Here is a 57,671-nt window from a genome sequence, read left to right as displayed (position 1 = left end):
TCTGCGGCGGGCTGGCGCATGCTGAGTTTGTTGCAGCTTTATCGTCAGCAGGGTTTTCGCATTATCTTTGCAAGTGCGGCGGAAAAATCACCTCACCGCTTCGATTTATCCAACTGGGGTATCGAAGAAGCGAGCGTGGCGCTCAATTGTCAGAGTTTTGCCAGCCAACTGCGGCAATGGCAACCGGCGGTGGTGTTATTTGACCGCTTTATGCTGGAAGAACAATTTGGCTGGTGGGTCGACGAAGTTTGCCCGCAGGCGCTGAAATTGCTCGACAGTGAAGACCTGCATTGCCTGCGTTTAGCCCGACAGCAGGCGTTTAGTGCCAATCGGGCTGTGACGACAGCAGACTTGCGTTCGGAACTGGCGATGCGCGAAGTGGCGGCAATCTTACGTTGCGACCTGACGTTGACCATCTCGACGGCGGAACATCGGTTATTAACCGGTTTTTACCAGGTACCGGTCTCGCAGCTGTTGTATTGCCCGTTTTTACTGGACGACGCAACGGTAGATAGGTCGGTGAGTTTTGAAGCGCGCCGGCATATCAGTTTCATTGGCAACTTCCGGCATGAACCGAACTGGCAGGCCGTATTGCGGCTGAAGCAGCTTTGGCCGGCGCTGCGCGCCCGCTTGCCTGGCGTTGAATTGCATATCTACGGCGCCTATCCGCCGCCCAAAGCCACTCAATTGCATGCGCCCAAACAAGGTTTTTTCATCAAAGGCTGGGCTGATCATGCTGCACAGGCGTTTCGTGATTATCGCCTTTGTCTGGCTCCGCTGAGTTTTGGTGCGGGCCTCAAAGGCAAAATCATTGATGCGATGCGTTATGGAACGCCGGTGGTGACAACGGAAATTGGTGCAGAAGGCATTAGTCAGTTGCCTGACTTCAGTGATTTTCCGGGCGCTGTGGCGAACGAGGATGGCGCGCTGCTAAATGCAACCGTCGCCTTGTATCAGCAGCAATCGCTGTGGCAACAAGCACAGGACAAAGCTCCGTCTTGTCTGGCGCAGTTTTCTGCCGGGCTTCTGCAGCCGCAACTCTGGCAACGCATCGAAGTGGTGCAGCAGCAATTGAGCACCCATCGGGCTGAGGCTTTTGTCGGCAGCATGTTAAAGTATCATCATCATCGCAGTACCAAATTTATGGCGCAGTGGATCGAAGCGAAAAATAAACTGATCACACAAGAGCCGCAGGAGTGTTCTGATGCAAAATAATTCGTTAAGCCGTGACCAGTTGGTCCAGATGCTGAACCAAAAACTAGAGATCTCGCGTGTGCGCGACTATTGCCCGAATGGGCTGCAGGTAGAAGGCCGCAGCGAAATCCGTAAAGTGCTGACCGGGGTGACGGCGTCCCAGGCGCTGCTGGACCGCGCGGTTGCTGAACAGGTCGACGCAGTGCTGGTGCATCATGGCTATTTCTGGAAAGGCGAAAGCAGTGAAATCACCGGGATGAAAAAACGCCGGCTGCAGACCTTGTTACAGCATGATATCAACCTGTTGGCCTACCATTTGCCGCTGGACATTCATCCTGAGCTCGGCAATAACGCCAGACTTGGCGCCTTGCTGGGGTTGACTGAGATCAGCGCTCTGGCCAGCGTGGAACCGGTGGGCGTGGTCAGGCAAGCCAGTCTGGCTGAACCGCAAGCCTTAACTGAGATAGTGGCGCTGCTACAGCAGCAGCTTGGCCGGCAGGTGTTTGTCCATGACGGCGGTATCGGCGCCGTTACACAAATCGCCTGGTGCACCGGTGGTGGGCAGGGGTATATCGATCAGGCGGCAGCTGCCGGCGCACAACTGTTTATCAGCGGCGAAGTGTCCGAGCAAACCATTCATAGCGCCAACGAGCAGGGCATTCATTTTATCGCCGCCGGTCATCACGCCACCGAACGTTATGGCATCCAGGCGCTCGGTGAATGGCTGGCAGCAGAGACCGGTATCGAAGTGATATTCAGCGATATCTATAATCCGGCTTAATTGGCGGGCTGGCGGTTAAGCTGGTGCAGACGAATGTGCTGTTCCAGCAAGCCGGCGTACTCATAAAACGCGTAGCCAAAAGTCTCCATCGCATTGACGGTTGGCAACCAGGCTTGCCAGCGCAACGAGTCTTCAGGATTACGGCGCAGGTGGTAATCGGCGGGTGCTGCAATTGGGTGTCGCTGTGCACTGGCAAACCAGCGCATCGCGCGGGGCATGTGCATCGCAGAAGTCACTAATGCCATTGGCTCAGTCGCAGGGATTGTCTTGATTAATAATGCGATCTCGCCTTCAGTATCGGTCGCATCAGGATGCAGGCGGATCTGCTGTTCAGGCACACCCAGAGCGACTAAAAACCGCCGGGCCACTTCAGTATGTGCTTCGCTCCGATCTTTGATCGAACCACTCAGATGCACCAGTGCCTGCGGCTGCTGGCGCCAAATCAGTGCGGCTTCGAGTAATCGGGCGCTACTGCAGGGGTCGGCCTGACTGCTGATCGGTAAAAATGTGGCATTGGCATGGCTGCAGCCTAGCACCGCAACATGCTTAACCTGTTGCTTTGCAAAGGCCGGATAGGCCAGTTCCAGCGGAGCGGCTAGCCAGTCGGCAGTCGGTTTGCTGGTCAGCAGCAGACCGCAAGCAAGTTGCAGGAACAGCAGTTTTTTCAGATGATGACTGTGTCGCCAGGCGGCCCACATACACAGCATCAGTAACAACAGCAGCTGCACTACCGGCGTCAGCAACAATTTAATCAACAGATCCATGAGTTTATGACCAGAAAAACTACAGTAAAAACTAAGTCGGACCGCAATTTTGACAGCATTGCCGGCAAATTCCAGCAGAATATCTATAACACGACGAAAGGCCGCTTGCGCCAACTGGTGTTGCAGCGTGATTTGCTGGAACTGCCCGTGTTAAATCAGGCGACAACCCGGGTGTTGGATGTGGGCGGTGGGCAAGGGCAGCTGGCGTTGTGGCTGGCAGCCCAGGGCCATCAGGTGACGTTGACCGATTTATCCGCTGAAATGCTGGCACTGGCGCAGCAGGCCGCAACGGCACAGCAACTCAGTTTGCAGATCCGCCACTTGTCCCTGCAACAACTGACTGAGCAGGCATTTACTGCGCCGGTGGTGCTCTGCCATGCCGTGCTGGAGTGGCTAGCAGATCCGCAACAGGCGATCGATCAGTTATGGCAGCTGGTAGAACCTGGCGGCGTGTTGAGCCTGATGTTCTATAACATTGATGCCAAACGTTTTTCCAACATTGTGTATGGTAACTTTAACTATGTGTTACGCGATTTGGCGTACAAGAAAAAAGTCAGTCTGAGTCCACAAAATCCGTTAGATCCGCGCGCGGTCAGTCAATGGTGTCAGGATGCAGGTTTTGTTCAGCTCAGTAAAACCGGTGTGCGCTGTTTCCATGATTATCTGCGTGATCGGTCCGAGCAGGAAAGTGAGTTCGATAAGTTACTGGAAGTGGAACTACGTTACAACCGCACCGAGCCTTATGCGTCGTTGGGGCGTTATCAGCACCTGTTATTGCACAAGCCGGCGTAACATCGGCAGCGGCTGTAGCACCAGCCGCTGCAGGCCGGATAACCAGCGCTAGTCGAATTCCATTTTATATAACACATCAACCGAGGTCGCGAGGCCTTGTACCGCCTCGACATACACCTGCTGCATCAGCCGGTAGCGCAGCGTAAACTCGCCAAACTGACTGAAGATCCCGACGCCATATTTGACCTGCAGCCTTGGGGATAAATAACCACTGACAGTTACTTTGGATTTGTCACCGCTGCCGGCTGTATCAAGACTCAAATCGGAGATGCCAAAGGCTTCGCCAATGGCGCCAACCAGTTGCCCCGAATTTGCGATGCCGATGCCAATCAAGCCGGTGGTGACGGCGCCATCGCCGGCACTGCTGCCGATATCCCGACCCAGCAGCAGATAAGCCAGTGCGTTGGCCTGTGGTTTAGAGGGTTCACTGAACACTTCAACCAAAGGGTTGTCGGCTAAGCCATTGACGCGCAGGCCGGCAATCACATTATCTTCAGTTTTTTCCGGATTGCGGATCGCCTCAATGGCCAGCAAAGGTTGGCTGGCCGGGCCATTAAAGGTCAGCCGGCCTTTGCGTAATTTTAAGTCCTGACCATAGGCGCGGAAACTACCGTCCTTAAGCTGAACCTGGCCGTGCAGCGTCGGTACCATGCCTTGCTGGCGGACGCGCAAATCACCTTGCAAACGGGTTTTCAGACCAAAAGCTGCCAGACGGACCTGCTCGCCAATTTTCAGGCGGATATCGGAGCTTAGTGTCCAGTTTGATTTTTCGCCGGCGCGTTGCTGTGCCGAGATCACAATTTCATCCGCACTGACTTTGGTGGCATTCTCCGGCAGGCTGTTAAAGCGGATATTGCCGGCCGGAATATCAATATTGCCGCTGACCTGGCCTGAATGAGGGCTGGCGGTCAGCCTCAGTTGCGGGCTGACGGTCAGCTCCGCATCGGTCAACTGCAACTGCAGTTTATCGCCTTTGACGTCGATCTGACTGAACCAGGCGTCCGGCGTCAGCCAATTTGCATCGCCAGTGACACTGAGTCGGCCTTCCGGTGTTTGCCAGTCACTGTTCAGACTGGCCGCAAAACCGCGGAAACTGGCCAGCAGATTAGCTTTGGTCAGTTCCAGTGGGGCTTGTTGCCCGGTCAGTTGCAGCGCATCAATAGCCAGACTGCCATAAATCGCCGGATTGCCCAGTGCACCTTCGGCCCGCAGGTTTGCGCTGAGCAGACCATCAAATTTGCTGTATTCGTTAAACACCGGCTGTAGGAATGTCAGCGACAATGGCGCCAGCTGTAAATTGGCTTTGACCGTTGGTGCTGCGCTGTTTAACGCTTTGATGTCAACATTCGCGGCAATGGCGCTGTCTTTAGATAAAGTCGCCTGCAAATTGCTGGTTAACTGAAAGTCTTTCAGGCCACCACTTAATCTCAGATCATGCCAGGGCAGATCCAAAGGCGTGGTGAGCTGGTGTCGAAGCAAGCCTGTCGTACTTTGCAGCTGCCAGCTAAGCTCAGACAAACGACCTTTAAGCCAATTCACTGCCAGTTGACCACTGACGCTGCCTTCGAGGCTGAGATTCGGCGGTAATATCGGATCGAGGCTGTTCAGCGGTAGTTGCTGCAGTTGCAGCGCGAGTTCGCCTTGTTTAGTGCTGATTAGCTTGGTTTTACTCAGGCACATCGATGCGTCGGCTTGCAGCCAGCAGGCGGTTCCCAGTTCTGCCTGTTGCCTGGCCAAATCCAGCCGGACTGGCCATGGATTTTGTAACTGCCAATCGCCCATGTCTGATTGCAGTCGAAACTCCTGCACATTGGCACGCCATTGTTGATCTTTGATGCCGGCTTGCATCGCCAACACCGCTTTGAGCTGATGACTGTCAAAAGTCAGATGGGTCTGATGTTGTTGTTGTGTCCCTTCGGATTGCCAGTCCAGCTGTTGTAACTGCCAACCAGGCGCCTGACCGTTTTTTGCGTTCAGACTGATTTGACTGCTTTTTTCACCCATAGCCGGTAACGTGGCACTGGCCGTCAATTCCGCCAGGGAATAATCATCCAGATAACTGAGTTGCCGGGCGCGCAGGTTCAGGTGCAGATCCGGTTTTTTCAGATCACCGCGTAGCTGAAAGTTCGCGTCAATTTCGCCTTCGGCCAGTGCGAGCGAATGTGCCAGATCGGCAATGTGCAAAGTCGCATCCAACGTCAGTTGTTCAGCGAGCGCACCATTGAGCTGTAGCAGATTCGGTCCGTGCTGTAGTTTCAGCCCCGGCGTTTCCAGTTGCAGCAGGCCGCTGCGAGGTTGTTGTAGGGTCAATTTACCGTCGAGCAGCAGCGGTTGCCCGCGCAGCTCGCCATTGAGCTGCAGCGTATTGGCATGCAGCTGCCACTGGCGGGCAGCATTGGCAGCAAAGTTGGCGGCCAGTTCGACCTGACCACTTATTTCGCCAGGGTAATCTGCCCAATACAGGCCGGGCTGAATACCGTTGAGTTGTAACGCAGCTGTCAGATCCAGCGTGTTTAACTTAAGGATACCACTGAGATCCGCTTGGCCATTCAGTGTGCGCAATTGCAGCGCGCTGAGTTCCACCACGCCTTGGTGCTGCCTGGCGCTCAGCGTCCATTCGGCCTGGGGCAGGGCCGGGGACTCAGTGGCGACACTCAATGTCAGCTGTTGTTGGTGCAGATCACCGCTGAACTGGATACCAAGCTGACGTAACGTCAAATCTGCTGGTAGCGGCGCCGGTTTTGTCGCTATTGCTGTGGCAGATTGAAGATCCGCTGGCGCGGTCACAGGCATTTGGACTTTCGCTGGCCATGGCCAATGTAAAGCGTCGCCATGCAAAGTCCCCTGAAAAGCCAATGCCGGGCTTAACAGATCGGTTTTCAGTTCCAGTTCCAGCGGCCATGGGCTTGTGCTGTTCAGTTGCAGTTGCCACGTGGCCAGGGCACCACGGCCGTCTATGTTGACTTTGACTGGTGCTGACAGCTGCGCATGGCTGGTTTCTAGTTGCAGTTGTAGCGCCAGTTGCTGCGCCAGTCTATCGAGCAACAAATCACCGCTGGCTTGCAGAACAGGCTGTTGCAGGCGCAGCTGCGTGTTCTGTAATTGCCATTGATTTGCACTGAGCAGCACATCGGTTTGCAATGACTGCAGTTGCAGCAAAGGGTGTTGGTCTTGCTGCAGGGTAAAATCGGTCACATGTAGGTCTGGCAGCGCCAGTTCCAGCGGTAATTGCAGTTGCAACAAGGTCGGCATGGGGTTGGTGGCAGCGCTGTTACTCTGGTCTTTCTGTAGACTCAGCCTGCTGTTTGCCAGCGTCAGGCTCTGCAGCGTCAGCCGATCCGCTGTCAGATCCACTGAGGTTTGTAAATGACCAAGCCGAATATGCTGTGCCGGCAATTGCAGTGTGCTGTCGCTGAGCTCTAACCGGCCAATGCTGACATTCAAAGGCAGTTGCAGGCTGTTCGCAGCCGGCTCGGTTGGGCTAGTCGTCCCTGTTGACTCAGACCGCGTCTGATTGACCTGAAGTTGTGTGACCTGCACCAGCGGCAAACACAGCTTACGCTGCCACAGGCAGTTCAAATCGATTTTCAGCGTCAGTTCGGCCACCGCAACCTGCAGATCCGGCTGCTGATACTGCAGTTGTCTGATCCGCACGCCCTGCCACAAGTCACCGCTCACCTGCTGTATCTGCAGTGCGGGTAGCAGTTGGGGCTGTAGCAGCCACAGCAACTGCAGACCAGGGCTGCTGCCGAACAATGCCAGCACCGACGACAATAATAACAACGCGGATAAAACACTTAGTCGCAGCCAGAGCCATACTGACTTGTTGCCACGAACCGGTGCTGCGGTCGGCTGAGTGGACTCAGATGCCTGTGGCGTTGGCTGACTCATAATTCCGGCCCCAGGGTGAAATGAATACGGAATCGGCCATTGGGTTCATGGTCCATGCCGTAGGCAAGGTCCAGACGGATCGGCCCGACCGGGGACGCCCAGCGCGCCCCAATGCCGACACTCTGTTTCCAGTCGGGCTGGTCGTTCCAGGCACTGCCGTAATCGGTAAACAGCGCCAGCCACCAATCGCCTTTAACCCGGTGCTGATACTCGAGGTTAACCGTCGCCAGCCGAATGCCTCCGATCAGTTCCTGCTCAGCATTGACCGGCGCTATCGTCTGATAGCCATAGCCGCGTAAGCTACTGTCACCGCCGGCAAAAAAGCGTAATGATGGCGGAATATTGGCAATTTGTTCCTGTAGTATCGCGCCCGCGTCCATCCTGACCAGCCAACGTTGGTCTTCGCTGAACGACCCAATCCAACCGGCCCGACCGTAGAGCCGGATAAAGTCGGTATCGGAACCCCAGCTGGTATTGGCGGCTTCGACCGACAGCAAATAATTGTCCGCATCCAGTGGCATGCTGCCGCCGGTGTCCCGGTTCCGACTAAAAGCAAAGCCTGGCAGCACCAGGTTGGATGTGTCGCGTTGTGCGCCCTGCACATAATCTTCGTAGAGCCAGCGCAGTGACAGCGTCCGTTGCCATTGATTACTCAGCAGCCAGTGGCGTTCACCCTTGAGGTTATAACTTGTGCTGTCGGTATCGAGTAAGTCTTTGTTTTTATAGCCGAAAGACAACTGATAATAGTCATTGGCGACATCGCGTAGCGGGAATTTATAACTCGTTTCCAGATTTTGTTCACGCTGTGACAGTTCTAAGTCTGCATTGAGGCTGTGACCTCGGTCATTTACCCAGGGTTTGAACCAGCTGGCTTTGAGTCGCGCGCCAACGTCAGTGGCATACCCAAGACCGGTTTCTACACTGTTTCTCACGGCGGGTTGAAGCTCAATGGTTAACGGCAATGCGCCGTCTTTACGGTTATCGGGGTCAGCGATGAGATCCACACTGCCAAACCACAGCGTATTGGCCAGATTTTGACTGAGTTTAGCCAGCCGTTCGGCCGAATAAAAATCACCGCTTTTAAATGGTAATAGCGTTTGTAACCGGGCGTCGCGGATCTGGCCGCCGACGAATGTGATGTCGCCAAAGCGGTAGCGCGGGCCACTTTGAAAATGCAGATGCATTTTGCCGCGCCGGTCGCCGGGTGTGACCTCCAGTTCAGCGCGACTGAACTCGGCGTCAAAATAACCTTTGCGATGCGACAGACTGAGCAAGGCTTTTTTGTAATCTTCGTAGATGTCATGGTGCATCCGCTCGCCTTTGCGCGGAGCTTTGGCTTTTTGCAGCGCCAGAAACTCCGCATCGCGCACGGCTTCGCCATTGAGTTGTATATCTGCAACATCGATAAACACATATTTACCGGCAGTAATTTTGGCCAGTAACACATAGTCTTTACCGTCGGATTTATCTTCAAATTCAATCAATACCTGATAGTAGCCGAGGCCACGCAGCGCTTGTTTGATTTCACGTGCCACGCGGTTTTTAAACCGGGCTGATTTATTGATTTGGGCGGGACTAAATGCCGACAAATACAGCTCAATATTCTGCCGGCGTTCGAGGGTCACGCCTGTGAATTCAATGCGATTGGCAGCCTGGGCCTTCACGCTGAAAAAAAGCGTTGGGAGACACAGACATAGTAGTAATAAATTCAAAGGCTTGAGATAAGGCAGAATACGAACTCCCTGTCGTCAGCGACCGGCTCAGTGTAGCGGGTTACGCATTATTTGCCTATTGGGCTGCGGCCTGGGGCCGGAAGTTCCGGCCCCAGTCTACAATCAGGCATCAACTGGCTGATTTTCGTCCAAGACGTCGACTGCCGCAATGACTGTATCCTGACTTGGCAGCTGTTCACAGATGATCCAGTCTTTTTCGTCGACCCAGTTTTGTGCGCCATTTTTTACGGTACGGATGGGCACAATATAGCGACAGCTGGTCTGTGGTTTGACCGAGGCAAAAATCGGCACAAAACCAAAATTCAGCGCCGTTTCAATCAGCGCCTGCTGGTTGTGTGGATCGATGTCGGCGGCTTCGTCGATGTAGATCGGAATACGGTATTTTCCGCGTTCGCGCTCAGCCAGCAACTGGCGGATAAACAGCATGCCACACAATAACTTAATCGTGATGCGGGTGCCGTTGGAACCTGCCGAATCTATTTTGTCGAAGAACTCCACATCGCCGGCGCGGTTAACCACTTTAAAACGGATATCAAATAAATCCGATAGGGTCAGACCGCCTTTTTCGCTGGCGGCCTGGATCAGATAATCTTTCGCTGAATTGATATCACGCTCAGCACTGGTGACGCCCGGCGCCAATAAATCCAGCGTGTCGCCTTGTTGATAGGCATCCGAAGTCGCCAAAATGGTATCGATATGGCCGACTAAGACTTTGCGGTCAACGATCTCGATTTTAAAATCCTGCAGATTCGAGATCTGATGGCGCCAGATGCCGCGGTTAAAGCTGTTCAGCTCGCGGTGCAGTCGTTCTAGATCTGAGCGTAACCCTTTGAGCGTACTGGCCACTTCGGTCAGGGCGACACGGGCGCGCCGTTCAATCGCTTCACGTTCTTTATCGAGGTGATGAAAAGCACTGATCAGTTTCTGATATTTGCTTTCTTCGTCGGTTTCCGCTTCAAACTTGCTGATGCCGGCATTAAAAATAAACAAATAGGTATTTTTAATGTTGATTTCCAGCAGCTTCAGCTCCTGACAGTGTTTGTTGTAGCTGCGCAGCTCATCGGACAGATTGTCGTATTCCAGATTGATCTCAATCGGATAGGGCGTTACCCGGCCGGAATAGAAATCGAGCTGGAAGTCGATGCGATCTTTTTTCTCGTGTTCGATACGCTCCAGTTGACGTTTCAGCTGATCTTGTTTGTTGGTGATGAGATTGCGCCGGTCCGACAGGCTGCTGGCTTTTTGCTGCACTTGCGCCAGTTGTTCGTGCACAATTTCTTCTTCCTGCGTCAGCTGTTCGGATAACAGTTGCTGCTCGTCGAGCAGCTGCGCCATTTCGCTGTAGCGGGCAAAACGTTTCAGGTCTTCTTCTGCTTGCAGCATATCCTGATACAAACGTTCTTTTTCGCGGCTTTTGCCGGTAAAATCCTGGGCGACTTCTGCTTGTTGCTCTAAGGTGGCGAGCGTCAGCTGCAGCGCTTCAATCTGCTCTTTGAGTTGAATTTTACCTTCGCTACCGGCCATATCCGGCGCTGCTAAATGGCTTAAATCGATGCTGATGCCGGCCAAATGCAGTTTGCCGCCTTTGAAGGCGTCGGCAATAAGGCCTAACTGCTCGGCAAACGCATCGTCGTCGCTAATCACCACATCGCCGCCGCTGGCCGTTGATAACGACAGCACATCCGGATTCAGTAACTTGGTCAGCTGCTGTACTTCACCGAGTGACAAATCTTCGCGCAGCCGGGAATACAGGTTGTATTCGAGGTTTTTCAGCTGCAGTTTCAGACTTTTCAGTTGTTTCTGCGTCTGCTGTTGCTGGTGCGCCAGCGTCGCCGGATTTAAGTTAGCAGCGCCTTGCAGGCTGTGGCTCAGGCTCTCGTATTGGGCGCGGATATTGGCCAGATTCGACTGCAGCGTCGGCAAGTTGGTCAGGCCAAAACGCTGTGCCAACGCATCATGTTCGTCAAACCAGGTTTTCAGGCCAAGTTGCTTGCTGGATAACTCTTTGATTTGGCCAACATAAAGTCGCTGCTTGTCTTCCAGCTGATGTTTTTCCTGACTGAGCGCTTCGAGTTGCGAACCGAGTTCCTGCTGTTGCTCGTCTAGGTAACTCTGAAATTCGATCAGGGCTTTATCCAGTTTTGGCGCATACGCGGCGAGGCGGCCTTTCAGTACTGCGCGGTTGTCGAGCAGATTTTCTAAGGCTTCAACCGCTTCCTGTTGATTTTCCAGTGCTTTGAGCTCGCGCCGGTCGCGATTCACCTTTTCAAACGCATTGTGCCAAACGGTATAAAAATCGACTTTGGGGTCGCTCAAATGGCGGGCAAAAACCGGTAATAACAGGCGTTTGACGTCCTGCGCCGTCAGACGGTGCAGGTTCAGAATACGGCGGAAAATGTCTTTATACACCGGCGCATCACTGACGTTGGTCAGTGGGATCATCCGCAAATTAATTTTGCTGTCGTATGGCGTGGCGCCGCCGGTCAGCATGGCGTTTAATTCCGACGGCTTTAATTCCAGCGGTTCAAAGCCTAAATTACGCAGGTGATGATCGAGTTTGTTGTAGCGGATAATGCTGTTTTCGCTGACATAATGCGCGAGGTCGAGTTTGCCGCGATAACAGAAATACTGGAACTGGTAGCCGGCAATTTTGCCAAGACCAGCCACGCCAATCACCACCGGGCCTTCCGGCAGGTTGGCTTCGAGCAGGATATAACTCTGGTCAGTACCAAAATAAAATTTACGGGTTTCGTCCAGATCGTGGCCGTCCCATTCGGTCAGCCGTAAATCGTTAATCAGCGGAAACTGCAGCGCATTGATCACCGAACTCTTACCGGTGTTATTTGGCGCACAAATCGATGCGGCGTCATCCAGTGGAATGACACATTTGGCATAACCGGCGGTGTTTAACAGGGCCAGTTTGGTTAAGCCATATAACTCAGACATTGGTGTGGCCCTCTTCTTCGGCTAATGAATCGACGGCAACTAATGCATCGAGATAACGGTATAGCGGTGGTAACAACTTAAAATTGTCGCCCTGCGTTTTGGCAAAACCATACCGCAGCATCCGGTTGCCGACTTCACGTTTTAAATCGGTGGCGGAGTAAATTTCCAGCTGTTCAAACAAGTGATATTGCTGCTGCAAAATGCTGGATAAAATCTCGTGATTAATTTCGGTTTCGAACAGCGCGCGCAGCGGGTCCTGGCCCTGGTCGGCAAAAAACTCAACCAAAGCGTAAGTCGTCAGGGCAAACAACCGCGAAATTTTACCCATATTGACGGTCGCGTCATCGACATCAAAATAGAAAAAACCACGGCTGTCGCGTTTCAGTTGATTACCAAGTGCAGCAAACAACGCGCTGTAGGCGTCTTCATTCGCGTCAAGCTCGGTCCAGAGCGCAAAATCCTGTTCACTGATGTGATAACCGGTGGTCAGGCGTTTAGAGATGTCTGCCAGGTTTGGCAATTTTTCCAGATCAATCTGCATCATTTATGTCCTGTCGCTGTGGCGGGTGACAAAAGGATGGAGACGCAGCCGGAAGCCATTGACTTCCATTTCACTGACGTCGTCCTGATGTTCCAGTTTTAACGCCGGAGCGCGACTGAGTTCCTGATATAAAAATAACAATTCGTCGACCGGCAGTTGCGGGTAGCTATGCGCCAGCCATTGAGATAAATCGGTATTAGATTTTTGCGTGCGCGCCGATTTCAGTACGTCCTGCAGATCTGGTACGCGGATATTGGCACCGGGCTGACTGTCGACGGCATCCGGCAACTGATAGTTGTCGTCCTGGTAGTCGACCAGTTCTGCCATATAACTGGTGATTTGGTTCGCGCTGCCGAGGCTGAATTTCTGGTGATCCGAGCTGAATTTTGCCGCAAGTTGTTCCATTGTCGGCTCAAAGCCCTGTTTGCGCAAAGTCGCCAGTACCAGACTGGCATTGCGCGAGATCAAAGTGTTTTTGCGCAGTTCTTCGCGCAGCGGCATCAACACATCAGTGCTACGAGTCAGCGATTCACGGCCAATCTGGTTCATGTCGAGCAAGCGCGTGCGCAACTGCACCAGCGGCTCTTTGTCACCGGACATAAAGCCAGTATCTTCAATAAACTGCACTAAATCAGACAGACAATGTTCCAGAGTTTCAATACTGTGCTGAAACGGGCCATTGATGTCGATCATCTGCAGCACCGGCTCGATGTATTCATCAAAGGCTTCCATCACGGCGGCGTAACGGCGCGCCAGCGACATATTGCTGTCATCGGCCTTGGCTTTATCGACCAGATGCAAAATGGCACTTTCGTTTTTGCGGAAATGTTTGACCACTTCACGCACCCGTTCGTCCATTAGCCGGACAAACCGGCGCATCTCGTGCACATCTTTTTGCCGGACCGCACCATCGAGGCGGGCGCGCAGCCGGTCCAGCTCGTCGATACGGCTTTGGATATCACCAACAGTGCCGAGATTGTGTTCTTGAGTCAGGAACTGAATAAACTCCAGTACCGAGCGGTTCAGTTCCAGTTGGCTGGATTTAGCCTGTGGGATCAGGATGTCCTGTGCCAGCAGCTTTTGTGCTTCGCGGAAGACCTGTTCGCTGGAAAGCTGCGGAAAATAGCGACTGAATAACGCCTGCACGTCCTGAAAACTAAAGCTGTAGAGCTGACTGCGGTTGGCCAGCGCTTCGAGTACCGGCCAGTCGTCATCCAGGCACTTCAGTATTTTTTTGGCTGATAACATGAGGGGGTCAACTTCATCCGGTGGTTATTTGACTGATTAAAGGAGATACGACCAATTTCCAGTAGAGTGCGATGAACCGCGGTGCTAGAATGCCGCCCCGACAATATTTCATAATTTATTAATAATTGCGGGTGGTCATTTATGCTAACGGGTATTTTACTGGGCTTGGTTGCACTTGCCTTTGTGCTGATCGTTATAGAGGATATTATCCACGTAAACAAGGCAAAAACGACACTTTTTTTCGGTACTCTGTGCTGGATTCTACTGTTTATTTTTGCTGACGGTGATGCCTCGCGTGAGCATGTTCAGCATCAACTGGAACACAATTTGTTAGAAATCGCCACTTTGTGGTTATTTTTAATGTCAACTATGACTTTTGTCGCTTATTTAAATAGCAAGGGCTTTATTGCCCAGCTGGTTCAGCGCATTCTGCCGTCTGAACTGACCGAACGCAAATTGATGTTTATCGTCGCAACTTTTGCCTTTGTTTTCTCGTCTTTTGCCGACAACGTGACGGCGACGCTGGTCACCATTGCGGTAATATCCGGCGTGAAGCTCGAAGCAGCGAAAAAAATCAAATTTGGTGCGCTGATTATTTTCGCAGTCAACAGCGGTGGTGTATCGCTGATCACCGGTGATGTCACCACACTGATGTTCTTCCTTGCGGACAAAGTAACCATCCCGAACTTGCTGTGGCTGGTGCCGCCAGCTTTTGGTGCGGTCATGTTATTGGCAATTTTGTTATCGCGCGGCATGGATCAGGCGCTGACGGTAGAAAAAAATACCAAGCCATTTGAAAAGCGTGATGCGGTGATCGCCGGGATTTTTGTTGGCACCATCTTCGCAACTTTAGTGTTTAACATTCTGTTTTCGATCCCGCCGGTGCTGACATTCCTGTTTGGTCTGGGTTTGATGTTCCTCAGCGCACAGTTTTTGTTCCGCAAAAAAGCCACGCAAAGTATTCTGAACTATGTGCGTGAAGTGGAATTTGAAACGTTACTGTTCTTCTTAGGGGTACTGTTGTTGGTTGGCGTGCTGAAAGAAGTAAATTTCCTGCAGAACTTCACCAATCTCTATGCGGTGCTGCCACCGGTGCAGGCTAACTATCTGATGGGCTTGTCTTCTGCATTGATTGACAACGTGCCATTAACTGCCGCTCTGTTAAAAGCAGATCTGGCGCTGAGCACTGCGGAATGGCTGTTACTGACCTACGCCGTGGGAGTTGGTGGTTCACTACTGATCATCGGTTCAGCGGCAGGTATTATCGCGATGAGTAAATTAAAAGAACTGACCTTTGGCAGCTATCTGAAAATGGGTGGCTACCTGCTGTTGTGTTACAGTCTCGGTTATGCCGGTGTTTTTGTCATCGGACGGTTCGCGGGTTAAAGCTCACGACTGGCAAAAGACGGCGCTACGGCGCCGTTTTTTTTCGGCAAATAGGATCGCACTATGCAAACGGTGTCGCTGTTTGTCATGATTTTCCAGCCGAAACTCGTGGCGCGATCAGTGCCGTTTTGGCAAATTCTGTAATTTTATTACAGACGTCTAAAAGGCTGTTGCCTTTTACGCCAAGGCAGGGTAAGGTAGCGGCGTCAATCATTCTGATAGACCAGAAGAGGAGCGTTCACCAGGTAATTCAGTGTAGGTGGCTATACACCGCAGACTGAACGAGGGGGATGAACGCCGAGGAAAACTTGCCATAGCAGCATGTTTTTCGGTTGTCAGGGCTGAATCCCTGCGACTGTCACCTGAAACTTCGGTGGAGAGCTTCTGGCCTTTGTTGTGTCTGCAAGTAGACAACAACACCGCGCTGCTGCGTCCGGGGTTTGTTGTATCTGATTGTTGCTCTGCAAATGCCATGCTCTGCTTATTTTGTTCATAAGGAGAGACACCTTGTCTAATCAATTTATCGTCGCCAAATTTGGCGGTACCTCAGTGGCAGATTTCGCTGCAATGTCGCGTTGTGCGGATATCGTGCTTGCTGATCCGGCGATTCGTTTAGTTGTGGTCAGCGCCAGCTCTGGTGTTACCAACCTGTTAGTTGGCATCACCAAAGAAGACATCATTGAAGGGCGTTTTGCCCATTATACTGGCATCGAGCGCATTACCTATGCCGTGCTGGAAAAGCTGCAGCAACAAGCTGCGGTAGGCGCAGCCATAGAACAGCTGCTACTAGAACTCAAAACGCTGATTGGCCGCACTGTGGCTTTTACCGACAGCGAAAAAGATCTGGTGCAATCCTTTGGTGAGCGGTTAAGTTCGGTGTTGTTTGCGCAAGTGTTGGCCGAACGTGGTGCTGCCGTCAGCAGTTTTGATGTGCGCCAGGTCCTGCGTACAGATTCGCGTTTTGGTAAAGGTGAGCCACAAATCGCGCAAATCGCGGCGCTCAGCGCGCAATATCTGACGCCGCTGCTGCAATCCCAAATTATTGTCACACAAGGCTTTATTGGCGCTGACAGCAGCAATCAAACGACGACCTTAGGTCGCGGTGGTTCCGATTACAGCGCTGCTATCCTTGGTGAAGCTATCGGTGCCAAAGTGGTACAGATTTGGACAGACGTCGTGGGCATTTTCACCACAGACCCACGCCTGACACCGGATGCGCGCTGTATTCCTGAAATAAGTTTCGACGAGGCTGCGGAAATGGCGACTTTTGGTGCCAAAGTATTACACCCGGCCACGTTAATCCCGGCGATGCGGCAGAATATTCCGGTGTTTGTCGGCTCGAGCCGTGAACCGGAAGCAGGCGGCACCTGGATCTCAAAACAGGTGGATGCACGTCCGTCTTATCGCGCTATTGCACTGCGCAAAAATCAAACGCTGATCACAGTGAAAAGCCCGGCGATGTTACATGCCGCGGGTTTCTTAACCCGTGTGTTCGCCATTTTAAGCCAACACCAGATCTCGGTGGATCTAGTCACCACCTCTGAAATCAGCGTGGCTTTGACCTTAGACGATGCACCGGGCAGTGCCTTTGGTACGGCGATTGAACCGGCATTGGCCGCTTTACGGGAATTCTCTGAAGTGACAGTCGAACAGGGGCTAAGCCTCGTGGCGGTGATTGGGAATCACCTGCATAGCACGCGTGGCATCACAGGGTCTCTGTTCCAGGCCCTCGAACAAATCAATATGCGGCTGATTTGTCATGGTGCCAGCCGGCATAACCTTTGTTTCCTGGTGCAGGATAATGAAGCGCCGGGAGTCGTCAAAGAGCTGCATCAAGCTTTGTTTCAGGCAGTCTGAGTCGTCAGTCGTCAAAAAGCCAGCGTGAACGCTGGCTTTTGTTTAATTGCAAGGTTCGAAACTAAACCCTGCGAGCATTTCGCTGAAATCTAATCAGGGTTTATGCAGTCTTATACAAACAACTGTTTGATTTCGTTAAATGACGCTACGAACTCAGGTGAGCGGTAGAATTCATTTGATGGGATTAAACCCAACTCAACATAAGGTGTCAGCAGATCAGCAATTTCGCCTTCTGCATGATAACGGCCTTGTTTGATCGCAGCGATGCGGATGAAATCGACATATGATGGGTGTTTCGGCTGATAATCCGGGTGATCCCAGTGTTCAGCAACTTCAATCAGTTCGTCCGGGAAACCCCAGGACCGCAGAATGGTGGAACCGATAGGGCCTGCGATAGAAGCAGTCGCCTGTTTCAAAAACTCTTCGTTGCCAAACACATCCAGCTGTTTTTCCGCTTCAGTTAAAACCGGCAGGGCGCCAATGTTATGCACCAGACCCGCCAGCGTCATCGTATCGAAATTGACGGCCGTGTATTTGTAATTTGAGTTGTATTGCTGCATGGCGGCCAATGCAAAAGCGGTCAGTTCAAGCGTCTCAGACCAGACTTTGTCCATGTACTTTTTGATCATCGGGCTTTTGGAGACAAACAACTGCTCCATTGCCATTGCAGTGACGACGTTTTTATGTACCTTAAACCGATACGCGTGGTCGCTTGCTGCAGCGTATTGACGTGCACACCGCGGCCGACAAAAGCGCTGTTGGCGATTTTCATAATACGGGCAGACAGTGCCGGGTCATGTGAAATCATTTCGGCCATTTTGGCCAGGTTGACGTTTGGGTCTTCCGCCAGTTTGCGGATCTTTAATGCAATTTCCGGCAAGCTGGGTAAAACCAGCGTATCGGTGCGGACTTTTTCAATCAGGATAGTTAATAAGGCGTTTTGAACTGGCATAAATAAGAACCTTGTCTCTAATGTACACAGAAGATGTGAGTCACGATTAAGTTGATTATTGTCTAACTCAGAGCGCTTTCACAGCCGGAAACAGAAAAAAATTAAAAAATAAAATGCGATAGTGTGATTAAAAACAACTTCTAGATCATCTGCTTAGTCAGGTAACCGCCGAGAAGTCGAGTCCAACAAAAATTAAAACTTTTCTAATAAAGCCCGTTGATACTGATTCGCATCAAGTGTCAGGCCGCTGCCGCGGATTTTGTGTTCCAGTTGAATTAATTCGAGCTCTAACTCTTGTAAATTCAAGATATTATCATCCAATTGCCACAATTGTTTGGAGCCCTGCAGGTTATAAAGCATAACCAACATTGCATCCGGGTCCTGCAGTTCAACTGCTTTCTTTAACACCGTCAGTTTGCGGTTGATCAGATTAAGTTCTTGTTTCAAATCCCAAACATAAGCGACTTCATAGAAATAACGGGTTCGTTTAAGGCGGTGCAGACACCATGCAGCAATAGCGCCGCCAACACATACGCCTAATAAGTTCAGATAAAAGTTCTGACCTTGCGCAGCGCCAAACCAATACACCAGAGCTGCAGAAATCCCCACTCCCAGAGCAGAGAACACGGCAACGGCGGACACAATGACGACATTGAGATGACTGCGGTAAGTATTTTTATCGATATCAACCAGTTGCATTAGCGTTGCGGTTCCCTGTTCATTTGAAGCCTGCCCATTCTGTCAGGCCTTCCTGTTGGTATAACTGGCGCCAGCTGGGTCTTGCACGAACCAAATCGGCTAACCGCTGTAGCGCTGGCCAAGCCAATGCGGTAGTCGGCATATTTCTCGACCAGCGCATATACATGGTGAGCAGTAGGTCGGCGGCACTGAACTCGTCACCGAGCAAATAAGGACCATGGCCGCTTAAATGATCATCAAGTTGTTGCCAAATGCCGGCAATGTTCTGTTGCAGCTGCTGTTTTAATGCCGCCGGATGTTCGTCGTAGCCTAAATCCGGCGGATAAAACCATAAGCGAAATTGTGGCGCAAGGTTATTGGTCAGGAAGGCAATCTGCTGTAAAAACAAGGCGCGGGCTTTAGTACCGGGCAGCGGCGTCAATGCTTGATGCTTTTCTGTCAGATACAACAAAATAGCAGCAGATTCGCACATGCTCAGCTCTGCATCAGCCAACACCGGAACCCGGCCCAATGGGTTTAACCGCAAAAACTCAGCAGATTTTTGTTGACCGGTAGCAAAATCGACTAACACCAGCTCAAATGGCTGCTTTAGCTCAATTAACAGTTGATGGATGACCATACTGGCAGTGCCAGGTGAATAAAACAGTTTATACACGGTCGTTGCTTCCTATGCAGCCAATGGTTCTATTCTTGCCTAAGCGAATCTCAATGTAAAGCCAGTGATAGAATTTTAAATGGCTAATTCTAAGTGTTTGAATATAAATAACAATGTGACGAAACTAAGCTGATTTGTTAATTTCGAATAATTTGTCACGTATTTTCCAGAATCGACCGTCTTTTTGCGCAATCACCACGGCGGGCGGGATCAGGCGGTGCAGCAGCGCTTCCAGTTGTAACACCGTATTGGCTTGAAACGGCAAATGGCGGTCCACGATAAAAGGCGGTAACACGACTTTACACAGACGCTGGATCTGGCTGCGGCTGTGCAGGCTAAAAAACTCCTGCAGTTGCTGGCCTTCGGCATCGAGGTAACGCAAGCGTAGCCGGGCTTTGCCCTGGGCATCTGTTTCGGTTTGCGCTTCAAGCAGGGTCGGATACAGGATCAGTGCATCTTTGAGTTTTAATGCGTCCTGCAACTTTTTATCCGGGTCGACCAACACAAAACCACAACCGCGGCACAGTCGCGCAGCAATGTCGTGTTCAGTGCCACATTCCGGGCAAAACCGTGCTTTAAACCGAAACCCACAGGGCACCGGTTGTTGCGATGTGTCCAGCCGCATGCCCTGACACTGACGACCATAATGTTCTAATACCAGTCCATCCGGATTTTGTTTGCCCCAGAATTGATTCGGGTATTGGCACAGCGGGCAGGGCACTGTCACCTGTACGGACGTTTTATCCGGCGGCGGCGGGCCCGGATCGTTGCTGAATAAATCATAAAGATTGCCGGCATAATCCAACACCAGACAATCGGTTTTCCCCGGGGATAACCGCAAGCCACGTCCGACGATTTGCTGGTACAAACTCAGCGATTCAGTCGGCCGCAAAATCGCAATCAGGTCGACATGCGGCGCATCAAATCCGGTGGTCAGCACTGCGACATTCACCAGATATTTCAGCTGCTGCTGTTTAAATTGATCCAGCAGTGCAGCGCGTTCTGATGAAGGCGTTGCAGACAGAATTAATGCGCTTTCTGCCGGCGGCAATAACGCCAGAATTTCGCGGGCATGCTGGCTGGTGGCGGCAAAGATCATCACGCCTTGACGCGTGGTGGCATATTGCTGCACTTGCTGAATAATTTGCGGTGTGACTCTTTTGTAGTGATTAATGACCTGATTGAGCTCGGCTTCACGGAAATGGCCGTTGCTGGCAGGTTTGAGGCCAGAGAAATCGTAACTGAGTACTGCACAATCCAGGCGCTGTGGCGGCGTCAGATATTGTCGCTGCAACAACAGCCGGATCGACAATTCGAAAATACACCAGCGAAAAAAGCAGTCGCTGTCACCGCGTACTGCGCCCTGATAATGAAACTGGTAGATAAAGCCCTGACCGAGCCGGTAAGGCGTGGCGGTCAGCCCCAGCACTTTCAGGCCAGGGTTTTGTTGCTGTAAGTGGCTGATCACACTGCGATAGCTGCTGTCTTCTGCCAGCGGCACCCGATGACATTCGTCGATGATTAATAAGCTGAACTGCGCGCTGAAATCAGCCAGATTCCGCGCTACCGATTGCACCGAGGCAAAAATGACTTGTTGTGAGGTTTGTTTCAGGCCAAGCCCGGCGGCGTAGATCCCGCCATCCAGGCCATAACTTTGGTATTTTTGCTGATTTTGGCTGACCAACTCTTTGACGTGCGTCAGCACCAATACCCGGCCGCGCGCCAGCCGGGCCAGCTCGGCGATCACCAGACTTTTACCGGCGCCGGTCGGTAACACCAGTACGGCTGGATCGGACAGGCGCCGAAAGTATTGGATCACGGCCGTCACTGCTTGTTGCTGATAGTCCCGCAGCGCAAAACGGGACTGGGTGGCGGCTGCTGGTAACGACATCAGACCTCAGTTCAGGCCTTTGTGGCTGAACGCGATGGCTTTGTCGGCGACAAAACCTGCTTTGACACTTTTGCTGTCATCGCCCCAGACACAGCTGCGCGTGCCGATCACTTCTTCACAGCTAGTGGCATCACCGATAATCGCTGTGACTTCCTGATAACTCATGCCGACTTTAAGCTGATTGTAGTTTTCCATCGACAATTTGCTGCAACCGGCTAACAGCAAAACACCGGCTAAAATCACTAACTTTTTCAAGGGCTAACTCCTTCGCCAGCTAAGGGCGTGGCAGGTGGGGTGAAACGTCGGATCTGTAATATCAGGCCAAAGCGTGGATGGTCAAGATAATGAATTTCACCGAGCAATAAACGCACGTTGTCTTTGACATAAAATGTCTGCAACTTGTCACCCGCGGCACCAGGCACCAGCTGACGCAGGTTAAATTCAGTGTCAGCAAACAACATCCGCTCATTATACGGCTGGATCAGTCCGTCCAATTGCCAGACTTGTTCCGGCAAGCCAACCACGGTTTTGCTCGCGGTATCTTGCTGTAATTGTTGCTGTTGTTGTAATTGCTGATAGGTCTGGTCAATCGCGCTTTGCAGATCTGCCTGATTCGCGGGCAGTGCCGTGGTCAGATTTTTTGCCAAGCCCTGATAATCAAACTGCGGGCTGAAACGCTGGCCGGCGAAAAAGCGCAGGCTCTGACTGCGGCGTTTTACCCCAAGCGGCTGGCGCCAGGCGGTATGTAACAACAGCTTATGGCCAGCGCGATGACTGAGTTGCCAGGCCAGATCTTTCAGTAAAAAAGTCGATTCATCGGTCAGATAAGGGCTGTTTTGATGGGCCAGTGGCAATGGCGCGGCAAGGGCCGGGATCACCGGTAACACTTGCGGGCCGGCGACGAACTGGTCGCTGTTATCCGCCAATAACTGCGGCGCCGTGATGCCTTCTTGCACGCGTGGTGTGTGTTGACAGGCCAAAGGCCACTGCAGCAATGGCTCGGGCGGGAAAGCATGTTTGAACTGCTGCAGGCTCTGTTCGGCCAGTTGGATTTCATCAAACCACGGCTGCACGACAAAGGTACCAAACTGTAATTCTGCATCAAGCGTTAGTTGCTGAGCTGGCTGGCAAGGAGGCAGCGCACTATTCAGCGCCCGAATATCAGGTTGATACAGCGGTTTCAGTAAATCCAGACTGCGGTGCACGGCTATCGGCGTGACGCTGTCGTTGAATTTTTCCAGCGTGCTGTTCAGGCTGCCGCGCTCAAAGGCGATCAGTTCAATTTCAAACCAGGGATCGTCAGTGCTTTGCGCTTGTGCTGCAGCGATGCTGCAAAGACAAACCGCTGTGATCATTCGGCGTAATATTAATCTGTTCATGGTCCACTTCATTGGCTGTTGGCCTGAAAATCGGCCAGCATAGTTTTTAACAAGGCCAGCCGCTCACTGCTGCCGGGGCTTTCAATATTGAAGCGCAGTTTTTGGCCGCCTTCGAGTTTATAAATGCGCGATTGGGTCTGGATCAGCCGGATGATATAGGCCGGGGCCACTTTTGTCCGTTCCGCGAACTCAACCAGACCGCCTTTGGTGTTCATCTCAATGCGCCGGATCCCTAAGTGCTGTGCCACCTGCCGCGCCTGGGTCAGCGCGACCAGATGTTTAGCGGCATCTGGTAATAAGCCAAACCGGTCAATCAGCTCCACCTGAATTTCATCCAGTTCCTGCGCATCTTTACTGCTGGCGAGACGTTTGTAAAACGACAGCCGTAAGCTGACATCGGGAATAAATTTCTCCGGCAGCAGCGCCGGAATTTTCAGGTCCAGCTCGGTTTGCTGGCTCAGCATCATATCAAGGCTCGGCTCGCGGCCGTCTTTCAGTGCTTGCACCGCTTCTTCCAGCATTTCCATATACAACGTAAAGCCGACCGACTCGATTTGACCGCTCTGATCATCGCCGAGCAATTCACCGGCACCGCGGATCTCTAAATCGTGACTGGCCAGCGCAAAGCCGGCACCTAAATCTTCCAGACTCGAGATAGCGTCCAGCCGCTTTTGCGCATCGACCGTTAAGCGTTTTGGCGGCGGCGTCAGCAAATAGGCATAGGCCTGATGGTGCGAGCGGCCAACGCGGCCCCGTAGCTGGTGTAGCTGGGCCAGACCGAAGTTGTCGGCGCGGTTGATGATAATAGTATTGGCGGTCGGTACGTCGATACCGGTTTCGATAATGGTCGAACACAACAGCAGGTTAAAGCGCTGATGGTAAAAATCCGCCATGACCCGTTCCAGCTCACGCTCCGGCATCTGACCGTGCGCGATGCCCACTATGGCTTCCGGTACCAGCGTTTGTAATTCGGCGGCGGTTTTTTCGATACTGGCAACGTCGTTGTGCAGGAAATACACCTGACCACCACGCAAAATTTCGCGCAGCACGGCTTCACGGACCAGGCCGGTTTCGTATTCCCGGACAAAGGTTTTGACCGCGAGCCGGCGCGCCGGCGGTGTTGCGATAATGGATAAATCCCGCATACCGGACAGCGACATATTCAGGGTGCGCGGAATGGGCGTGGCAGTTAAGGTCAGGATGTCGATATTGGCTCTGAGCGCTTTGATTTTCTCTTTTTGCCGCACGCCAAACCGGTGCTCCTCGTCGACAATCAGCAGCCCGAGGTCACGGAACTTGATGTCGTCCTGCAGCAGTTTATGCGTGCCGATCAGGATATCGACTTTGCCGGCCTCGGCATCGGCCAGAATGGCTTTTTGCTCTTTCGCGCTGATAAACCGCGACAACACTTCCACCCGTACCGGCCAGTTGGCAAACCGGTCACGGAAGTTTTCAAAATGCTGCTGTGCCAGCAAGGTGGTTGGCACCAGAATGGCCACCTGATGACCATCATCGACTGCGACAAAGGCCGCACGCATCGCCACTTCAGTTTTACCAAAACCAACATCACCACAGACCAGCCGATCCATCGCGCGCGGCGTTTGCATATCGCTCAGCACCGCATTAATCGCATCAAGCTGATCGGCAGTTTCCTCAAACGGAAAACCGTCGGCAAAACGCTGATAGGATTCGGCATTAATTTTGAAACCATAACCTTTTTGACTGGCGCGTAAGGCATAGACATCCAATAGCTCTGCGGCGACGTCGCGCACTTTTTCTGCAGCTTTGCGCCGCGCTTTGTCCCAGGCGTCATGGCCAAGCTTATGCAGCGGCGCATGTTCAGGTTCAGTGCCGGAATAACGGCTCAGTAGATGCAGGGCCGACACCGGCACATACAACTTACTGCCGCCGGCGTATTCGATGGCGACAAACTCGGCGACGATGCCGGCCGCTTCCAACACTTGCAGTCCGAGATAACGGCCAACGCCATGTTGCAGATGTACAATCGGCTGGCCAATCGACAATTCCGCCAGGCTGCGAATAATGGTTTCGCTGGAGATCTGCTGACTATGTTTACGTCGCCGGCGCTGGCTGACTTTCTGGCCAAATAACTCGTTTTCACTGATAAGCGCCAGTGGTGATGGCAGATTAAGCTGCACACCTTGTTCCAGCGCGCCGACGGCAATGGCGACATCGACATCGGCGTTGAGCACGCTATCGACATCGCTGTACTGATTGAGCCGGATGCCACTTTTATGCAGTAATTGCAGCAAACTTTCGCGACGGCCTTCCGACTCCACCAGAAAGATCACGCGGCCTTGCTGCTGTTTAATCACCGTCAGATATTGTCGCAGTGCGGTTAACGGCTCCGCCAGCTGATGGTTAACGGTCAAGTCGGGCAGGGGCAGCGACGGAGCATTTTGCACGCCGGCTTTGGCCGGCAATTCAGCGCGAGATAAGCGAATACGGCTGTATTTTTTCTGCAGGCCAAATAATTCATCAACGGTGAAATACAACTCTTGCGGCGGCAAAATAGGCCGCAATAAATCAATGGCACGATCCTGATAGCGGTTCTGTACGTCCTGCCAGAAGCGCTGGGCACTGGCTTCGAGCTCGCCTAATGCCAATAACCGGGTTGCGGCCGGCAAATAGGAAAACAATGAACCGGTACTTTCGGCAAACAGTGGCAGATAATATTCAATACCGGCCGGCAAAGCGCCGCTGCTGACTTGCTGGTACAACGATTCTTTTTCGTTGCGCTGCTGAAAACGTTCGCGGTAACGACTGCGAAACCGTTCAATCGCTGTTTTATCCAAAGGAAATTCGTGCGCCGGCAACAACTCTATTTGGTTGACCTGCGCCACAGTGCGCTGATTATCCGGGTCAAATGTACGCAGGCCGTCGATTTCATCGTCAAAAAAATCAATCCGGTACGGCAGTGGGCTGCCCATTGGGTACAAATCTAATAAGGACCCGCGCACCGAAAACTCACCGTGCTGCATCACCTGCTCAACCGCGCGATAACCGGCTTGCACCAGTTGCTGTCGCAAACTGCTGAGGTCGAGCCGCTGGCCTTTTTTCAGCAACAGGCTTTGTTGCTGCAGATGCTCAGGCGCACTTAAGCGCAACATTAAAGTGCTAACCGGCACCAGCACCAGGCCATGTGTTACCGCCGGCAGCTGATATAAGGTGCGCAGCCGCTGCGAAATAATATCCTGATGCGGCGAGAACTGGTCATAAGGCAGCGTTTCCCAATCTGGAAAACTATATAACGGTACGCTATCGCCGAGAAAGACCGCCAGTTCCTGCTCTAACCGCAGTGCTGTTGGGGTATCCGGCACTATCAACAAATATAACGCCGGTTGAGTTCGCACCAGTTCACTGAGTGCCAGCGGCAGCGCGGCGCCAGCTAAATTGCCCCAGCCTAGCTGGTCGGTGTCATGTTTGATCTGCGGCAGTGTCAACAAAGCCATTAATGCGTGATCCCTTGTGCAAAAGTCTGAAGAACGCCACGGGGCAGCTGCATGCTGACACAATGCAAACTGCCGCGCTGGCGGATAAGCGGCAGGCAAGGAATGCCGATGATGTCATAGCCGGCAAAGGCCTGAGCAATGACGGCAAGTGCGCGGGCATCGGCCTCGTCTGCATATTGCGGTACGAGTACTGCGCCATTGATGATCAGAAAATTGGCGTAACTGGCCGGAAGTCGTTCGCCGTCAGGGTTGAACTTCGCTGTTGGCCAGGGCAGGGCAAGTAGTGGATAAAGCTGGCCTTGCGCATCGCAACATTGCGCGAGTTGCTGCGCCATCGCCTGTAAATCGGCAAAATGTGTGTCATTTATGTCATCACAGCCCTGATACACTATGGCGCCGCCAGGCGTAAACCGAGCTAGTATATCAATATGACCGTCGGTGTCATCGCCCGCTAACGCACCGTGTTCCAACCAGAGAATTTGCTGCAAGCCAAATAATTCGCTCAGGCGCGCCGTCAGTTCTTGTTGACTCATGCTGGGGTTGCGGTTCGGGTGCAGCAGACAGCGTTTGGTCACCAGTAAAGTGCCGCGGCCGTCAGTATCAATGGCACCGCCTTCAAGCACCAGATCCAGCCGTTCAATCCTTCTGACTGCGATAAATGCTGCACCAAACAAACGGTCATTGATTTGATTGTCGAGTGCCGAGTCGTATTTATCGCCCCAACCGGTAAAGAAAAAGTTCAGCCAGACAGGCTGGCCGGTATTGTCCAGCACCGTAATGGGGCCATGGTCGCGCGCCCAGCTGTCGTTATTGGGGATTAACGCGAAATAAAGCGGATATAATTGCGGTAAGCTGGCAAACATTGTTTTCAAGCGGTCACGAAGCATCACGTCATGGCAAAGCACGACCAGTGCCTGATAACGCAGGATAGTGCCTGCGAGCTGAAAAAATACCGTTTCGACAGCGTCGAGCTCATCGGCCCAATCGGTTGCGGCGTGTGGCCATGTTAGCAGCACCGCATCCTGTGGCATCCATTCCGGTGGTAAACGATACCCTGACAACACTATTACGATCCTTGGCTCATGCGCTGTTCAGCTTTACGTTTTAACTGGCGTGATTGCTGGTGCAGACTGGCTCGAACGATCAGTTCGCGGTCCTGATCACGTAATCTGGTATAAGTAGAGCGGATGCGGAATTTGTCACCGACTGGTTCTACGCCAATGACTCGGACCAGGGTGAATACTGCGCCATCGTTATGTTCGAGGAACATTTTGACTTCCAGCAGCTGACCTAAGGCAAAAGCCGTTTCATGGTCAAAACACAGCGCCGAGCCGCCATAACTGTGGCTAAAACAGCGATGTTGCGGATCGTCCTGCATAAGCAGGATATAACGCATCATGCTGTCAATTTTGCGCGCCTGAATGCGCAAATAAACAGCGAGCTCTTCCGCCAAATCACCAAGCCGGTTCAGCGACTTTAACGCCGACTGTTCCAGCATCACCTGTTCACCGGCCATTAAAAAAGGCTCCGGGATCAATCGTTCAAAGCCGTGTTCGTCTGGTTCGTCGTCGCTGAAGGGTTTTACGTTGATGCGGATGTCGTGTTCGATGATGAAATAATCGTTGTACTGGTCTTTCAACAGGTTCAGTTGTGATGGTTCCATGCTGCACCGCGCTTGTAAGCGCCCCCGTTTATCTCTATGATTCCGCTACTTTATCACTTTGCATGGCTGAAGTCCTGAGAAAAGGATGCAAGTTCCGGTTTCGATATTCATAGGGTTACGTTACAGCCAGAGCCGTAAAGGTAATGCCTTCCTGTCTTTTATTACCTTGTTTTCAGTGGCCGGGATTTTTCTCGGTGTACTGGCATTGACTGTGGTCAGTTCGGTGATGAATGGTTTTGAAGGTGAACTGAAAAAGCGCATTCTGGGTGTGATCCCGCATTTGATTGTCCACAGTAGTGACGCGACATTGCCTGAACGGTTGCAACAACAGTTTCCGGCTATCGCGCAAATCAGTCCGTTTTTGCAAAGCGAAGCGCTGGTTCAATCCAGTAAAGACTTAACTGGCGCCATGCTGCAAGGGGTGGATGTCAGTGCTTTGCCACAATTTTTGCAGCAATCGCTGCAGCAGGGCGATTGGCAGGATTTTGCTGCCAGCCGCTATCAGGTGGTGCTGGGCAGTGCGCTTGCAGACAAACTGCGGGTGCAACTGGGCCAGCAAATCCGGCTTATTCTGCCCACGGGCGGCAGCTACACACCACTCGGCTGGATGCCAAGGCAGCGCAATTTTACCGTAGCTGGCATTTTTGATACCGGCTCCGAAGTAGATAAAGTTGTGGTGTTACTGCGCTTGCAAGACTTACAGAAACTCACCGGCAACAAAGACACCGCCTGGCGTATCGGCTTAGACGATGCCTTTTTAGCACCACAGCTACAAAGTGACATCAGCCAGCTCGATGGCGTCAGTCAGGTCACCGACTGGCGGCAAAGCCATGGCAAACTGTTTTCAGCGGTAGCGATGGAAAAAGCCATGATGTGGCTGATGTTATTGCTGATTGTGGCGGTGGCTGCGTTTAATATTGTCTCGGCACTGGTGATGATGGTGACGGAAAAACAACGTGAAGTCGCCATTTTAAAAACTCAGGGCATGACCAATCGCCAGCTGTTTTATGTGTTTGCCGCACAGGGTATGAGTCATGGCATCACTGGCGCCGTCACCGGCGCTGTGGCGGGTGTGGTGCTGACATTGAGCTTAAATGATTTGCTGGCGCTGCTCGGTTTACATTTGGTGCCGGGCATGGCATTACCCGTCATATTGCAATGGACAGATGTGCTGCTGATTATGTTGTCTGCCGTATTACTGACCGCTTTGGCGGTGATTTATCCAGCCTGGCGCGCGGTCCAGGTAGAGCCGGCAGCAGTGCTGCGCGACGAATAATAGAAAACAGGCAAAATCATGATGTTACGCTGTGAAAATATCTGTAAAAGCTACCGCGATGGCGCACATGTCACGCCGGTGCTGCATCATATCAATTTGCAGGTGCCGGCCGGCCAGATGGTGGCGATCGTCGGCAGTTCCGGTTCGGGCAAAAGTACCTTATTGCATATACTCGGCACGCTGGACCAGGCCGACAGTGGCGAACTCATCCTCGCCGGTCAAAAAATTTCTGCCTTAAACCCGACGCAAAAATCGCAGCTGCGCAATCAGCAGCTGGGGTTTATCTATCAGTTTCATCATTTGCTGATGGATTTTACTGCTGAAGAAAACGTCGCGATGCCGTTGTTGATCCGCGGTGTGTCGCAAGCCGATGCGCTGAAAAAAGCCCGGACTATGTTAGAGCGGGTTGGGCTTGGGCATCGTCTGACGCACAGACCCTCTGAACTCAGTGGTGGTGAACGCCAGCGCGTAGCCATTGCCCGCGCTGTGGTGGGTGAACCTTCGCTGATCCTAGCCGATGAACCGACCGGTAACCTGGACCATCAAACCGCCGAGAGCATTTATCAGCTGATGCGTGAATTAAACCGCGATTTGGGTACCAGCTTTATCGTCGTGACGCATGATCCGGATCTCGCTGCCAAGCTCGACCGTCAACTGTATATGCGCGATGGCAAGTTAGGAGAGCTGCATGGCTAGCCTGTCGTGGCAGCTGGCGCAGCGTTACCGCCACACCCGGTCCAGCAGCGCTTTTATCCGCTTTATAGCGGCATCCTCCACTTGGGGCATCGGTTTAGGTGTGGCCATTTTGATCCTGGCATTGTCCGTGATGAATGGCTTTGAGCAGGCGCTCGAACAAAAACTGTTAAACGTGATCCCGCATGTAGAATTGCAGGCGGTCGACAAACCTATTGCTAACTGGCCGGCGAAGTTACAACAACTGAGCATGCAGCCTGGTGTGGTCGCCGCCGCGCCTTACATTCGTACCGACGGTTTATTGCGGGCGCAGGGCAAAGTCAAAGCCATTGCGGTGCGCGGCATCGACTTGGCTTATGAAAGTGGCATTAGCCAACTTGACCAGTTTGTTCAAAGTGGTGCATTAACCGAACCTACTGCGCAGCAAGTCATTTTGGGCCAGGGCGTGGCGCAGGAGCTTGGCGTCAAAGTTGGTGATCAAGTCCAGCTGATGTTGCCGGAGCTGACCGAACAAGGTGATTTGGCCGGGCAGAAAAACGTCATGCTGGAGGTCATTGCCGTGGTCGGTATCGGCGGTCAGCTCGACTATCAGCAGATCTGGGTGCAACTGGATGCTTTAAATGACTGGCTGAAAATGCCACCCGCGACCGTGCAGGGATTTGCTTTTAAAATTCAGGATATTTTTCAGGCTGGTAATGTGGCGCGGGAGCTGGGTAATCAGGCGACCGACTATGTCTATATGCTGGATTGGTTCCGCACCCAGGGCCACTTGTATCAGGATATCCAGATGGTGCGCAGTATTTTGTATCTGGTACTGGCGCTGGTGATTAGCGTGGCCTGTTTTAACATTGTCGCGACGCTGGTGATGGCGGTGCGGGAAAAAGAAGCTGATATCGCGATTATGCTGACGATGGGTACGGCGCCCGGCGTATTGGTGAAGGCTTTTGTCTGGCTTGGCTGGTTAAACGGCATCAAAGGCACGCTGTGGGGCGCGGCGGTGGGGCTGTTGCTGGCCTGGCAAATCGAGAACTTGTTTGGTCTGGTTTCCGGCCTGTTGGGCCGTAGTCTGTTAGATCCGACTATTTATTTTATCGATACGCTGCCGTCGCAGATTCAGTGGCCGGATGTGGTGTTAACAGTGACGGTCGCATTGCTGCTGAGCTTGCTGGCAACCATTTACCCGGCGCGACGTGCCGCCAAAGTAGAACCCGCCCAGGTACTGGGGCAGTACTAATCCGACCTTATCAGATGTTGTGGCGTGCGCGCCGTTCAAGCTGCTGTGCGGCGCGACGGCGTTTTAAGCGGTAGCGCCAAATCCACGCCGACAATGGCCAGCTCAGCAGCGCGCTGACCATCCCCAGTACCACCGAACCCAGCAACAACGGCAATCCTACCTGCTGCAGCGAACTGGCAAACCATTGCCAGCTGGCTTCAAATACAAAAGGTTGCGCGCTTTGCTGAAGTAACACCACACCAGCCTGATAACCCGCTACAACTAACAGCGGTAACGTCAGCGGATTATTCAGCCAGACCAGACCCAGCGTCAGCGGCAAATGCGCTTGAAACCGGACAGCCAAAGCGCCAGCCAGCAGCATTTGAATCGGCAATGGCAACCAGGCGCAAAATAAGCCAATCATACAAGCGCGTTGCAGCGAGCGCCGGCGCAGTCGCCATAATGCAGCGGCATGCAGCCCTGGCCCAAATTTTTGTAACCAGGCTTGTTGTTGCAGGCTTTGTGCGTCCGGCAGTTGCCAGAAACGCCGGGGGGAGGTTGGCATCAGTCAGCTTTTTTGTGACGTTCAGCACGTTTACGCCAATTCCGGCGCACCGCAATGATCCAGCACCAATCAATTAAAAACCAGGCGGCTGTTGAAACAAATGCAGCAAAAATAATACTGCCGACCAAAAAGGGTTTGCCAACCGAATCGATGCTGGCTATCAGCCATTCAAAAGTGGCATGAAATTCGACATTCAACGGGGGCATGCCTAATACCCAGGTGCCAATGTTGTAGCAAATGTAAAAAATTGGTGCCATGGTAAAAGGGTTAGTCAGCCAGCACAAAGCGACCGCAATCGGGATATTACAGCGGAAAATAATAGCGAGCGCAGCGGCAAGTACCGTCTGGCCTGGCATTGGCATCAAGGCTGCGAATAAGCCGGCAGCAAAAGCCCCACGCGCTGAGCGGCGGTGCAGATGCCATAAGTTGCCATCATGCAGAAATTTACCGAAGATCTGCATCGATTTATGATTTCTGATCAGATCTGGATCTGGCAGGTATTTTTTAATAAAGTTCTTAGCCATTACAACTCATTAACCAAATTGAAACATGGAACGTTTTAGCTTTGGTGTGCTGGCCGCGGCAATGTTGGCGTTGTGGCTGGAGCAATTACCGCCGGTGATCCCGCTGGCCATTTTATTCTGTGCAGCACTTTTGTGCTGGCGGCACACGGCATTGTATTGCGGTGCGCTCGCTTACCTGCTGAGTTTGTCCCTGCAATTTGCCTGGCAAATGCAATCGGTACAGCAGATTGTGGCCGAGCATAGCACAGAAGTTTGCGGACAAGTGGTCAGTCTGCCACGCCAATTTGTCGAAAGTAGCCGTTTTATCTTGCAGTTGAGTGACGATTGCGCAGAAAAGCAGCAAATTGGCGCTGGCGGCAGGCTGGAACTACGTTGGTACGCTGAGGCCGGTCAGGTGTTACCGGTGATCAAAGCCGGTCAGCAGTGGCGTTTACCGGTGCGGATCAAACCGGTGCGGGGACTCGCCAATCCTGGCAGTCCATGGCGAGAGGCCAATGCGCTGGTCGATGGGATTTTGGCGGTGGCGACGGTATCGTCCGCAACCGGCGCTCAGTTGCTGCAAGACACTCCGTCGGTTCGCCAGCAACTGGCCGAACAGTTTGCCGGCTGTTGTCAGCAGTATGCCGCTTACCCGTTGTGGCTGGCATTGACGATTGGCGAGCGGCCGTTTTCGGCGGAATTGTGGCAAGGCGTGCAACACGCGGGGCTGGCGCATTTATTGTCGATTTCGGGCATGCACATCGCGTTGTTATTTGCTTTATGTTTAATGTTCAAACCGCTGCTGGCACAGCTCGGCTTGCGGGAGCCGTGGCGCAGTCTGTGCTTATGGAGCCTGGCACTCGCTGCGGCCTGGTTTTATGCCGCCTTGGCTGGGTTTGCCGTGCCGACGCTGCGGGCGGTGCTGACATTGTCGGTGGTGGTGTTGCTGCGCTTGTTGTGGCACCGCGCGTCAATCTGGCAATTTAGCTGGCTGGTCAGTGCCTGCTTGTTATTGCTGTGGCCGTTTTTACTGCTCAGTTTCAGCTTCTGGCTGTCAGCGACGGCACTTGCCGTACTGGCATTGCTGGAGTGGCAGCACCCGCAACAACCCGGCGCTCGTGCACTGTTGTGGCGTTTTGTGTTGTTCCAGTGTGGCTTCAGCCTGTTGTTGCTACCAGTAGGGTTACTGCTGTTTCAGGGCATCGCGCCTTTTGCGCTCTGGGTCAATCTGCTGGTACTGCCACTGATGACCTTGCTTGGCATTCCGCTGTTGTTGCTGTTATTTGGCATCATGTGTCTTGGCTTAGGTGTGGCGCCCTGGTGCTGGCAGCTGCTCGATGCGCTGTATTGGCCTCTGTTGTGGCTGTTAGACCGGGCCGGTCAGGCGGATGGTTGGTGGAGCGTACCTGCGCTGCCGTGGCAATGTTCATTGCTGCTCTTGCCGGCACTGTTATTGTTGTGGTGTTGCCGCGGGCGTTGGCAACTGGCGGCAGCGGCGCTCTTCCTGCCAGTTTTCTTGCCAATTGTCTTGCCGATAATGGTGCCGGTGCAATTGTCCCAGGCTTCGCAGAATGGATCCGAAACCACGCTGTTGTTGCATCTGCTGGATGTGGGTCAGGGCAGTGCTGCGGTGCTGCAACAAGGTGATGCGGCACTGGTGATTGATTTGGGGCCGGCGTATGGCCCGGTCAGCGCCACCCGGCAGGTGCTGTTGCCGTTTTTGCGTTATCAGGGCATCCGCCAGCTCGATTATGTACTGATAAGCCATGATGACAGTGACCATAGCGGTGACTGGCCAACCTTGCGGGCGCGTTATCCAACGGCGCAGCTGGTCAGTGATATTCGCCGGCTGGCGCCGCGTTTTCATTGCACTGACCTGCCAAAGCAATGGCGTGGCGTGCGCTTGCAGGCGATCCGCGCCGGCAGTTACCGGCCGGAGCCGGCCAATGAAGATTCTTGTGCGCTGTTGCTGGACACGGGTCATCACCGCGTATTACTGCCTGGCGATATCGGCGCGCGTGAGGACGCACTCGCAGCCAGCACCGGCCCAGTCGATGTACTGGTGCTCGGCCATCACGGCAGTAAAACAGCCAGTAGTCTGAGGTTTTTGCAGGCATTACAACCGAAGCTGGCGTTGGTCAGCAGTGGTTATCAGAATCAGTTTGGTCACCCGGCACCAGAAACTCGTGCACGCTTAGGTCTATTGCAAATTCCGTTATTGAATACCGCCGACAGCGGCTATATCCGGCTCGATTTGAGTGACACCACAGTGCGTTATCAACTGTTTCGGCCGCGGCGTTTCGCGCGCTGGCTGGAAAATTCCGTCACTGATGCTGAAACTGTTGTCGCAAACGAGTAGAATAGACGGGTTTTGTCTTTGACAGGAAAGCAATTTTGACAGTTCAGCAACAGGGCTCAGTGTCGACCTTTCGGCGACTGATGCGCTACTCCAAACCGTATCGTGGCGGTTTTATCCTGGCCATATTTGGCATGATCGGCTACGCGGCGATCGACGTGTATTTTATTAACGAGTTTGAAACCTTTATCGACCGCGGCATCACCGAAAAAGATCAAAACTACTTCTTCTGGGCACCTATTGTCGTGGTACTGCTGTTTGCAATACGCGGTGTGTTTAACTTTATCTCCAGTTACTGCCTGAGCTGGGCCGGGACGCATATTGTTAAAGACTTACGCCAGCAGCTGTTTCGCCAGATGATGCGTTTACCGGTCAGTTTTCACGACAAACACTCCACCGGCGAACTGATTTCTAAAATTACTTATGACGCCGAACAAATCAAACAAGCCTCCAGTAAAGCGTTAGTGGTGCTGATCCACGAAGGTGCTTTTGTGCTTGGCCTGCTGATCGTGATGTTTAGCAAAAGCTGGCAGTTATCGGCGATTTTCCTGCTGATCGCCCCATTGATTGCGGTGATTGTGTCACTGGTATCCAAACGTTTTCGCCTGATCAGTAACCGGATGCAAGGTGCGATGGGTGATGTTACCTCCAGTTCAGAGCAAATGCTGAATGGTCACAAAGTGATTTTATCCTTTGGCGGTCAGGCGATTGAAGATCAGCGTTTTAGCGACATCAATAACCGCAACCGGCATTTAGACGTCAAGCTCGAATCGACCCGCGCTATTAGCGTGTCGCTGATCCAGACGATTGCCTCTTGTGCACTGGCATTTGTGATTTATCTGGCCAGCTTCCCGGAAATGCTGGAAACGCTGACACCGGGTAAATTCACCGCCATTTTGACCTCGATGATGTTGCTGTTAAAACCACTGAAACAGCTGACGACAGTGAACAGTGATTTCCAAAAAGGCATGGCAGCGGCTGCGGCAGTGTTTAAAGTGCTGGATGAACAGCCGGAACAAGATACCGGCAGCACTGAACTGAACCGTGTGCAGGGCAATATTGAAGTCAAGGGCCTGAATTTCCGTTATCCGGGCCATGACAAGCAGGTGCTGCAGGATATCAATTTCAGCGTAAAGGCAGGCCAGACGGTCGCGCTGGTTGGCCGCTCCGGCAGTGGCAAAACCACTATTTCCAGTCTGTTACCGCGGTTTTATGAAGTGGAAGACGGCGAAATATTTATCGATGGCCACAATATTCGCGACTGCACTTTGGCCAGTCTTCGCAAGCAAATTGCGGTAGTGTCGCAGCAAGTGGTGTTGTTCAATGACACTATTGCCAACAACATCGCTTATGGTTTTGAAGGTGAATTAAGCCGCGCCCAACTTGAGTTGGTGGCGGAAAAAGCCCATGTGCTGGAGTTCGCCAGCCAGTTACCGCTTGGCCTCGATACCGAAATTGGTGAAAACGGCGTGACCTTATCCGGCGGCCAGCGCCAGCGCATCGCCATCGCCCGCGCATTACTGCGTCAGTCGCCGCTGTTGGTGCTGGATGAAGCGACGTCCGCACTGGATACCGAATCGGAGCGCAAAATTCAGGGCGCGTTGGATGAGCTGCTGAAAAACCGGACCAATATTGTGATCGCGCATCGCTTATCAACGATCGAAAACGCCGATTTAATTCTGGTGATGGATCAGGGCCGCATTGTTGAACGTGGCACGCACCAAAGCCTGCTGGCGCAAAACGGCTATTACGCCAGTTTGTATAAAATGCAGTTTGGCGATCCGGCGTGAACGCACTGGAGCGTAGCTGGTATCAGAAATTTGGCTGGAGCTGGCTGTTATTGCCACTCAGCGCGCTGTTTGCTGGCCTGACTGGGATACGGCGGCTGGCATTTCGTTGCGGTTTAAAAGCCAGTCATCGTTTGCCGGTGCCGGTCATTGTGGTTGGCAATATCAGTGTCGGTGGTACCGGTAAAACGCCGGTGACGCTGCGGTTATGTCAGATGTTGCAAGCCAACGGCTGGCGTCCTGGCATTATCAGCCGTGGCTATGGTGTGAAGTTAACTGCGCCGCGACTGGTGAAACCTGATGATTCACCGTCGGAAAGTGGTGACGAACCAGTGTTGTTGGCGCAGCGCTCCGGTTGCCCGGTGGTGATTTTTCCCGATCGGGTTCAGGGCGGCCAGTTTCTGCTGGCGAATACCGATTGTGACATCATTATTTGTGATGATGGTTTGCAGCACTATGCGCTGAAACGTGATTTAGAAATTGTGCTGATTGACGCCAGCCGTGGCCTTGGCAATGGTTTGTTGTTGCCGGCCGGGCCGTTGCGTGAAGGGTGCTGGCGTTTGGTAAAGGCCGATGTTGTGCTCAGTAATGGCGAGTTGAAAGAGAGTTCGCTGACGCAATACTGCCATGGTAGCTTTGTGCTGCAGGCCTCGACGCCACAGCCTCTGCTCACCAATAGCCCGCAGCTAGCGCCGGATATCGCGGTGCAGTTGGTCAGCGGCATCGGTAATCCACAGCGGTTTTTGCATACCGTACAGCAGTTGGGATACCGCATTGCCGGTACACACTGGTTTGCTGATCACCATCCATTTACCGAAGGTGATTTGGCAGAGATCCCGACACCGCTGCTGATGACGGAAAAAGATGCGGTGAAGTGCCGGTCATTTGCCAAATCGGGTTGGTACAGTTTACCGGTGCAGGCGGTACTGCCGAGCGAAGTAGAAACATTCATCATCGAGCGTGTGAAGGCGCTGAAATAATCCGGCAGCCGTTGGCTGTCGCAGGGAGTTCTGATGGCATTTAATATTGCGTTACTGGACATCATCGCCTGTCCATTGTGTAAAGGCCGCTTAAAGCTGGATAAAGAGCAGCAGCGCTTGATCTGTACTTTTGACCGGCTGTCATACCCGGTCAAACAGGATATTCCGGTGTTACTGGCGACAGAATCGACTGAACTCAGCGCAGACGAGGCAGAACAATGGCGTTCGTAGTGGTGATCCCGGCGCGCTACGCCAGTAGTCGATTGCCCGGTAAACCGCTGGCGGATATCGGCGGCAAGAGTATGATCCAGCGCGTATGGCAGCAGGCGGTGTTAAGCGGCGCCAGTCGTGTCGTGGTTGCGACCGATGACGTGCGGGTGGAAGCGGCCGCGCAGGCTTTTGGGGCTGAAGTAGTGATGACATCTGCGGCACACAATTCCGGTACTGAACGGCTGGCCGAAGTGGTTGAGCGCCTCGGACTCACCGCGGAGCAGGTCGTGGTCAATGTGCAGGGCGACGAGCCGTTTATTCCGCCGGCCATTATCGCGCAGGTCGCGTTGAATCTGGCCGGGCAGAGCAAAGCCAGGATGGCGACATTAGCAGTACCGCTGACGCATCAGGACGATGTCAGTAATCCCAATGTCGTTAAAGTAGTCTGTGATCAGGCCGGTTATGCGCTGTATTTCAGCCGCGCGACAGTGCCATTTGACCGCGATGGCGCTTTTACTGCCGAATTTAGCCGGATCTATCGCCGTCATATTGGTATTTATGCTTATCGCGCTGGTTTTATCCGCGATTACGTCAGCTGGCCGGTATCCGAACTGGAACAAATTGAATGCTTAGAACAGCTGCGCGTGTTATGGCAAGGTGAAGCCATTCATGTCGATACCGCACTGGAAGTACCGGCACTGGGTGTTGATACGCCGGCGGATTTAGAAAAAGCCCGCGCCGTTGCACTTGCGGCGGGCGCATGACCGATCTGATGCCGGCAGGTGTTATTGATGAGCAGGCGTCTTTTCGCTTGCTGTTTCGCCATGCAGATTTTGTCTTAGTGGATAAAGCCGCTGGGGTCAGTTTTCATTCTGAAGATGGACCCGGCCTTGTTGTTGCGGTTGAAGCTGCGCTCGGGCAAAAACTCTATGCGGTACACCGCTTGGATAAAGTGACCTCAGGTTTGTTGTTATTGGCAACCTCACCGCAGGCCGCCGCGGGTTTTACCGAGATGTTTAGCGCGCGTTTAATCAGCAAATTTTATCTGGCGTTGTCGCTTTGTAAACCTAAGCAAAAACAGGGCTGGGTCAAAGGCGACATGCAACCGGCGCGACGTGGTGCTTATAAACTGACGAGCACGCTGCATAATCCGGCGCTAACCTATTTTCTGTCTGCTGGTTTTGACGGGCCCGCGACTGAATTGCTTGAAGGCGCCCGGCTGTTTTTATTAAAACCTTATAGCGGTAAAACCCATCAGCTGCGCGTGGCACTCAAATCACAAGGTGCGGCGATCGCTGGCGATGCGCTGTATCAGGGCGCGCCGGCAGATCGGGTTTATTTGCATGCTTATGCATTGGCGTTTGACTGGCAGGGCGAGCAATATCAGTTTGTCTGTCCACCGACGCAAGGTGGCTGGTTCACCAGTAGCGCCGTGCAGCAAAAACTTACCACGGCCTGGGCCCAGCCCTGGACGCTGGCATTTCCGCTCCTAAAAATGCTGCCGTCGTTAAGCGGCATCGAACAAGATAACGATTGCTGAATATGTCTGATTATCAATTAAGATTTGCCGGCATTGGCCGGTTATATGGTGCCGCAGCCTTAGAAGCTTTTGGCAACGCGCATGTTTGTGTCGTCGGCATTGGCGGGGTTGGTAGCTGGGTCGCAGAAGCGTTGGCGCGTTCCGGCATTGGTACACTGACGCTGATTGATTTGGACGATGTCTGTATCAGTAATACCAATCGGCAAATTCATGCGCTGAAAAGCACGGTCGGGCAGGACAAAGTTGCAGTGATGGCGGCACGTATTCGCGATATCAATCCGGATTGTCAGGTGCATCAGGTCGAAGATTTTGTCGCCGCCGACAATCTGTTTACGCTGATGAAGCCTGAATTTAGCTATGTGGTGGATTGTATTGATTCAATCAAAGCCAAAACCAGCCTGATCGCGCATTGTAAACGCAATAAAATTCCACTGGTCACCATTGGCGGTGCCGGTGGACAACTCGATCCGACGCAAGTGCAACTGACCGACTTAAGTCAAACCATCAACGACCCGCTGCTGGCTAAGGTGCGCAATAACTTGCGCCGTGATTACAACTACAGCCGTACACCGAAGCGCCGGTTTGGCATTGATGCGGTTTACTCCACCGAGCAGCTACGTTATCCCAAGCCGGACGGCACTGTCTGCCAGGCTAAACAAGCCTCTGATGGCGCGATGCGGCTGGATTGCAGTGGTGGTTTTGGTGCCGTGACGGTCGTCACCGGGACTTTTGCTTTTGTTGCCGCCGGCCGGGTGCTAAAAAAACTCGCTGATAAAGCCGAGGCTGACAGCAAAGCGCAAGCGACTGCTAGTCAAACGCCGGCCGATTTATAACGCTTGTTGGATCCGCAACAACACCGCCGCTACGCCGTTACTTCGTGACGGCGACAAGCCTTGCGCCAGCCCGAGCTGCTGATAAAGCGCATGGATATCAATTGCTTTGAGTTCACCTGCATTTAGGCCGTTTAGCTGACTCAGCAGGGCAGTGATCACGCCTTTGATAATGCGCGCGTCACTGTCAAAGCCCCAATAATGCTGGCCGTCCTGCTGCTGATGACAGAGCCAGGCGGCCGATTCACAGCCTGTTACCAGTAATTCGTCGCGTTTAAGCGCATCCGGCAGCGGCGGCAGGGCTTTACCCAGTTGCATTAATAGCCGGTATTTTTGCTGCCAGTCGCGCTGTTGAGCGACTTCGGCAAAAATAGCCTGTTGAGCGGAGATAAAATCAATTTGCTGCTGCATTAAAATAACTCCACAGCTTGCGCCAGTGCGGCGATTGCGGCATCAACCTCAGCAATATTGTTGTACGGCGCCAAAGACAGGCGCACTGCGCCGGGTTGCTGTAACGCGGCATAAAGCGGCATCGCGCAATGGGTTCCGGCGCGCACGGCGATTTTTTGCTGATCGAGCAAAGTGGCCAGATCGGATGGATGTTCGCCCGGTTGTACCAGACTGACGATGCCGGCATTGTCTTCGAGGCCCGATAGTAGTTGCAGGCCGGGGATCTGGGCACAACCCTGATATAAGCGCTGCAGCAGCTGTTGTTTGTGCTGCTGCAATACTTCCGGATCAAAGCGTTGCAGAAATTCGACGGCCGCGGCCAGCCCCAAAGCGCCGGCAATATTCGGTGTGCCTGCTTCTAACCGGTAGGGTAAATCGTTCAGTACAGTACCGGTGAAACTAACCTGTTTAATCATCTCGCCGCCGTACAGCAACGGACGTAGCAGTTCCAGCGCAGCGGTTTTGCCATATAAAGCGCCAATACCGGTCGGACCATACAGTTTATGGCCGGAAAACAGGTAGAAATCACAATCAATCGCCGCCAAATCAAGCGGACCGGCGCTAATGCCCTGCGCGCCATCGATAATCGTCAGTGCACCGGCCGCTTTCGCTGCTGAGACCAGTTGCCGGATTGGCTGGATATGGCCCAGGCCATTGCTGACATGGCTCAGACTGACTACTTTGGGTTTGCGTTCAAGCAACTGGTGAAAAGCCATAATATCCAGCCGGTTGTCGCTATCCAGTGGCACCACGTCAATCTGGATACCATAGCGCTCACAATGGAATTGCCAGGGAACTATATTGGCGTGATGTTCAAGCGCTGTCAGTAAAATACGGTCACCGGGTTGCAGCAGAGTCCCCATCAGGCCAAATGCCAGTTGGTTGAAGCCTGCAGTAGTCCCGGCGGTCCAAATCAGCTGGCTGTCTGCGGCTGGATTGAGAAATTGGTGCACAGTAGCGCGCGCTTGTTCAAACGCATGAGTGGCTTGGTGGGCCAAGCCATGTGCCGCGCGGTGTACATTGCTATTCTGATGCTGATAGAACGCCAGTTCACGTTCGATCACTGTCTGTGGTTTGTGCGCGGTGGCGGCATTATCCAGATAGACCCAGTCCGGATGCGCGGTAAAAAACGGGAATTGTCCGCGAAAATCAGCAGCAGTTAACATCCGAAGCACCCTTTAGATTGAGACTCGCAACAGCACCAGTACCTGACTAGCAGCGCGCGATTTTGCCGTGTTTTGACCGGGCTATCAACCAAAGTGAGCCCGGATGCGGTTCGTGCAAATAAAAAAAGCGCCATCAGGCGCTTTTTTCCGCTGAGTAAGTTCAGTTACGCGTTGATTTACTGACGTAATCGCGTTGGGTGTAACCGGTGTACAGCTGACGTGGACGGCCGATCTTGTGGCCTTTGTCTGACAGCATTTCGTCCCAGTGTGAGATCCAGCCAACGGTGCGTGACATCGCGAAAATCACGGTGAACATGCTGGTTGGAATACCAATGGCTTTCAGGATGATGCCTGAGTAGAAATCGACGTTCGGGTACAGTTTCTTCTCGATGAAGTACGGGTCTGACAGCGCAATACTCTCCAGTTCCATCGCTACATCCAGCAGAGGATCTTTAATGTTAAGCTCTTTTAACACTTCGTGGCAGGTATCGCGCATGACTTTGGCACGAGGGTCAAAGTTTTTGTAAACGCGGTGACCAAAGCCCATCAGGCGGAAAGAGTCGTTTTTGTCTTTGGCACGGGCCACAAATTCAGGAATACGGGCAACAGAGCCGATTTCCTGCAGCATCACCAGACAAGCTTCGTTGGCGCCGCCATGTGCCGGGCCCCACAGTGAGGCAATACCAGCAGCGATACAGGCATAAGGGTTTGCACCGGAAGAGCCTGCCAGACGCACTGTTGAAGTCGATGCGTTTTGTTCATGGTCTGCATGCAGCATGAAAATACGGTCCATCGCTTTGGCGACAATTGGACTGACTTTGTATTCTTCTGCCGGCACAGAGAACATCATGTGCAGGAAGTTTTCGGCGTAGCTCAGTTCGTTACGTGGGTATACGAATGGCTGACCGATGGTGTATTTGTAAGCCATGGCTGCAATAGTCGGCAGCTTGGCAATCAGGCGGTGCGCAGAGCGTTTACGTTGCTCTGGGTCGTTGACGTTTAAGTCTGAGTGGTAGAACGACGACATCGCACCGACTACACCACACAGCATCGCCATTGGGTGTGCGTCAACCCGGAAACCCTGGAAGAACGACGCCAGTTTCTCATGCACCATCGTGTGGCGTGTGATCACATGGCGGAATTGTTTGTATTGTTCGGCTGAAGGCAGTTCGCCTTCGAGTAACAGATAACAGGTTTCGAGGTAATCAGATTCAACGGCCAACTGTTCAATCGGGTAACCGCGGTGCAATAACACCCCATTGTCGCCATCGATATAAGTGATTTTTGATTCACAAGAGCCAGTCGACATAAAACCGGGGTCAAATGTGAAATAACCTTGTTGACCCAAAGCACGAACGTCGATCACATCAGTACCCGCAGTGCCGGCGTAGATAGGCAACTCAAATGGCGCCAGACCTTCGATGTGCACGACAGCTTTTTTATCGGCCATTGGATTTCTCCTGTGTTGTTATTGGTTTAAATCTGTAGCGAATTCTTATTCTACCCGTAATCAGGGCACCAAAGTCAATTTTAATGCGCTTGCGGTTAATAAGTATTCGACTCTAGTCGTATTGTGTTCACTGTGCGAATCGTTACTGTAACGAATGCAGAATTTCTTCAGTAAAAATAAACATAAATTGTAATCCGAGGTTGTGAAATATATACTGTCGCGGGTTCGAAATCAGTTCACCGATAGATAGATAAATAAAGGGCTGAACCACTTTGTGCTAAGGCCTGTATATCCGTTGGGTGTTGACTGTTTATGCAGCAACGATAATGACAACAAAGCCCGCAAAGGGCATTCATAGGCAAGAAACTGTGAAAAAGCAAAGACCTGTAAATCTCGATCTATCCACTATATCCATGCCTGCTACGGCCAAAGCCTCTATCCTGCATCGTGTCACCGGCGTTGCCATGTTCTTCGCTTTAGTGTTCGTGATCTGGGCCTGGGCCGCCTCGTTATCTTCACCTGAAGGCTTCGCCGCAGTGAAAGAAGTGATGACATCGTTCATCGCTAAATTCATCGCGTGGGGCACACTGACGGTATTGTCCTACCACATCATTGGCGGTATCCGTCACCTGATTATGGATATGGGCCACTGGGAAGAATTAGAGTCTGGTAACGCCAGCGCCAAAGCGGCCATTGGCCTGTGGCTGGTTGTTGCAGTATTAGCTGGAGTCTGGTTATGGTTCTGAATCAAGCATCTTTAAAACGCGACGGTGTGCAGGATTATGTATCTCTGCGTGCAACAGCGATTATCCTGACGTTATATACGTTGTTTATTCTCGGTTTTTTCCTGATCACGCCTGAAGTGACTTACGACAACTGGAAAGCGTTATTTTCCAATCTGTTAGTTAAAGCGTTCACATTGCTGGCACTGGTCTGTATCGCGGTACACACCAAAATCGGTTTGTGGCAGGTCCTGACTGACTACGTCAAATCTGCTGCGCTGCGTGCAATTCTGCAATTTTTCCTGACGACGCTGGCATTTGGTTATGTGGCTGTTGGCCTCTTTGTTCTGTGGGGTGTTTAATTGAATATTCCAGTTCGCGAATTTGATGCCGTTGTGATCGGCGCAGGTGGTGCAGGTATGCGTGCCGCACTGCAAATCACTGAATCAGGCCTGACTTGTGCCTTATTGTCCAAAGTATTCCCAACCCGTTCTCACACTGTGTCTGCACAGGGCGGTATCACTGTTGCACTGGGTAACTCGCATCCGGACAACTGGGAATGGCACATGTTCGACACCGTCAAAGGTTCCGATTATATCGGTGACCAGGACGCTATCGAATACATGTGTAAAACTGGTCCTGAAGCCATTACTGAACTGGAAAACATGGGCTTACCGTTCTCTCGCTTTGAGAATGGCCGTGTTTATCAGCGTCCATTTGGTGGTCAGTCGAAAAATTTTGGTGGCGAACAAGCCGCCCGTACAGCAGCCGCAGCGGACCGTACCGGTCACGCGTTATTGCACTTGCTGTATCAGCAAAACGTTAAAAACAAAACACAAGTATTCTCCGAGTGGTATGCGCTCGATCTGGTGAAAAACCAGGACGGCGCCGTGGTTGGTTGTACCGCCATTGAAATCGAAACCGGTGAAATTGTGTACTTCAAATCACGCGCTGTGGTGCTGGCGACCGGTGGTGCAGGCCGTATTTTCGCCTCAACTACTAACGCACACATCAATACCGGTGACGGTGTTGGTATGGCGTTACGTGCCGGTGTGCCGCTGCAGGACATGGAAATGTGGCAGTTCCACCCGACAGGTATCGCAGGTGCCGGTACGCTGGTAACCGAAGGTTGCCGTGGTGAAGGTGGTTACTTATTAAATAAAGACGGTGAGCGTTTCATGGAACGTTACGCGCCAAACGCCAAAGACCTTGCCGGTCGTGACGTGGTAGCCCGTTCGATGATGACTGAGATCCGTGAAGGTCGTGGTTGTGATGGTCCATGGGGCCCGCATATCAAGCTGAAACTGGACCACTTAGGTGCCGAAGTTTTAGAAAGCCGTTTACCGGGCGTCTGTGAACTGTCGAAAACATTCGCACACGTTGATCCGGTGAAAGAGCCAATTCCGGTGATCCCAACCTGTCACTATATGATGGGTGGTATTCCAACCAACGTACATGGTCAGGTTATTCATCCAAAAGCCGACGGCTCTGAAGTCGTGGTGCCAGGCTTATTCGCCTGTGGTGAAATCGCTTGTGTGTCTGTACACGGTGCCAACCGCTTAGGTGGTAACTCACTGTTAGACTTAGTAGTATTTGGTCGTGCAACTGGTTTACACCTCGGTGAAGCACTGGCTGCCAGCACAGAATACCGTGCAGCCTCTGACTCGGATCTGCAGGCTGCTTTAGATCGGACCCAACGTTGGGAAGCGACGAAGCCAGGGCAGGGTGAAGACCCAGTCCAAATCAAAAAAGACCTGCAACAATGCATGCAGCTGAACTTCTCGGTATTCCGTGAAGGCGCGGCCATGGCCGAAGGTCTGGAACAGCTTAAAGTGATCCGTGAGCGTCTGAAGTATGCGCGTCTGGATGACAAGAGCTCTGATTTCAATACTATGCGTATTGAATGTCTGGAACTGGACAACCTGATGGAAACTGCGTTCTCGACAGCTGTTGCGGCGAACTACCGTACCGAAAGCCGTGGCGCGCACGCCCGTTTCGACTTCCCGGATCGTGATGACGAAAACTGGTTATGCCACAGCGTCTACACGCCTGATACTGAATCAATGTTTAAGCGCAAAGTGAACATGGAACCTAAGTTCCGTGACGCTTTCCCGCCTAAAGCACGTACGTACTAAGAGGGCTGCAGAATGAAGAAGTTAGAATTCTCTGTCTATCGTTACAATCCTGATGTTGATCAGGCGCCACGGATGCAGGATTACACGCTGGATAATCCGGAAGGCCGTGACATGATGGTGTTGGATGCGCTGCTGAAATTAAAAGAGCAGGATCCAAGTCTGTCATTCCGTCGCAGCTGCCGTGAAGGTGTGTGTGGTTCTGACGGTCTGAACATGAACGGTAAAAACGGTCTGGCCTGTATCACACCATTGTCTGCTTTAGGCAAAGGCAAAGGCGGTAAAATTGTGGTTCGTCCATTACCAGGTTTGCCAGTTGTGCGTGACCTGGTGGTTGATATGTCGCAGTTCTATACCCAATATGAGAAGGTGAAACCTTACCTGATCAATGACGGTCTGCCACCAGCTGGTGAATACCTGCAGTCGCCGGAACAGCGCGAGAAGCTGGATGGCCTGTATGAGTGTATTCTGTGTGCCTGTTGTTCAACGTCTTGCCCATCATTCTGGTGGAATCCTGACAAGTTCATCGGCCCGGCCGGTCTGTTACATGCATACCGTTTTCTGGCGGACAGCCGTGATACGGCAACTGAGCAACGTCTGAACGATTTAGACGATGCATTCAGCGTGTTCCGCTGCCACGGTATCATGAACTGTGTCAACGTATGTCCAAAAGGCCTGAATCCGACCAAAGCGATTGGTCAGATTAAGTCTATGCTGTTAAACCGGGCGCTGTAAGCGCCCGTCTGTTATCCGACACTTTGGATTGTTTTTTCAGCAAAATGACGGAAAAGCAGAAAATATACGGACAGCCCGCTTGCGGGCTGTTTCTGTGAGTATAAAATACAGCCCGCTTTGGCGACTGGCTGTGCCCAGGAAAAAATAGTCATAAAGCCTGTAACCTGATTATTTTTTTGCTACTTTTTCCAGGTGCTTCGAGATAAGGGAACGTAAATGCACGAAGGTGTAATGAAGGCGTGGTTAGAGTCTTCTCATCTTGGCGGTGGTAACATGGCCTACGTAGATGAGCTCTATGAATCCTACTTAGCTGAACCGACCAGCGTTGGTGACGAATGGCGTGAGTTTTTCGCGAAGTTACCTAAAATCGACGGCGTTGATCTGGAATCCCGTCACTCTGAAATCCGCCAGCAGTTTGCTGAACTTGCCAAAAACAAACATCGCGAAGTCGTTGCCGTCCAAGGCAGCGGTGACAGCCGTCAGGTTAAAGTCCTGCAGCTGATCAACGCGTATCGTTTCCGCGGTCATCAGCATGCCAAACTTGACCCGCTCGAACTGTGGAAACGACCACGGGTTCGGGATCTCGAATTGTCCTACCATGATTTAAGCCAGGCAGATTTTGACACTGAGTTTAATGTTGGCTCTTTTGTGGCCGGCAGTGAACAGATGAAACTCGGTGATTTAGTGCAGGCACTGGAAACCACCTATTGTGGTTCAGTCGGCGCTGAATATATGCACATCGTCTCGACTGACGAAAAACGCTGGATCCAGCAACGTCTGGAAGGCGTGCGTTCGACGCCGAATTATGACAAAGCCACCAAAGCACAGATCCTGAACGGTCTGGTTGCTGCGGACGGTCTTGAGCGTTATTTATCCGCCAAATTCCCGGGCGCGAAACGTTTTGGCCTGGAAGGCGGTGATGCCATGGTGCCAATGCTGAAGGCGATGATCCATCGTGCCGGCGAACAAGGCGCGAAAGACTGCGTCATTGGTATGGCGCACCGCGGTCGTTTGAACACTTTGGTGAACGTTCTAGGGAAAAACCCGGGCAAATTGTTTGATGAATTCGCCGGTAAATACGAAGTCGTCGGTGCCGGTGACGTGAAATACCATATGGGTTTCTCGTCTGATTTCGTCACCAAAGGCGGCAACGTCCACCTGGCTCTGGCGTTTAACCCGTCACACCTTGAGATCGTGAACCCGGTAGTGATGGGCTCAGTACGCGCCCGTCTGGACCGTCGTGGTTGCACCGATGGTTCTCAGGCGTTGCCAATTACGATTCACGGCGACTCGGCTTTTGCCGGCCAGGGTGTTGTTGCGGAAACGTTCAACATTTCTCAGACCCGCGCCTTTAAAGTGGGTGGCACAATCCGTCTGGTGATCAACAATCAGGTCGGTTTCACCACGTCAAACCCTGAAGATACCCGCTCTACAGAATACTGTACTGATATCGCCAAGATGGTGCAGGCGCCAATTTTCCACGTCAACGGTGATGATCCGGAAGCAGTGGTGTTTGTTGCCCAGCTTGCCGTAGATTACCGCAACACCTTTAAACGCGATGTGGTGATTGATCTGGTTTGTTACCGTCGTAATGGTCATAACGAAGCGGACGAGCCGAATGCGACGCAGCCGCTGATGTACCAGAAAATCAAAAAACACCCGACACCGCGTGAGCTATACGCTGACAAGCTGATCAAAGCCGGTCAGTTCAGTGCTGACGAAGTGCAGGCCATGATCGATGGCTATCGCAACGCGCTGGATAAAGGCGAATGCGTGGTGGAAGAATGGCGCCAGATGACGGAAGTTGCCGTTGACTGGACACCGTATCTTGGCCACGAGTGGACGACCTCTTATGACGCCAGTATGTCGGTTGCCGATTTAATTGCCTGGGGTGAAAAAGCGATCAAAGTGCCGGCTGAGCATGTATTGCAACGTCAGGTCGGCAAGGTCTATGAAGACCGTGCATTGATGCTCAAAGGCGAGAAAAAAATCGACTGGGGTTTTGCTGAAATTCTGGCTTATGCGTCAATTGCCGGTACTGGCTCGCGCATTCGGATTGTGGGGCAGGATTCAGGCCGTGGTACTTTCTTCCACCGTCATGCCGTATTGCACAACCAGAACGATGCATCTGTGTACACACCGCTGGAAAACCTCGGAGCTGATCAAGGTCCATTCCAGGTATACGATTCTGCGCTGTCAGAAGAAGCGGTGTTGGCATTTGAATACGGTTACGCCACCACTGAGCCACGTGCATTAGTGATTTGGGAAGGCCAGTTTGGTGACTTCGCCAACGGCGCTCAGGTTGTCATCGACCAGTTCTTAAGTTCAGGCGAACAGAAGTGGGGCCGTCTCTGTGGTCTGACGCTGCTGTTGCCACACGGTTATGAAGGTCAGGGCCCGGAGCACTCTTCAGCTCGTCTGGAACGTTTCTTACAGCTGTGTGCTGATCACAATATGCAAGTAGTGGTACCAACGACGCCGGCACAGGTCTACGCCATGATCCGCCGTCAGATGGTTCGTCCAGTGCGTCGTCCGTTGATTGTGATGTCGCCGAAGTCTTTACTGCGTCATCCGCTTGCTACTTCGACGCTGGAAGAGCTGGCCTCTGGTCAGTTCCACAACGTCATCGGTGAAGTGGATGCGCTGAATCCGGCAGATGTCAGCCGCGTCGTGTTCTGTAGCGGCAAGGTTTATTACGACCTGCTGGAAGAGCGCCGTAAACGCGATATCAAATCGATTGCCATTGTGCGGGTGGAACAGTTGTATCCGTTCCCGCAGGACGAAATGGCCGCCGTGCTGGCGCAGTACCAGCACGTGAAAGATTTTGTCTGGTGTCAGGAAGAACCACAGAATCAGGGCGCCTGGTATTGCAGCCAGCACAACTTCTGGGCTGCGATCCCGACTGGTGCCAAACTGACTTATGCCGGACGCGATGCTTCGTCATCGCCGGCAGTCGGTTATCTGTCAGTGCATAACAAACAGCAGCAGGCTTTAATCAACGCTGCGTTAACGCTGGCATAAACACAGTCCCGGAGCATCTGCTTCGGGCTTATTTTTTCGGGTCAGTGCAGTTGTCTGCACTGACTTTGGTTTTCCAAGATAAGACAGACATAAACCAATCTGTAAAAAGGTGACAAAGTGGAAATTAAAGTCCCGGTACTCCCAGAATCCGTTGCAGATGCAACAATCGCCACCTGGCATGTAAAAACAGGTGAAGCAGTCAGCCGCGACCAGGTCCTGGTTGATATTGAAACTGACAAAGTAGTATTAGAAGTCGTCGCGCAAGCTGACGGCGTAATGGGCGAAATTCTGCACGCAGAAGGCGCTACGGTACTGGCTGAGCAAGTGATTGGTCAGATGAATGCCGGCGCAACTGCCGCTGCAGCACCTGCCGCCGCCCCAGCAGCTGCCGCTCCGGCTGCTGCCGAAGCAACTGACGATGTACTGACGCCGTCTGTCCGTCGCCTGATCGCTGAAAAAGGCTTAGATGCTGCCAAAATCCAGGGTTCTGGTAAAAATGGCCGCGTGACTAAAGAAGACGTCGAGAAATTCCTGGCTGGCGCGCCTGCTGCACCAGCAAAAGCTGCAGCTGCACCAGTAGCTGCTGCACCAGTGGTTTCAGGTGACCGTTCACAGAAACGTGTGCCGATGACGCGCCTGCGCAAAACCATCGCTAACCGTCTGCTGGAAGCGAAAAACTCTACTGCGATGCTGACGACGTTTAACGAAGTCAACATGAAACCAATCATGGACCTGCGTAAGCAATATGCCGACGTGTTCGAGAAGAAACATGGTATCCGTTTAGGTTTCATGTCTTTCTACGTTAAAGCCGTGACTGAAGCGCTGAAACGTTTCCCTGAAGTGAACGCAGCGATTGATGGCGATGATATCGTTTATCACAACTATTTTGACGTCAGCATTGCAGTGTCTACACCTCGTGGTCTGGTAACACCAGTGCTGCGTGACTGTGACAAGATGAACCTGGCTGAAATCGAAAAAGCTATCAAAGTTCTGGCACTGAAAGGCCGTGACGGCAAGCTGTCGATCGACGACCTGACTGGCGGTAACTTCACTATCACTAACGGTGGCGTATTTGGTTCGTTGATGTCTACACCAATCATCAACCCGCCGCAATCAGCCATTCTGGGTATGCACAAGATCCAGGACCGCGTGATGGTTGTCGACGGCAAGATGGAAATTCTGCCAATGATGTATCTGGCGCTGTCTTATGATCACCGCATCATCGACGGTAAAGAGTCAGTTGGCTTCCTGGTAACGATCAAAGAATTATTAGAAGATCCAACGCGTATTCTGTTGGACATCTAATACCTAAAACCATTGGCGATGTGGGTAGGCGATAGCCGAAAGAGATTGGCGCCTCAGCGAATGAAAGCAGCCAACATCTCCACATAGTCAACGGTGAAGGGTATAACAAAAACCGGAGGCAAAGGTTAACACCTGAGTCTCCAAATCATCTGAGTATCGCTACGGCTTTGCTCAATGGGTCAGGCCGGTTGTCCCGGTCACAAACTAAAGAAAAACGGAAATAAGCCATGAATTTGCACGAGTATCAGGCAAAACAGCTGTTTCGCGAATACGGTTTACCTGTATCTGAAGGCTACGCGGAAGAAACTCCACAAGCCGCAGCAGAAGCAGCAGACCGCATTGGTGGTAACAAGTGGGTAGTGAAAGCTCAGGTTCACGCTGGTGGTCGCGGTAAAGCGGGCGGTGTGAAGTTAGTGACTTCTAAAGAAGAGATCCGTACCTTTGCGCAAAATTGGTTGGGCAAAAACCTGGTTACGTATCAAACTGACGAAAAAGGTCAGCCTGTTAGCAAGATCTTGGTTGAAACCTGTACAGATATTGAAAAAGAACTGTATTTAGGTGCCGTGGTAGATCGTTCAAGCCGTCGCATTATTTTCATGGCGTCGACTGAAGGTGGCGTTGACATCGAGAAAGTCGCCGAAGAAAGCCCGGAAAAAATCATCAAGATGGCGATCGATCCGCTGGTAGGCGCTCAGCCGTTCCAGGCGCGTGAAATTGCATTCCAACTGGGTTTAAATGCCACGCAAATCAAACAGTTCACTCACATCTACTTAGGCCTCGCCAAGATGTTTGTTGATCTGGACATTGCAATGATCGAAGTGAACCCACTGGTGATCACTTCTGCCGGCAACCTGCACTGCTTAGACGCCAAACTGGTTGCTGACAGCAATGCACTGTACCGTCAGCCAAAACTGCGCGCTTTCCATGACCCATCACAAGAAGACGAGCGTGAAGCCCGTGCTGCTCAGTGGGAACTGAACTATGTTGCTTTAGAAGGTAACATCGGTTGTATGGTTAACGGTGCCGGTTTAGCTATGGGTACTATGGACATCGTGAAATTAAGCGGTGGCCAGCCAGCAAACTTCTTGGACGTTGGCGGTGGTGCGACGAAAGAGCGCGTGACCGAAGCATTCAAAATCATCCTGTCTGACTCTGCTGTAAAAGCAGTATTCGTCAACATCTTCGGTGGTATCGTTCGTTGCGACATGATCGCCGAAGGCATCATCGGTGCAGTTGAAGAAGTCGGTGTAAGCGTACCGGTTGTGGTTCGTTTAGAAGGTAACAACGCTGAATTAGGCGCACAGAAACTGCAAAGTTCTGGCCTGAACATCATCGCTGCGACTTCATTATCAGAAGCTGCTAAAGCTGTAGTGAAAGCCGCGGAGGGCAAATAATGTCTATTATCATCAACAAAGACACTAAGGTCATCTGCCAGGGTTTCACCGGTAGCCAAGGCACTTTCCACTCAACTCAGGCGCTGGAATACGGCACTAAAATGGTTGGTGGTGTAAGTCCAGGTAAAGGCGGCACGACGCACATTGGTTTACCAGTGTTCAACACAGTAAAAGAAGCTGTGGCTGCCACTGGCGCTACTGCTACTGTGATTTACGTTCCGGCTCCTTTCTGTAAAGACGCGATCATCGAAGCGGCTGATGCAGGTCTGGAACTGATCGTATGTATCACTGAAGGTATCCCGACTATCGATATGCTGTTCGCCAAAGAATACGTTGATCGTAAAGGCGTTCGCATGATCGGCCCTAACTGCCCAGGCGTGATCACGCCAGGCGAATGCAAAATCGGTATCATGCCAGGCCATATCCACAAGCCGGGCAAAGTGGGTATCGTTTCGCGTTCAGGTACACTGACTTATGAAGCTGTGAAACAAACCACAGACGAAGGTTTCGGTCAGTCTACTTGTGTTGGTATCGGTGGCGATCCAATCCCAGGTTCTAACTTCATCGACATCCTGAAATTATTCCAGGAAGATCCACAGACTGAAGCGATCATCATGATCGGTGAGATCGGTGGTACTGCTGAAGAAGAAGCGGCTGCTTATATCAAAGCTCACGTGACTAAACCAGTTGTGTCTTACATTGCCGGTGTGACTGCACCAGCTGGTAAGCGCATGGGCCACGCTGGCGCCATCATCTCTGGTGGTAAAGGTACTGCTGATGACAAATTCCGTGCGCTGGAAGACGCTGGTGTTAAAACCGTACGTTCTCTGGCAGACATCGGTAAAGCACTGCGTGAACTGACTGGCTGGTAATAGCTGCTTAGTTTTGGAGTGTTGAAAAACCCGTCCTTGTGACGGGTTTTTTGTTGGCAAAAAAGTTGTTTATAGGGTTTTACCTGCATTGACGGTTTGAAATGCATTGGTTTATGTTGAGGCCTATAGAAGGTCAGGGAAGCGACGATATGGATATCTTCTGGATTGGGCTGTTGGGGTACACACTGCTATGGTCATGGGTGTTATTGCCAGTCGACCGCAAGGTTTTAACGCAACGCATTTCATTTTTTATCGGCTGGCAGATGGCGCCGCTGATTGGTCTTTTCTTTAGTGATACCAGCCTGAACTATTTACTGCAGGTTGTTGCAGCGTCCGGAGTTACTTATATCCTGGTGCGCTTCACACTGAATACTCAGACTTTCCTCAGGTGGCGTCAGCAGTGTTATTCAGTACAGCAAGACTAAGGATCTCCGCACTTAACCTGTATTTTGGTTATTGGTCTCAGTCTGACTATATTTCTTGGGCGTTCCCGCAGTTTAATCAAGACCAGCTGTTTTCTTTGCCTAACCAAGAGCCATTTCATGAAAAATAAAGTGTTTTTGCTGTCAGCCCTGTTGCTGAGTATGCCGCTGTTACCGGTACAGGCGGCAGATGCTGCGCCAGAGAGTCACAACCGCCAGATTGATATCGACAAAGTGGTGGTCACCAAACATCAGGCGGAAGTGAATAATGTCAGCTTTCCTTATACCGCCGAGACCGGCACGCAGCCGGTATGGGATGAAGAAGGCAATCCAACGGCGACATTGTTTTATACCTATTACGAACGTTCGGATATCAAAGACAGGTCGAAGCGACCTTTGTTAATTTCGTTTAACGGCGGCCCGGGCTCGGCGTCAGTTTGGATGCAGATTGCATACAGCGGGCCACGTGCGCTGAACGTCGACAGTGAAGGCTATCCGCTGCAGCCATATGGCACCAAAGACAACCCATATTCGGTGCTCGATACCGCCGACATCGTGTTTGTGAATCCGGTGAATACTGCTTATTCCCGCGTATTACCGGGCAAAGACGGCAAAATGCCATCGCGCGACGCGCAGCAAAAGATGTTTTTTGGCGTCAATGAAGATGTGAACTATCTGTCATCCTGGATCGAAACCTTTGTCAGCCGCCATCAACGCTGGCCGTCGCCAAAGTTCCTGATCGGTGAAAGTTATGGCACCACACGCGTGTCTGGCCTGGCGTTAGCACTGCAAAACAAAGAATGGATGTATCTGAACGGCGTGATCCTGGTATCACCAACCGAGCTTGGCATCAAACGCGAAGGCCCGGTTGATGTGGCGAACCGCTTGCCGTATTACACGGCGACGGCCTGGTATCACAAAAAACTGCCGGCTGAATTACAGCAACTGGATCTGATGGACGTGTTGGCACAATCCGAACAGTTCACGCTAAACACCTATTTACCACATCTGGCGAAAGGCTCTTATGTTGAAGTAGCCGACAGACAGCAGGTGGCAGCGCAAGTGGCCAAATTCTCCGGGTTGTCAGTACAGGCGGTGCTGGCGAATAACCTCGACATTCCGACCGATTATTTCTGGAAAGAGTTACTGCGCGACCGCGGCCAGACTGTGGGCCGGCTGGATTCACGTTACCTTGGTATCGATAAAAAAGATGCTGGGGCAGAACCGGATTACAACGCCGAACTGACGTCTTGGTTACATTCCTTCACGCCGGCGATGAATCATTATTTGCGGACTGATCTGAATTATAAAACGGACATCAAATACAACATGTTTGGCCCGGTGCACCCGTGGAACCGCGACGGCGATCAGACCGGTGAAAACCTGCGTCAGGCGATGGCACAAAACCCGTATCTGAACGTGATGATCCAATCGGGTTATTATGACGGTGCGACCAACTACTTTGACGCCAAGTACAGCATGTGGCAGCTGGACCCGAGCGGCAAGATGAAATCTCGGTTGAGTTTTAAAGGCTATCGCAGTGGTCATATGATGTATCTGCGTTATGAAGATTTAAAATCATCCAATGACGATCTGCGCGCCTTTATCAAAGCGTCGTTACCAAAAGAAGGGCAGGCTGCGAAGTACTGATCCGCGACGTGCAAATTGGTGATGTGATGACAAAAGCGGCCCAGTGCCGCTTTTGTTGTTGCTGCAGCCGCTGTTGTCGCTTCAGGTACCGTCTGCTGCTGAGAGCGGCTGCGCCATAGGGTCTGTGCTGGTGGCGCGACGCAACCAATAATGAAAGCATAATAATGCTGTCGCGGTGAGGCCAGCGATCAGCGCAAACAAACCCCACATCAGCATCGGTTGTTGCAGCGTCTGGCCGAAATAACTGTAGGACCAGCCCGACAATAAGCCGGCGAATAAGTTACCAAGCGCCATGGCAACAAAATAATAACCCATGTACATCGCGGTCTGACGCGCCGGTGCAATCGCTGCGACATACTCTTGGCTTTTTGGCGATGCCACCATTTCACCGAGCGAAAACAACAACACACCGCCGATCGCCAGCACGCCACCACCGAGCGCGGCGCCGGTGATACGGGCGTCAGCGGACAGACCACACAGCAATAAACCCAGACTGAGCAGCACAGTACCGCCGACCAGCACCGGCAGCGCCGGCCAGCGCTGGATCAGCTGGCTGATGGCGATCTGGCAGAGCACAATACTGAGAAAGCCTAGATTGACGATATATTCCGGATTAATTTGCCGGTGTGCCAGTGTCCACTGGTGTGCGAGCTGCATCGCATCGGAGCCGGCCTGATTAAGCTGCTGTAAACCCGAAGCAAGATCGGCCAGTGGCAGCTGGACTTTATGGTGGGCGAGTTGGCGGGCGATGTCAGGCAGCTGCGCCGGATCTGCCAGATATTGCTGCGCCATTGCGGGCAATGCGATAGCAAGCTGCGGTACGTTCACCGCGGCCAGATATTCCAGCGTGCCCGGAGCGACACTGCTTAAGTACCGCACCAAATCGGCGGTATCGACATAATCACGCAGATACAGCGGCAACGTGATAAACAGTTGCATATAAGCGGTAAAAAAGCCGGTCAGGATCAGCAGGTACACCACAAAAGGCCGGTGCCCCAACCGGATCGGTTGCCGGTACCACGGCCGCGCCTGATCTGAGGCCGCTGCGGTTGCAGCAGATGCCGACCGAAAGCGTTGCCAGGCACTCCACAGCAGGTTTAGGACCAGCCAGCTCAGGCCAATCGCCAGCAACAGCGACGGGCTTAATGGCAACCTCGGGCTGAACATCAAAAGCAATAACAGCGGCAGCACTAACAACGCGAGCCGGCCATTGCCGAGCACACTTTGCATATCGAGCAACACCTGAGGCAGGCTGCGCTGATCTGCAGTCGTAGCGCCTGCAGGTTGCGGTTCGCGATACCACAGCAGGGCTGGAATAAAATTCAGCAGGATCCAGAACGACGACATCAGGAACACCAAATCCCAGCTGATGGCGCGTAAATAACCGGCGACCAGCGGACCTAAAAAACCGCCGATGTTGACCATGGTATAAAACACACCAAATGCCAGACCGCGGTTACTGTCGTCACTGCTGCGGCCGACCGTGCCGACCACCACAGGTTTAAAACAAGCAGCACCGATAGCCACCAGCAAAAATACCGCAAAAAACGGCCAGAAGCTGTGCATCTGGCCAAGCAAAAAATATCCCGGTGCCATCAAACAAAATGACAGTAAAAACATCCGGCGGTAACCATAGCGATCGGCCAGCGCACCGGTCAGCACCGGTAACAAATACAGCAAAAACGGGATCATGCCCTGTAAAAAACCGCGTTCCTGATCGCTGAAACCCAGGCCGCCCTGACTACGCGGGCTGGTCAGGTACAACGACGACAGACTGAAAAAGCCATACCAGGCCAAACGTTCAAAAATCTCCATGCCATTGGCAAGATAAAAAGCGCGGCCAAAGGGTTTGGCCGTGCGGGTCTTCGCGTGGACTGAGGTCATGAAAACTCCCGAAAAGAGACGCTGATGGGGCGACGATGCTGGCTTAACTGAAATACGGTTGCTGCAGCACCAGGCCGGCACAAAGCAAATCGGCCAGTGCAGTGCCAACCGATTTAAACAACGTGATTTCCTGATCTGATTGGCGGGCGAAGCGGTTGGCGCGGCACAGTTCTGCCAGTTCGGCGCGAATAGCACTGGCGGCAAACACGCCTTCGTTGATCGGGATCAGCAGTTCGCCGGCTTCATTGAGTACGTTGCGCCGGTCATCGACATAGACCGACGCCCGTTGTAATAAAACACTGTCACACTCGCGCTGCGCCGGGCTGTGATTGCCAAGCACATCGACATGGCAACCGGGGCGAATGTCGGCGCCAAACAGCAGCGGCGTCGCGCTGCCGGTGGCAGCCACAATGATGTCGGCCTCGCGGCAGCCGGCTTTGATGTCGGTGCAGATTTCAATCTCTAGCGCCGGATAGCGTTGTTGCACCTGTTGGCGTAGCTGCGCCGCTTTAGCGGGGGAGCGGCCCCATAGCAGCAAACGGCGCAGCGGCCGTTCCGACAAATGGGCCAGGATCAGCGGCAAGGCGAGGGCGCCAGTACCAAGCAACAACAAGGTCGCGGCGTCGTGGCGCGCCAGATAACGTGCCGCCAGCGCTGAAACCGCCGCGGT

The 57,671-nt window shown here is 52.5% G+C and carries 46 protein-coding genes, 1 pseudogene and 1 riboswitch (2 of these 48 cut by a window edge); of the genes and pseudogenes, 25 read left to right on the top strand and 22 right to left on the bottom strand.

Translation table 11 applies throughout. The features are described from left to right. Positions 1-1,215: the 3' portion of a glycosyltransferase gene (locus ACQ66Q_RS05745; protein WP_430455911.1), read on the top strand. Its footprint begins 48 nt before the window's first position; only the last 1,215 of its 1,263 coding nucleotides appear in the window; the start codon falls outside the window, past its left edge; its stop codon occupies positions 1,213-1,215. After that, on the top strand, positions 1,205-1,975 hold the full coding sequence (locus tag ACQ66Q_RS05740) for a Nif3-like dinuclear metal center hexameric protein (RefSeq protein WP_430455910.1): 771 nt from the start codon (positions 1,205-1,207) through the stop codon (positions 1,973-1,975). The genes ACQ66Q_RS05745 and ACQ66Q_RS05740 overlap by 11 nt, the downstream gene beginning before the upstream one ends. On the opposite strand, the gene ACQ66Q_RS05735 is transcribed toward ACQ66Q_RS05740, so the two are convergent. Next, positions 1,972-2,739: a YdcF family protein gene (locus tag ACQ66Q_RS05735; RefSeq protein ID WP_430455909.1), complete on the bottom strand. Its 768-nt coding sequence runs from the start codon at positions 2,737-2,739 to the stop codon at positions 1,972-1,974. The two genes, ACQ66Q_RS05740 and ACQ66Q_RS05735, sit on opposite strands and share 4 nt — an antisense overlap. Positions 2,740-2,745: 6 nt before the next feature. On the opposite strand from ACQ66Q_RS05735, the gene ACQ66Q_RS05730 reads away from it, so the two are divergent. Continuing rightward, a complete protein-coding gene (locus tag ACQ66Q_RS05730) occupies positions 2,746-3,531 on the top strand; it encodes a methyltransferase domain-containing protein (protein ID WP_430455908.1) in 786 nt (261 codons plus the stop codon). Positions 3,532-3,579: 48 nt separating this feature from the next. On the opposite strand, the gene tamB is transcribed toward ACQ66Q_RS05730, so the two are convergent. The 5 genes from tamB to ACQ66Q_RS05705 all read right to left on the bottom strand — a co-directional run bounded on the left by tamB (position 3,580) and on the right by ACQ66Q_RS05705 (position 13,890). Further along, positions 3,580-7,422: an autotransporter assembly complex protein TamB gene (gene tamB, locus ACQ66Q_RS05725; RefSeq protein WP_430455907.1), complete on the bottom strand. Its 3,843-nt coding sequence runs from the start codon at positions 7,420-7,422 to the stop codon at positions 3,580-3,582. After that, positions 7,419-9,086, bottom strand: a complete 1,668-nt coding sequence (gene tamA / locus ACQ66Q_RS05720; protein ID WP_430455906.1) for an autotransporter assembly complex protein TamA — start codon at positions 9,084-9,086, stop codon at positions 7,419-7,421. Before tamA ends, tamB begins: the two co-directional genes overlap by 4 nt. A 171-nt stretch (positions 9,087-9,257) precedes the next feature. After that, entirely contained in the window at positions 9,258-12,101 is a 2,844-nt protein-coding gene (locus ACQ66Q_RS05715; protein ID WP_430455905.1) for an ATPase, read from the bottom strand. Continuing rightward, positions 12,094-12,645, bottom strand: coding sequence for a condensin complex protein MksE (locus tag ACQ66Q_RS05710; protein ID WP_430455904.1), 552 nt, complete (start codon positions 12,643-12,645; stop codon positions 12,094-12,096). Before ACQ66Q_RS05710 ends, ACQ66Q_RS05715 begins: the two co-directional genes overlap by 8 nt. Next, positions 12,646-13,890: a hypothetical protein gene (locus ACQ66Q_RS05705; RefSeq protein ID WP_430455903.1), complete on the bottom strand. Its 1,245-nt coding sequence runs from the start codon at positions 13,888-13,890 to the stop codon at positions 12,646-12,648. A gap of 141 nt (positions 13,891-14,031) precedes the next feature. On the opposite strand from ACQ66Q_RS05705, the gene nhaD reads away from it, so the two are divergent. Together nhaD and lysC are read left to right on the top strand one after the other, a co-directional pair. Beyond that, positions 14,032-15,276 carry a sodium:proton antiporter NhaD gene (gene nhaD / locus ACQ66Q_RS05700; protein WP_430455902.1) on the top strand — a complete coding sequence of 415 codons (1,245 nt, stop codon included), beginning with the start codon at positions 14,032-14,034 and terminating at the stop codon, positions 15,274-15,276. A gap of 219 nt (positions 15,277-15,495) precedes the next feature. Next, positions 15,496-15,668, top strand: a riboswitch (Lysine riboswitch). A 115-nt stretch (positions 15,669-15,783) separates the two neighbouring features. Beyond that, complete coding sequence (gene lysC, locus ACQ66Q_RS05695; RefSeq protein ID WP_430455901.1) at positions 15,784-17,133, top strand: lysine-sensitive aspartokinase 3; 1,350 nt, start codon at positions 15,784-15,786, stop codon at positions 17,131-17,133. Between the two features lie 110 nt (positions 17,134-17,243). On the opposite strand, the pseudogene ACQ66Q_RS05690 reads toward lysC, so the two are convergent. From ACQ66Q_RS05690 to ACQ66Q_RS05650, 9 genes and pseudogenes are all read right to left on the bottom strand, one after another. Then, positions 17,244-18,085: pseudogene (locus tag ACQ66Q_RS05690) on the bottom strand (HDOD domain-containing protein). 192 nt (positions 18,086-18,277) lie between these two features. Beyond that, positions 18,278-18,784, bottom strand: coding sequence for a DUF3087 family protein (locus ACQ66Q_RS05685; protein ID WP_430455900.1), 507 nt, complete (start codon positions 18,782-18,784; stop codon positions 18,278-18,280). A gap of 19 nt (positions 18,785-18,803) precedes the next feature. Continuing rightward, positions 18,804-19,439, bottom strand: coding sequence for a glutathione S-transferase family protein (locus ACQ66Q_RS05680; RefSeq protein WP_430455899.1), 636 nt, complete (start codon positions 19,437-19,439; stop codon positions 18,804-18,806). 124 nt (positions 19,440-19,563) lie between these two features. Then, complete coding sequence (locus tag ACQ66Q_RS05675; protein WP_430455898.1) at positions 19,564-21,330, bottom strand: DEAD/DEAH box helicase family protein; 1,767 nt, start codon at positions 21,328-21,330, stop codon at positions 19,564-19,566. 6 nt (positions 21,331-21,336) lie between these two features. Then, positions 21,337-21,585 carry a DUF3862 domain-containing protein gene (locus ACQ66Q_RS05670; protein WP_430455897.1) on the bottom strand — a complete coding sequence of 83 codons (249 nt, stop codon included), beginning with the start codon at positions 21,583-21,585 and terminating at the stop codon, positions 21,337-21,339. Beyond that, on the bottom strand, positions 21,582-22,709 hold the full coding sequence (locus ACQ66Q_RS05665) for a CsiV family protein (protein ID WP_430455896.1): 1,128 nt from the start codon (positions 22,707-22,709) through the stop codon (positions 21,582-21,584). Before ACQ66Q_RS05665 ends, ACQ66Q_RS05670 begins: the two co-directional genes overlap by 4 nt. An 8-nt stretch (positions 22,710-22,717) precedes the next feature. Then, the gene (gene mfd, locus ACQ66Q_RS05660; RefSeq protein ID WP_430455895.1) at positions 22,718-26,182 is read right to left on the bottom strand and encodes a transcription-repair coupling factor; all 3,465 of its coding nucleotides are present in this window, start codon (positions 26,180-26,182) and stop codon (positions 22,718-22,720) included. Then, positions 26,182-27,246 (bottom strand): agmatine deiminase family protein, encoded by a 1,065-nt coding sequence (locus tag ACQ66Q_RS05655; protein WP_430455894.1) that lies wholly within the window; start codon positions 27,244-27,246, stop codon positions 26,182-26,184. Before ACQ66Q_RS05655 ends, mfd begins: the two co-directional genes overlap by 1 nt. Positions 27,247-27,248: 2 nt before the next feature. Further along, a complete protein-coding gene (locus tag ACQ66Q_RS05650; RefSeq protein ID WP_430455893.1) occupies positions 27,249-27,845 on the bottom strand; it encodes a PilZ domain-containing protein in 597 nt (198 codons plus the stop codon). Positions 27,846-27,930: 85 nt separating this feature from the next. Here ACQ66Q_RS05650 and ACQ66Q_RS05645 point away from each other — a divergent pair, with 85 nt between their 5' ends. The 3 genes from ACQ66Q_RS05645 to ACQ66Q_RS05635 are packed head-to-tail and all read left to right on the top strand — an operon-like array spanning position 27,931 to position 31,048. Continuing rightward, the gene (locus ACQ66Q_RS05645; protein ID WP_430455892.1) at positions 27,931-29,121 is read left to right on the top strand and encodes a lipoprotein-releasing ABC transporter permease subunit; all 1,191 of its coding nucleotides are present in this window, start codon (positions 27,931-27,933) and stop codon (positions 29,119-29,121) included. Between the two features lie 18 nt (positions 29,122-29,139). Beyond that, on the top strand, positions 29,140-29,817 hold the full coding sequence (gene lolD, locus ACQ66Q_RS05640; RefSeq protein WP_430455891.1) for a lipoprotein-releasing ABC transporter ATP-binding protein LolD: 678 nt from the start codon (positions 29,140-29,142) through the stop codon (positions 29,815-29,817). Beyond that, complete coding sequence (locus tag ACQ66Q_RS05635) at positions 29,810-31,048, top strand: lipoprotein-releasing ABC transporter permease subunit (RefSeq protein ID WP_430455890.1); 1,239 nt, start codon at positions 29,810-29,812, stop codon at positions 31,046-31,048. The genes lolD and ACQ66Q_RS05635 overlap by 8 nt, the downstream gene beginning before the upstream one ends. Positions 31,049-31,058: 10 nt before the next feature. Here the strand turns inward: ACQ66Q_RS05635 and ACQ66Q_RS05630 are convergent, their stop codons facing one another. Then, complete coding sequence (locus ACQ66Q_RS05630; protein WP_430455889.1) at positions 31,059-31,592, bottom strand: DUF2062 domain-containing protein; 534 nt, start codon at positions 31,590-31,592, stop codon at positions 31,059-31,061. After that, positions 31,592-32,116, bottom strand: coding sequence for a DUF2062 domain-containing protein (locus ACQ66Q_RS05625; RefSeq protein WP_430455888.1), 525 nt, complete (start codon positions 32,114-32,116; stop codon positions 31,592-31,594). The genes ACQ66Q_RS05630 and ACQ66Q_RS05625 overlap by 1 nt, the downstream gene beginning before the upstream one ends. Before the next feature lie 25 nt (positions 32,117-32,141). On the opposite strand from ACQ66Q_RS05625, the gene ACQ66Q_RS05620 reads away from it, so the two are divergent. The 7 genes from ACQ66Q_RS05620 to tcdA are packed head-to-tail and all read left to right on the top strand — an operon-like array spanning position 32,142 to position 39,801. Further along, a complete protein-coding gene (locus ACQ66Q_RS05620) occupies positions 32,142-34,454 on the top strand; it encodes a DNA internalization-related competence protein ComEC/Rec2 (protein WP_430455887.1) in 2,313 nt (770 codons plus the stop codon). Between the two features lie 35 nt (positions 34,455-34,489). Further along, positions 34,490-36,241, top strand: coding sequence for a lipid A export permease/ATP-binding protein MsbA (msbA, locus tag ACQ66Q_RS05615; RefSeq protein WP_430455886.1), 1,752 nt, complete (start codon positions 34,490-34,492; stop codon positions 36,239-36,241). Next, positions 36,238-37,218 carry a tetraacyldisaccharide 4'-kinase gene (lpxK, locus tag ACQ66Q_RS05610; protein WP_430455885.1) on the top strand — a complete coding sequence of 327 codons (981 nt, stop codon included), beginning with the start codon at positions 36,238-36,240 and terminating at the stop codon, positions 37,216-37,218. Before msbA ends, lpxK begins: the two co-directional genes overlap by 4 nt. Positions 37,219-37,251: 33 nt before the next feature. Next, positions 37,252-37,449: a Trm112 family protein gene (locus tag ACQ66Q_RS05605; RefSeq protein ID WP_377246684.1), complete on the top strand. Its 198-nt coding sequence runs from the start codon at positions 37,252-37,254 to the stop codon at positions 37,447-37,449. Beyond that, positions 37,437-38,192: a 3-deoxy-manno-octulosonate cytidylyltransferase gene (gene kdsB / locus ACQ66Q_RS05600; protein ID WP_430455884.1), complete on the top strand. Its 756-nt coding sequence runs from the start codon at positions 37,437-37,439 to the stop codon at positions 38,190-38,192. The genes ACQ66Q_RS05605 and kdsB overlap by 13 nt, the downstream gene beginning before the upstream one ends. Then, on the top strand, positions 38,189-38,968 hold the full coding sequence (locus tag ACQ66Q_RS05595; RefSeq protein WP_430455883.1) for a TIGR01621 family pseudouridine synthase: 780 nt from the start codon (positions 38,189-38,191) through the stop codon (positions 38,966-38,968). The genes kdsB and ACQ66Q_RS05595 overlap by 4 nt, the downstream gene beginning before the upstream one ends. 2 nt (positions 38,969-38,970) lie before the next feature. Beyond that, a complete protein-coding gene (tcdA, locus tag ACQ66Q_RS05590; RefSeq protein WP_377246675.1) occupies positions 38,971-39,801 on the top strand; it encodes a tRNA cyclic N6-threonylcarbamoyladenosine(37) synthase TcdA in 831 nt (276 codons plus the stop codon). Here the strand turns inward: tcdA and ACQ66Q_RS05585 are convergent. The 3 genes from ACQ66Q_RS05585 to ACQ66Q_RS05575 all read right to left on the bottom strand — a co-directional run bounded on the left by ACQ66Q_RS05585 (position 39,796) and on the right by ACQ66Q_RS05575 (position 42,864). After that, positions 39,796-40,209 (bottom strand): SufE family protein, encoded by a 414-nt coding sequence (locus ACQ66Q_RS05585; protein ID WP_430455882.1) that lies wholly within the window; start codon positions 40,207-40,209, stop codon positions 39,796-39,798. The two genes, tcdA and ACQ66Q_RS05585, sit on opposite strands and share 6 nt — an antisense overlap. Then, a complete protein-coding gene (locus tag ACQ66Q_RS05580) occupies positions 40,209-41,414 on the bottom strand; it encodes an aminotransferase class V-fold PLP-dependent enzyme (RefSeq protein WP_430455881.1) in 1,206 nt (401 codons plus the stop codon). The genes ACQ66Q_RS05585 and ACQ66Q_RS05580 overlap by 1 nt, the downstream gene beginning before the upstream one ends. A 160-nt stretch (positions 41,415-41,574) precedes the next feature. Further along, positions 41,575-42,864 carry a citrate synthase gene (locus ACQ66Q_RS05575; RefSeq protein WP_430455880.1) on the bottom strand — a complete coding sequence of 430 codons (1,290 nt, stop codon included), beginning with the start codon at positions 42,862-42,864 and terminating at the stop codon, positions 41,575-41,577. A 326-nt stretch (positions 42,865-43,190) separates the two neighbouring features. Between ACQ66Q_RS05575 and sdhC the strand changes: the two genes are divergently transcribed. From sdhC to ACQ66Q_RS05525, 10 genes are all read left to right on the top strand, one after another. Next, positions 43,191-43,610, top strand: coding sequence for a succinate dehydrogenase, cytochrome b556 subunit (gene sdhC, locus ACQ66Q_RS05570; RefSeq protein ID WP_430455879.1), 420 nt, complete (start codon positions 43,191-43,193; stop codon positions 43,608-43,610). After that, entirely contained in the window at positions 43,601-43,948 is a 348-nt protein-coding gene (gene sdhD / locus ACQ66Q_RS05565) for a succinate dehydrogenase, hydrophobic membrane anchor protein (protein ID WP_377246660.1), read from the top strand. The genes sdhC and sdhD overlap by 10 nt, the downstream gene beginning before the upstream one ends. Further along, positions 43,949-45,721, top strand: coding sequence for a succinate dehydrogenase flavoprotein subunit (gene sdhA / locus ACQ66Q_RS05560; RefSeq protein ID WP_430455878.1), 1,773 nt, complete (start codon positions 43,949-43,951; stop codon positions 45,719-45,721). A 12-nt stretch (positions 45,722-45,733) separates the two neighbouring features. Next, positions 45,734-46,453 (top strand): succinate dehydrogenase iron-sulfur subunit, encoded by a 720-nt coding sequence (locus ACQ66Q_RS05555; RefSeq protein ID WP_377246654.1) that lies wholly within the window; start codon positions 45,734-45,736, stop codon positions 46,451-46,453. 216 nt (positions 46,454-46,669) lie between these two features. Further along, positions 46,670-49,474, top strand: coding sequence for a 2-oxoglutarate dehydrogenase E1 component (locus ACQ66Q_RS05550; RefSeq protein ID WP_430455877.1), 2,805 nt, complete (start codon positions 46,670-46,672; stop codon positions 49,472-49,474). Between the two features lie 117 nt (positions 49,475-49,591). Continuing rightward, positions 49,592-50,779 carry a 2-oxoglutarate dehydrogenase complex dihydrolipoyllysine-residue succinyltransferase gene (gene odhB / locus ACQ66Q_RS05545; protein WP_430455876.1) on the top strand — a complete coding sequence of 396 codons (1,188 nt, stop codon included), beginning with the start codon at positions 49,592-49,594 and terminating at the stop codon, positions 50,777-50,779. Positions 50,780-51,006: 227 nt separating this feature from the next. Further along, complete coding sequence (sucC, locus tag ACQ66Q_RS05540; RefSeq protein ID WP_430455875.1) at positions 51,007-52,173, top strand: ADP-forming succinate--CoA ligase subunit beta; 1,167 nt, start codon at positions 51,007-51,009, stop codon at positions 52,171-52,173. Then, entirely contained in the window at positions 52,173-53,045 is an 873-nt protein-coding gene (sucD, locus tag ACQ66Q_RS05535; protein ID WP_031570684.1) for a succinate--CoA ligase subunit alpha, read from the top strand. The genes sucC and sucD overlap by 1 nt, the downstream gene beginning before the upstream one ends. A 149-nt stretch (positions 53,046-53,194) precedes the next feature. Continuing rightward, entirely contained in the window at positions 53,195-53,470 is a 276-nt protein-coding gene (locus ACQ66Q_RS05530; RefSeq protein WP_430455874.1) for a hypothetical protein, read from the top strand. Positions 53,471-53,587: 117 nt separating this feature from the next. Continuing rightward, positions 53,588-55,117: a S10 family peptidase gene (locus ACQ66Q_RS05525; protein WP_430455873.1), complete on the top strand. Its 1,530-nt coding sequence runs from the start codon at positions 53,588-53,590 to the stop codon at positions 55,115-55,117. Positions 55,118-55,198: 81 nt separating this feature from the next. Here ACQ66Q_RS05525 and ACQ66Q_RS05520 read toward each other — a convergent pair whose 3' ends face one another. Together ACQ66Q_RS05520 and ACQ66Q_RS05515 are read right to left on the bottom strand one after the other, a co-directional pair. Further along, positions 55,199-57,001 (bottom strand): MFS transporter, encoded by a 1,803-nt coding sequence (locus ACQ66Q_RS05520; protein WP_430455872.1) that lies wholly within the window; start codon positions 56,999-57,001, stop codon positions 55,199-55,201. Positions 57,002-57,044: 43 nt separating this feature from the next. Beyond that, a protein-coding gene (locus ACQ66Q_RS05515) for an ornithine cyclodeaminase family protein (protein ID WP_430455871.1) crosses the window boundary here: on the bottom strand, positions 57,045-57,671 show its 3' portion. 315 nt of this gene lie beyond the right edge of the window; the window shows 627 of its 942 coding nt (coding positions 316-942); its start codon lies beyond the right edge, outside the window — the gene reads right to left on this strand; its stop codon occupies positions 57,045-57,047.

The organism is Rheinheimera sp., from assembly GCF_965283995.1.
Taxonomy (GTDB): Bacteria; Pseudomonadota; Gammaproteobacteria; order Enterobacterales; family Alteromonadaceae; genus Pararheinheimera.
This window is presented reverse-complemented; position numbering and strand designations above follow the sequence as displayed.

Coding starts and splice junctions, on each gene's coding strand:
- ACQ66Q_RS05525 (WP_430455873.1), top strand. CDS start 53,588: ATGAAAAATAAAGTGTTTTTGCTGTCAGCCCTGTTGCTGAGTATGCCG.
- sdhD (WP_377246660.1), top strand. CDS start 43,601: ATGGTTCTGAATCAAGCATCTTTAAAACGCGACGGTGTGCAGGATTAT.
- tamB (WP_430455907.1), bottom strand. CDS start 7,422: ATGAGTCAGCCAACGCCACAGGCATCTGAGTCCACTCAGCCGACCGCA.
- ACQ66Q_RS05735 (WP_430455909.1), bottom strand. CDS start 2,739: ATGGATCTGTTGATTAAATTGTTGCTGACGCCGGTAGTGCAGCTGCTG.
- ACQ66Q_RS05645 (WP_430455892.1), top strand. CDS start 27,931: ATGCAAGTTCCGGTTTCGATATTCATAGGGTTACGTTACAGCCAGAGC.
- ACQ66Q_RS05605 (WP_377246684.1), top strand. CDS start 37,252: ATGGCATTTAATATTGCGTTACTGGACATCATCGCCTGTCCATTGTGT.
- lolD (WP_430455891.1), top strand. CDS start 29,140: ATGATGTTACGCTGTGAAAATATCTGTAAAAGCTACCGCGATGGCGCA.
- ACQ66Q_RS05520 (WP_430455872.1), bottom strand. CDS start 57,001: ATGACCTCAGTCCACGCGAAGACCCGCACGGCCAAACCCTTTGGCCGC.
- ACQ66Q_RS05530 (WP_430455874.1), top strand. CDS start 53,195: ATGGATATCTTCTGGATTGGGCTGTTGGGGTACACACTGCTATGGTCA.
- ACQ66Q_RS05620 (WP_430455887.1), top strand. CDS start 32,142: ATGGAACGTTTTAGCTTTGGTGTGCTGGCCGCGGCAATGTTGGCGTTG.
- ACQ66Q_RS05625 (WP_430455888.1), bottom strand. CDS start 32,116: ATGGCTAAGAACTTTATTAAAAAATACCTGCCAGATCCAGATCTGATC.
- ACQ66Q_RS05635 (WP_430455890.1), top strand. CDS start 29,810: ATGGCTAGCCTGTCGTGGCAGCTGGCGCAGCGTTACCGCCACACCCGG.
- ACQ66Q_RS05580 (WP_430455881.1), bottom strand. CDS start 41,414: ATGTTAACTGCTGCTGATTTTCGCGGACAATTCCCGTTTTTTACCGCG.
- ACQ66Q_RS05665 (WP_430455896.1), bottom strand. CDS start 22,709: ATGAACAGATTAATATTACGCCGAATGATCACAGCGGTTTGTCTTTGC.
- ACQ66Q_RS05550 (WP_430455877.1), top strand. CDS start 46,670: ATGCACGAAGGTGTAATGAAGGCGTGGTTAGAGTCTTCTCATCTTGGC.
- ACQ66Q_RS05710 (WP_430455904.1), bottom strand. CDS start 12,645: ATGATGCAGATTGATCTGGAAAAATTGCCAAACCTGGCAGACATCTCT.
- ACQ66Q_RS05730 (WP_430455908.1), top strand. CDS start 2,746: ATGACCAGAAAAACTACAGTAAAAACTAAGTCGGACCGCAATTTTGAC.
- kdsB (WP_430455884.1), top strand. CDS start 37,437: ATGGCGTTCGTAGTGGTGATCCCGGCGCGCTACGCCAGTAGTCGATTG.
- sdhC (WP_430455879.1), top strand. CDS start 43,191: ATGACAACAAAGCCCGCAAAGGGCATTCATAGGCAAGAAACTGTGAAA.
- sucD (WP_031570684.1), top strand. CDS start 52,173: ATGTCTATTATCATCAACAAAGACACTAAGGTCATCTGCCAGGGTTTC.
- ACQ66Q_RS05595 (WP_430455883.1), top strand. CDS start 38,189: ATGACCGATCTGATGCCGGCAGGTGTTATTGATGAGCAGGCGTCTTTT.
- tcdA (WP_377246675.1), top strand. CDS start 38,971: ATGTCTGATTATCAATTAAGATTTGCCGGCATTGGCCGGTTATATGGT.
- sucC (WP_430455875.1), top strand. CDS start 51,007: ATGAATTTGCACGAGTATCAGGCAAAACAGCTGTTTCGCGAATACGGT.
- ACQ66Q_RS05685 (WP_430455900.1), bottom strand. CDS start 18,784: ATGCAACTGGTTGATATCGATAAAAATACTTACCGCAGTCATCTCAAT.
- ACQ66Q_RS05555 (WP_377246654.1), top strand. CDS start 45,734: ATGAAGAAGTTAGAATTCTCTGTCTATCGTTACAATCCTGATGTTGAT.
- ACQ66Q_RS05575 (WP_430455880.1), bottom strand. CDS start 42,864: ATGGCCGATAAAAAAGCTGTCGTGCACATCGAAGGTCTGGCGCCATTT.
- ACQ66Q_RS05630 (WP_430455889.1), bottom strand. CDS start 31,592: ATGCCAACCTCCCCCCGGCGTTTCTGGCAACTGCCGGACGCACAAAGC.
- ACQ66Q_RS05675 (WP_430455898.1), bottom strand. CDS start 21,330: ATGTCGTTACCAGCAGCCGCCACCCAGTCCCGTTTTGCGCTGCGGGAC.
- ACQ66Q_RS05705 (WP_430455903.1), bottom strand. CDS start 13,890: ATGTTATCAGCCAAAAAAATACTGAAGTGCCTGGATGACGACTGGCCG.
- ACQ66Q_RS05650 (WP_430455893.1), bottom strand. CDS start 27,845: ATGGAACCATCACAACTGAACCTGTTGAAAGACCAGTACAACGATTAT.
- ACQ66Q_RS05585 (WP_430455882.1), bottom strand. CDS start 40,209: ATGCAGCAGCAAATTGATTTTATCTCCGCTCAACAGGCTATTTTTGCC.
- ACQ66Q_RS05740 (WP_430455910.1), top strand. CDS start 1,205: ATGCAAAATAATTCGTTAAGCCGTGACCAGTTGGTCCAGATGCTGAAC.
- nhaD (WP_430455902.1), top strand. CDS start 14,032: ATGCTAACGGGTATTTTACTGGGCTTGGTTGCACTTGCCTTTGTGCTG.
- ACQ66Q_RS05715 (WP_430455905.1), bottom strand. CDS start 12,101: ATGTCTGAGTTATATGGCTTAACCAAACTGGCCCTGTTAAACACCGCC.
- mfd (WP_430455895.1), bottom strand. CDS start 26,182: ATGGCTTTGTTGACACTGCCGCAGATCAAACATGACACCGACCAGCTA.